Genomic DNA, 56093 nt, shown 5'->3' on the forward strand with positions numbered 1-56093 from the left:
ATCATGTCGTAGTCGCGGCTCATCAGGCGATTGACGTATTGCGAGGAGTCGATGCGGCGAATGTTCAGGTCGATGCCGATCTGTTTCAACGTACGCTTGTACGGCAGCAGCAAGCGATCCATGCCGTTCTGGCTGACCAGAAAGGTGAAGGTCAGCGGCTCGCCTTGCGCATTCACCAGTTGATCGCCATCCGGTTTCCAGCCAGCCTGTTCGAGCAACTCGAGGGCTTGCAATTGTTTGTCGCGGATCAGGCCGCTGCCGTCGGTTTTCGGGGCTTCAAAGACTTTGCTGAAGACTTCGTCGGGAACCTGGCCGCGCAGCGGTTCGAGGATTTTCAGTTCCTGTGCATCGGGCAATTCGCTGGCCGCCAGTTGCGTGTTGGAAAAGTAGCTCTGCTGGCGGATATACATACCGCGCATCATCTGCCGGTTGCTCCACTCGAAGTCCCAAAGCATGGCCAGGGCCTGGCGCACACGGCGATCGGCGAATACAGGTTTTTGCAGGTTGAACACAAACCCCTGGGCCGATTGCGGCGCCTCGGTGGCCAGATGAGCTTTTTGCAGGCGCCCGTCGCTCAGTGCGGGACTGTCGTAGCCGATCGAGTAGCCGGTGGCCGAGAACTCGCGGTTGTAGTCATAGGCACCACCGCGCAGCACTTGCCGAGCGACGTCGGTATCACCGAAGTACTCGATGCTGAAATGATCGAAATTGTAGAGGCCGCGACTGACCGGCAAGTCTTTGCCCCACCAGTCGGCGTTGCGCTCAAAGGTGATGCTGCGCCCCGAATCGACTTTGCCGACTCGATAGGGGCCGCTGCCCAGTGGCGGTTCATAGCCACCACCCCCGGCGAAATCGCGGCTCTTCCACCAATGCTCGGGAAATACCGGAAGGGTTGCGACGTCCTGGGGCAGGGTGCGGTTTTCATTGCTTTTGAAGTCGAACCGCACGGTCAACGGGCCTTCCACTTCGACGCCTTTGACGTCAGCAAACTGGGTGCGATAACGCAGGCTGCCCTGAGTCATCAATAAATCGTAGGTGTAGCGTACGTCTTCGGCGGTAATCGGCTTGCCATCGGCAAAGCGTGCCTTGGGATTGATGAAGAACCGCAGCGACAGACCATCGTCCGAGCGCTCCATCTTCTGTGCAACCAGGCCATAGACGGTGTAAGGCTCGTCCAGCGAGCGCTGGGCCAGTGGCGAATAAAGCAAGCCATCGATCTGAGTAACGCCGATGCCTTTGTCTATATAAGGAAGGACATGGTCGAAGTGGCCAATCTCGATGGCCGAGCGGCGCATCGTTCCGCCCTTGGGGGCTTGCAGGTTGGTGTAGTCGAAGTGGCTGAAACCGGCAGGGTACTTGGCAGGTTCGCCGTAAACGGTCAGCGCGTGTTGCGGTGCAGCGCTCACGCCAGCGGCACCCGTCAGCAGGGTGAGGGCGGTGAGCATCAATGTGGGGAAAACCAGTCGCATTGTCAGCCTTGGAACCGGGAAATCGATAAGCGCAAGTTGTACGCGAGAGGCGCGTGAGCCGCCAGCCGTATGTGTAACTGAAACGCAACGGCCCACCAGAAGGCGGGCCGTTGGTAAACAATCAGGCGACGGATCAGTCCTGACGGCTGGTGACTTCCAGCAGGTGATAACCGAACTGAGTCTTCACCGGACCTTGCACAACGTTGATTGGCGCGCTGAAGACCACGGTGTCGAATTCCTTGACCATCTGGCCAGGACCGAACGAGCCCAGGTCGCCGCCCTGACGGCTGGACGGGCAGGTGGAGTTGGCTTTGGCGACTTCGGCGAAATCAGCGCCGCCTTCGATCTGGGCCTTGAGTTCGTTGCACTTGTCTTCGCTGGAAACCAGGATGTGGCGGGCAGTGGCTTTAGCCATGGGGAAACTCTCCAATCTATTTCAGTAAAGTGTGGAGCCTACCGGATTCAGTGGGCGAATTCTCGGCAAAGTTCCGTTCGATTGTCCGTGGCTTTGATCAGAGATTCGCGGCGCACAGACGTTCGGCATGTTCAACGTACAGTCCAATCGGATCGGGCACAGCCGTGACGGGACTGGCTGTGCGGCGCAGGCTGCCCAGATGGTCAAGCGGATAGTCGGAGCGGATCACCTGTCCCAAGTGAGAGCTGAAACGGCCGACGAAGCCATCGTTCTGCTGCGTCTCGGTCATGAAATATTGCGACAGTGCATGGCAAATGTGCTGGGCGGGATCGAGTGTCGACGGGCTGTTTGCCGGCAGGACGCCGCTCCACGAGTAATAACGCACATCGTTGACCTGCTCCGGGCCGTGTCCGCCCCAGGTCTTGGGCAGGCCCTGCGGAAATTTGTCGTTGAAATCGCCCACTCCTTCGGTCGTCAGCGCATTGAGCGCCGCCAGCGCGTTCTGCGGCAACGTCATGCTGCCGCTGAGCAACTAAAGGAAGTTGGCAAACAGCGTCGCGACGTTCTGTGCGACAGCCTCCGGCAGGCGCCCGGGTACCAATGCCTTGCGCAGAAAATCAGCCAGTTCCGAACCGTGGTTCGGCCCGCTGACGGAAGTCACCGAGGCTACGGCGTGTGGTGCAAGCGCAGCAGCGTATCGAGCCGCCAATGCTCCCTGACTGTGTCCGATGAGATTGACTTTGTCGGCACCTGTGCCACGCAGCACACGATCAATCTGTGCAAGCAGTTGCTCACCCCTTGTTTCGTTTTTGTGGGTGGCAGAAAGGTGTGGAACAAACACTCGGCTGCCGGCTGTTTTCAAGGCGTCCTTTACATCATGGAACAGCTCGAAATGACCGATGCGCTCGAATCCGAACAGGCCGTGTACCAACAGGATGGGATAGCGAGTTGAAGCATTCCGTTGCATGTTCTTACCTTTTTCACAGAAGTTCATCGGGGAATCCGGAGGCCACTCTAAAACACTCATCTCGTTGAAGAAGTAGGAAGAGACTTCTCTTGGCCGATGAATCTGGAATAAGAGTTGTACGAATTTTCAGATACTTATGAAATCCGAATCGGAACTTGCAGCCATCTATCGCTGGGTTGATCGCGTTTTTGTGCAGTTTGCCTACCGAGTTCGATGCCTTTGCCGAGTGCCTGCGGCGGAGCCGGCTGACATCGGAAATGTGAGGGGTAGCGTTCAATGTTGGTTGTCGACGCCGCCCACGAAGCGGCGTTTTTTCCAAGGAATGGAGGCACTAATGAACACGCACGAAGTCGAGTTTTGCTACCGGATGCGCCACCACGTCAGTCCTTGTGTGGCGAGCGAGTTGCTGCCAGCGGTCACCATCGATTCTCTGGAGGGAACGGTGCTGGATCCTTCGCTGGGCAAGGTCGTTGTCCGAATCGCTCCTTATCCAGGCATGGCTTGCGGCGATCAGTTGCTGTTGAGTTGGGAGGGCCTCGATATAGAGGGCTTTGCTTATCAGCATGAGATGGTCCGCCATGTCAGCGCAGCCCAGGTCGGCAGGGATGTGATTTTCGTCATCAAAGGCCTGCATATCGCGGCGCTGGATGGCGGTTCGCTGCAGATCCACTGGAAGTTGCGCAGTGCTGGAGCCGAGCCTGCGCTGTCTTCGCCTGTGCAATTGTCTGTCGGAGATGCACGGTCGCAGTTGCTCGCACCGATTGTCGAGGGGCTGATCGGCGGGACGCTGGATCCGGCGCGAGTGCCCGAAGGCACGCTTGTCGTGCTCCAGCCTTATGCTCGAATGGCGGCGGGGGATCGGATTACGTTGCAGTGGGGCGCAGATGCATTGCCGGCAACGTTCAGCGATTGCTTGAAGGTCGAAGCCTTTGCAGTCGCGGAGGTGTTGTCATTTTGGGTGGACGGGGCGCATATCGCTGAGCATCTTGGTGGCGAGGTGATGGTGCGCTATCGCGTCGAACAGGTCGATGGAACGGTTCGCGAATCCGAAGCTGCAAGGATTCTGGTCACCCCGTTTCTGCGTGGTGAGCTGGACGCTCCTGATGTGCTTGAGGCTGAAGATGGCGTGCTGTTGAAAGAGGATTCGATCGATGGCGTCACCATCGTGATGGGTAATGCTCAGACGCAGGAAGGCGAGTTGGTTTACCTCAAGTGCGACGGGGATCTTTTCAATCACCGGGATGACCGCGAAATCACTCGTGAGTCGGCGGGAAAACCACTGATCTTTATCGTGCCGCACCGATTCTGGCGTGAGCACCATGGCACGACTGTGCGTGTGTCTTACACCGTTGAGCGTCTGGACGATGTCAGTCAGGAGTCAGCGGTGACGCGGGTGCGAGTGGAGGTTTAGCGGCAGCGTCGCCAGCCCTCCGGATTGCAAACAATCAGGAGGGCAGGCCTGGCAATCAGCCTTAGGCGTGTGCAGCAAGACGCTGCGCGGCGTCAAGGAGCAAGTGTTCCGTTGCGCTGAAACCGAGGCAGCCATCAGTAATCGAAACCCCGTAACGCAGGGATTCGCTCAGCGGTTGGCAACCTTCGAACAGGTGAGACTCAATCATCATGCCGATCAGAGCACGATCACCTTGCAAGCGTTGCTCAAGCACTTCGTTGAATACGGCAGGCTGACGCAATGGGTCCTTGCCGCTGTTGGCGTGGCTGCAATCGACCATGATCCGGCTCGGAATTTTCAGTCGGTTCAGGTCGGCATGGATTTTTGCCACGCTGTCGCGATCATGGTTCGGCCCTTTATGGCCCCCGCGTAGCACCAGATGGGTGTCGGGGTTGCCTGGCGTTTGGATGACGGCCGGATGCCCTTGGCTGTCGACGCCGAAATGCCGGTGCGGATGGGCGGCCGAACGCATGGCGTCAACGGCAATGGCGGCGCCGCCGTCGGTGCCATTCTTGAAACCGACCGGCATGCTCAGTCCACTGGCCATCTCCCGGTGGATCTGCGATTCAGTGGTGCGGGCGCCAATTGCGACCCAGCTCAACAGGTCATCGAAGTATCCGGCCGCCATGGGTTGCAGCAACTCGGTGGCCACCGGCAAGCCGAGGCGGATCATTTCCAGCATCAGCTCGCGCGACAGCGTCAGGCCGCCAGCCATGTCGTCACTGCCATCAAGATGCGGGTCGTAGGCCAGGCCTTTCCAGCCGACCGTGGTACGCGGTTTCTCGACGTAGGCGCGCATCACCAACAGCATTTCGCCGCTGACGTCTTCAGCCAGTCGAGCGAGCTTGCCGGCGTACTCAAGTGCAGATTGTGGATCGTGGATAGAACAAGGGCCAACGATGACCAGCAGTCGCGGGTCCTGGCCATTGAGAATGGCGCGAATCGCCTGACGATGGGCGGCGACTTGCAGGTTCAGGGCATTGCTCAGAGGCAATTGCTGTTTGAGTTGCAACGAGCTGGGCAGACGCAGGGTCAATGCTTCGTTGGCAGAGTTCAAAGTGGACAGCGGCAGAGCAGAAACGGACGAGTTCATATTTGGTCTTCCTGGGCTGGCGGCGGGTTCTTCCCGCTCGCTCGGCCCTACTGGGGTGTTCGACAGTTGGCCGTATTGGCTACGTGTATGTGCTTGCCACCTGTAGGTGACCGATCGGAGGCGGCAGGCTGTCCCGAGCGGAAGCTGGTAAATCGCCAGGCGCTGGAGCTGTCGTAACGGTAATAAGTGGCGTAGTTCATGTCGTGAATCCTCAAAATGTCTGGTGTGTTGCGGAAAAAGTCTGGGGCTGAAAAAACAAAACCCCCGGTCGGGAGGCCGACCGGGGGTTGAGAATTCTCTGGTAGGCGACCCGTTTTCATGGGCGCCGTTTGGGTATCAGGCGCGCCAGTGGCTAAACCAATACCCAAAATAAAAGCTGACCGGAGCGCAAACGTCATTTACCCGGGCAGCCGCAACCGAGCGCAAGGCGCTGGCGGTACGAAGCTGTGAAAGGGCGTTGAACATGGTCTGTCTCCGATGAATGGGCCGAGCTTACTAGAGGCCGATATGCCTCAGCAATCAGAAATTGCTATCGCATAATCAACAAAACGCCTATTGCTCGATTCACGCAAGAGTTGTGACACTCTGCGCTTCGCTTGATTGCCAAGGATGAACCGTGTCGACATTGACCATTGCCGCAGCCCAGAGCATTTCCATTGCCGGTGACCTCTCCGGGAATATTGCCCGACATCGTCGCTTCCTTGAGGCAGCAGCAGAGCAGGGTGTCGAGTTGCTGGTTTTTCCCGAGCTGTCGCTGACTGGCTACGAAGGAGAAACGGCCGCAGCGTTGGCGATCGAACCGCAAGATGCCGTGCTGCAACCGCTTAGGGATCTGGCCCGAAAGCTTGGGGTGACTGCCGTCGTCGGCATGCCAGTTCGGCTGGAGGACAGTGATTCGGTGCGCATTGGTGCTCTGGTCCTGGGGGCTGATGGTTCGCTCGGCGTTTACAGCAAGCAGCATTTGCACGCGGGCGAGGAATTGGTTTTTGCACCCGGTCTCGGCGGTCCGACATTGAACATCGGCGGCGAAGTGGTCGCGCTGGCAGTGTGCGCCGATTTCTCACATGCCAGCCATGCCGCGACGGCCGCAGACCAGGGCGCAGGCTTGTACGCGGCCGGCGTGTTGATCAGCGAAAAAGGTTACGCGGCCGACACAGCAATACTTCAGGGCTACGCCCGGCAACACGCAATGGCTGTGTTGATGGCCAATCACGGAGGGCTGACGGGTGGTTGGCAATCCGCTGGGCGCAGTGGCATCTGGTCTGAAGACGGTTCACTGATCGTCGCAGCTGCGGGGGCGGGCGACCTTTTGGTCGTGGCTCAGTGTAACGATGGTGTGTGGCAGGGACGGGTTGTCCCTGTGGTTGGCACGCCATGACATTTCAGCTTCGAGAGGCAGTGCCAGAGGATCTGGCGTTTGCCCGCGATCTCACCTGTCAGAACATGTTGCGCTATTACATTCGCCATGACCTGTTATGGCAGGACGAAGCGTTTGACGTGGCATGGTCAGGGCGGCAGAACTGGCTGGTAGTGCAGGGCGGGCTGACGGTGGGCTTTCTCAGTCTCAGCCGGGATATGCGCGCACTGTACATTCGTGAATTGCAGATTGCTGAAGCGTTTCAGGGGCGAGGTGCGGGTTCCTGGGCGATTGATCAGGTTATCGACATGGCCCGCAAAGAAAGGCGCCCGGCTTTGCGACTGACCGTATTCGAAAACAATCCGGCAAGAAACTTGTATGAAAGAAAAGGACTACAGGTTCAGGGTGCGGACGAGTGTTTTCTGCGAATGCAGCTTGATATCAGTACACGTGTGCTCTGAAAGCCACGGCCGGCAAGCCCTCAATGATGAATTGAAACTTTTTAAATGACGCATTCTGCTAGGTCTGCGTGGCACTTTTTGCTAAGGTGTCCGGCATTCCAATATGACCATATCGCGAGGTGTCTGCTTGATTAGGGTGCTAGTGGTCGATGACCATGATCTCGTTCGTACAGGCATTACACGTATGCTGGCCGATATCGATGGCTTGCAGGTGGTTGGCCAGGCCGAATCCGGGGAAGAGTCCCTGATCAAGGCCCGAGAGTTGAAGCCCGATGTGGTGCTGATGGACGTCAAGATGCCTGGCATCGGCGGCCTGGAAGCCACGCGCAAACTGTTGCGCAGCCATCCGGATATCAAGGTTGTCGCGGTTACGGTGTGTGAAGAGGATCCTTTCCCGACACGCTTGCTACAGGCAGGGGCTGCGGGTTATCTGACCAAGGGTGCCGGATTGCCGGAAATGGTCCAGGCCATTCGCCTGGTGTTTGCCGGTCAACGCTATATCAGTCCGCAGATCGCCCAGCAATTGGCTATCAAGTCCTTCCAGCCGTCCAACGATTCTCCCTTCGATGCGTTGTCCGAGCGGGAAATTCAAATCGCCTTGATGATTGTCGGCTGTCAGAAGGTACAGATCATTTCCGACAAGTTGTGTCTGTCGCCGAAAACCGTGAACACCTATCGCTACCGTATTTTCGAGAAGCTTTCGATCAGCAGCGACGTCGAGTTGACACTGTTGGCGGTTCGTCACGGCATGGTTGATGCCAGCCTCTGACCATGACTGAAACATTCGATTCCGGCGCGTTTCTGTCGACAGTCAGCGGGCGCCCTGGCGTCTATCGCATGTTCGACAGCGATGCGCGCCTGTTGTACGTGGGCAAGGCCAAGAACCTCAAAAAGCGTTTGGCCAGCTACTTTCGCAAAACCGGTCTGGCGCCTAAAACTGCTGCCTTGGTCGGGCGCATTGCGCAGGTCGAAACGACCATCACCGCCAACGAAACCGAAGCGCTGCTGCTTGAGCAAACCCTGATCAAGGAATGGCGGCCGCCGTACAACATCCTGTTGCGCGACGACAAATCCTACCCCTATGTGTTTCTGTCCGATGGCCAGTTCCCGCGTCTGAGCATTCATCGCGGAGCGAAAAAAGCCAAAGGCAAATATTTCGGTCCCTATCCAAGCGCTGGCGCCATCCGCGAGAGCCTGAGTCTGCTGCAAAAGACTTTCTTCGTTCGCCAGTGTGAAGACAGCTACTACAAAAACCGTACCCGGCCATGCCTGCAGTATCAGATCAAGCGTTGCAAAGCACCTTGTGTTGGCTTGGTCGAGCCTGAGGTTTATGCCGAAGACGTGCGCCACTCGGTCATGTTCCTTGAGGGTCGCAGTCACGCGTTGACCAATGAGCTGTCGACGGCGATGGAAGAGGCGGCGATCAATCTGGAGTTCGAACGAGCCGCCGAGTTGCGGGATCAGATCGCACTGCTACGTCGAGTCCAGGATCAGCAAAGCATGGAAGGCGGCACGGGGGATATCGATGTCATCGCGGCATTCGTCAACCCGGGCGGCGCCTGCGTGCATTTGATCAGTGTGCGTGGCGGACGCGTGTTGGGCAGCAAGAATTTCTTCCCGCAAGTCGGGATCGAAGAGGACGTATCGGAAGTCATGGCCGCGTTTCTTGGCCAGTATTTCATCAGCAGCCCTGAGCGCGATTTGCCCAGCGAACTGATCGTCAATGTGGTGCACGAGGATTTCCCGACGCTGATCGAAGCGATCCATGAGTTGCGGGGCCGCGAGTTGGCCATCAGTCATCGGGTGCGCGGCACGCGTGCGCGCTGGCAGCAACTGGCTGTAACCAACGCCGAGCAGGCATTGGGCGCACGTCTGGCCAACCGTCAACACACCGCAGCGCGGTTTGAGGCGCTGGCCGAAGTATTGAACCTGGATGAACCGCCGCAACGTCTGGAATGCTACGACATCAGTCATTCCAGCGGTGAAGCGACGGTTGCGTCCTGCGTGGTGTTTGGCCCTGAAGGTGCGATCAAGTCGGACTACCGCCGTTACAACATCGAAGGTGTCACGGCCGGTGACGATTATGCCGCCATGCATCAGGCCCTGACGCGACGCTTCAGCAAACTCAAGGAAGGCGAGGGCAAGTTGCCAGACATCTTGCTGGTGGACGGTGGCAAGGGCCAACTGTCGATGGCCCGGGATGTTCTGAACGAGTTGGCTGTGCCCGACCTGATCCTGCTGGGCGTTGCCAAGGGCGCCACGCGCAAGGCCGGCTTCGAAACGTTGTATCTAAATGATGCGGCGCATGAGTTCACATTGCGTGGCGACTCGCCGGCGCTGCACCTTATTCAGCAGATTCGCGATGAGGCTCACCGCTTCGCTATCACAGGACATCGCGCACGCCGTGGCAAAACCCGCCGTACATCAACACTGGAAGGCGTTGCGGGTGTTGGGCCGACCCGACGTCGCGACTTGTTGAAACATTTTGGTGGATTGCAGGAGCTGTCTCGTGCAAGCATCGAAGAGATCGCCAAAGCCCCGGGGATCAGTAAAAAGCTCGCAGAGTCGATTTATGCGAACCTGCATAGCGAGTAGAATGCCCCTTCACCTCGTAGCCAGTTGTGCCGATGAATATCCCTAATCTGATTACCGTTCTACGCGTCCTGCTTATCCCGATCTTCATTTTGCTGTTCTATCTGCCTTATCAGTGGAGTTACATGGCGTCCGCTTCGGTGTTTGCCTTTGCCGCAGCGACTGACTGGCTGGATGGTTATCTGGCCCGCCGTCTGGAGCAAAGCACTCCGTTCGGAGCGTTTCTCGATCCGGTCGCTGACAAACTCATGGTCGCAGTGGCGCTGGTGCTTCTGGTCCAGGAACATGGCAATCTCTGGCTCACCTTGCCAGCGGCTGTCATCATCGGTCGCGAGATTGTAGTGTCGGCCTTGCGTGAGTGGATGGCCGAACTCGGCGCCCGCGCCCACGTAGCCGTTTCCAATCTCGGCAAATGGAAAACCGCAGCGCAGATGCTCGCGCTGGTGATTCTGCTGGCCAACCCGAAGGACTTCAGTTTCTGGGTAATCTTGGGTTATGCCTTGCTGATGGTCTCCGCCGGCCTGACGTTGTGGTCGATGGTGCAGTACCTTCGCGCTGCCTGGCCGCACCTGAAGACGGATGTTGAAAAGAAATAAAACTTTTTTGAATCAAGGGGTTGACGGAGCTTCTTAATTCTATAGAATGCGCATCACCAAGCGGGAATAGCTCAGTTGGTAGAGCACGACCTTGCCAAGGTCGGGGTCGCGAGTTCGAGTCTCGTTTCCCGCTCCAAGTTTAAAACGCATTTGTTGTTGTGCTACTGATAACAAATGTTTTGAGGCCGAGTAGCAAAATGGTTATGCAGTGGATTGCAAATCCACCTACGCCGGTTCGATTCCGACCTCGGCCTCCACTATAAACAAGCTCCGTAGATCCATGATTTACGGAGCTTTTTTATTTGCACTGCGCTGCAAGATTTAGTCTTGAAAAACGGGCATTGCGAACTTGCTTCACCGGGAAGTGATGTATATATTTCCCGCTCTGCTGTTCAAGGTTGGATCCTTCAAGGATTGCTGCTTTGCAGCGGAAGACTGCAGCACCGCGCTACCGCCCGAATGGCGAAACTGGTAGACGCATGGGACTTAAAATCCCCCGCTCGTAAGGGCGTGCCGGTTCGATTCCGGCTTCGGGCACCATCTTGAATCAAGGGTTTGCGGGCGAAAGCTGATGCAAACCCTTGTTTGTTTCCGGTCCGCTATTTTGATGTTGGTCCGCATTCCCTGGTCTGCATGACATCCTTACCTAATGACAGGTCGCGATATTGAGCGGTCGCGACTGGTCTACAGTTGTCCCAAGTGTCAGTTACTGGGGGGCAATGAATGTTCAGCCGTTATCCCGAGCAGAAGCAGAGTCGCAAGGTACTCTGTTCACTGGGTGCCGCAATCCTCGCATTGGGAGTATTTCTGATTGCAATCGAGGGCGTGGGTGGAGTTCTTTTCACTGTCATGGGCGGCGGCTTGATGTTGGCGTGTTTCACCGGTGAACGAACATTCGCAAGGATACTTCGCCTGCTGAGTTGGTTTTGAGTGGAGGAGGATTCCCCGTTCCTGGTCAGGCTGCCGTAGGGGACTGCTCTCCACCATTTGCCGGCCAGCGCTCCGACCATCAGGAGAGAGCCAAGTGTTCAGTTCGACCCTTGCTGGGGTGCCAAAAATATAAAAGGCCTGCATGAGTTTTCTCATGCAGGCCTTTTTTGTGCCTTATGCAGTGCTAGACAAATGCCTGGCCGCTAAAGCCGCGAGGCAGGCGCTGAAGACCGGCCATTGCTGTCAGGCGATCGATCCATTCTGCGCGCCAGTCTGTTGCACTGTGCGTGGTTTTGCCTTGACGAGACATTCGGCGGGCCGCGTTGCGCTGATCCTTTCGTGCCTGCTTGTAGGCATCGGTATTGCGGCAGCTGCGGCACTTCACGCGGTTGAGCTCACGGCTTGCCGAAAGCTGTTTGCCTTTGTGCCCACAGGCCAGATGCCCGTCGACGTTGAAATGGATAACCATAAACCGTCTCCTGTGTGACGTGTATTGATTTTGACAACTCACGGACCACACCGTTCGGCGCTGGGGCGCAGGCAAAAAAACACCCGCATGCGGGCGGGTGTGAGGGTGTTTTGCAAAGGAGTGATTTCACTGTAGACGCGCAGATGTGATCGTTATGTGAAAACGCAATCGCGGGGGAGAATAAACATTTCGGGCAGGCAAATACGCGGTGACCTGTGTGTCACCGCTTGTGAGGCAAATTCCTGAGACCTTGGCGAAGTCGCTGTCATCTGAACCGAGGCAATGGCCGATCTACAGGTTTTAGCGCCGACAGCGTATTGCGAATCAGCGGAGCATCCTTCTCGATATCGTTGAGCCGGTCACGGATGCGCAGGGCGGTCGGGTGTCCGCCTTGGTGGTCGACCCAGTCGGCAATCTCTTTGCAGGCGGCCGCGAGGCGCGCTTGCCGGGCGTCGAGCAGGGTGAGGAGGGTGGTGATGGACTCTTTTTCGGACATGGAACACCTCCGTTCTATGAAACCTGAGCTGCAGCAAAAAGCCCGCGTGTTGCGAGCCTTCTGCCGTGGGGTGCTGCTCCTTCAGCTGGTTTCAGTATAGACCCGCTTCTGATCGGCATCAGACTGAAGACTGGCGGGCCGGTGATAGGGTACTGGCTGCGTTGAGGCGTTTGCATTCACGTCGTGCGTCCTCTTCCGCGTCGTAGCCATCGCCGATGAAGCCGCTAGTACGCGTGTCGCAGATGCGAAACCAGCTTTGCGCTTCGGCTGGATCATGCTGGCTGTCACCGGCGCGTCGACCGTGAATGATGATCTTGTTGCAACGCTTCACGACGAAAATGTCTTCCATGGCGTCACCGCAGCTGATTCGTGTCAGATCAACTATAGAAGCCCTCGGCGATCGTGCAAAAAATACCCAGCTCAGCTCGTCGGTTGCCAGCGCCAGCCTTCGCGGTGCCAAGTCAAATGATGGCTCGGGTTTAACGCGCGCAGAAACGCCTGATCGTGGGAAACCGCAACAATCGCCCCGGGAAATGTCTGCAAGGCGAGTTCGAAAGCTTGCACCGACGGCAGATCCAGATGGTTGGTGGGCTCATCCAGCAGCAGCAATTGTGCGGGTGTCTGGCGCCACAGCGCCAAGGCGAGGGCAGCTTTCAAGCGTTCGCCCCCACTGAGCGAGGCGCATGGCCGCGTGGCGCGCTGTGCGTCCAGTTGTAATTGCGCGAGGTAACTGCGCAACGTGCCTTCGCTCAGGGGCGTTTGCTGGGCCTGTAATTGATCGACAATGGAAGTGTGGTCATCCAGCAGTTTCAGCTGTTGATCGAGGAAGGCAAAAGGCACATGCGTGATGCACTCGCCACTTGATGGCGTCCATTCACCCGCCAGCAATTTCAACAGCGTCGATTTGCCACAACCGTTGTGACCGCTGACTGCGATGCGCAGCGGTCCCTGAATGGTGAGGTCAAGCCGGGTGGAGGGCGCATCTGCCGGCAACCATGGCAGACACGCGTCGATCAGTGTGCACACTCGACGATTGTCGGGAACCGCACTGCCCGGCAGATTGATCAGCACGCCGTCGTCCGGCAATACGTTTTCGTACGCCTTACGCACGCGCTCATCCAGATCGGATTTGCGTGCCTGATGGCCGACCTTTACGTAGCCCATGATGTCTCGCGCGGCCGCTTTCAGCGCAGCCCGTTCGAAGCCAGAGACGTTAGCGGTTTGTGCGTTGCGACGGCTGCCGGCTGCATGGCGCTGAATGGTGTCGTGCTCGCGTTGCAGTCGCGTACGTTCGCGCTGACGTTCGATGCGGGCCTGATCGAGTTGTGCCTGCGCTGCTTGTTGATGTATTCGGCGTTGCTCGGTGAACTCCGAAAATCTGCCGCTGAAAACTGTAGCCCCCAGCGGCGTCAGTTCGACGATTCGCTGCATCTGCTCCAGCAATTGCCGGTCATGACTGACGACGATCAGTCCGCCACGCCAGCGGTCGAGCGAGCTCATCAGCCACTGTCGACCGGCAGTGTCGAGGTGATTGGTGGGTTCGTCGAGGACGAGCAATTGCGCCTGACTCAGCAGCGCACCGATCAAGGCAATCTTGGCTTGCTGGCCGCCGCTGAGATGTTCGGTCAGATCCGTCGCGGTGATATCGGTCAGCCCAGCCTCATCAAACATTTGACGCAAGCGTTCTGCCAGGTCCCAGCGTTCGTCGATAAGGTCGAAATCTTTGGCTGTTGCACGACCCTGTTTCAGTCGTTCCAGTGCGCCGGTCACCGTGGCTGTTCCTGTCGCGTCAGCTACGGTTTGTCCACGTGTGGTGACGAAGGTTTGCGCGACATAGTGCGCGGACGCTGAACGTGCCACGCTGCCGAAATCAGGCTGCAACTGCCCGGCAATCAAGCGTGCGAGCACACTTTTACCGACGCCATTGCGCCCGACGATAGCGGTCGGTTGACCATCGAAACTCAGGTTCAGGGCTTCGAACAGCGTTACGCCACTGGCGAACTGAAAACCCAGTTGATTCAGGGAAACGAGTGCGGCTGTACGCGAGACGTGAGTCATCGGCACCTCCAAAAATGTCGTGAAAACTGACAAGCGCCGAGAGCGGCGTGTCGCGATTGCATTTTTAGAAGGCTGAGTTGTTCACTTCTGCGGTCGTCCGGAGGGGGGGGAAGGTCGCTAGCCTAGATGACGCTGCGCAGTGGATCAAGGTGCGTCGGTCATTTCGCTCATTCGCTCGAGAAACATTGCCAATGCGACTTCCTCGGCCCGCAAGCCCTTGCGTACGCGCGGACGCGGCAGTTCGGCAAGCGCGCCGAGCATGAATTTTTCCACCACGGCAGGGTGGATGTAGCATTTTCGGCAAACCGCCGGGGTGTTGCCGAGTTGCTTGGCGACGCCTTTGACCATCTCCACCACATGCCGTTTGGCTTCCGTCTCGGATGCCCATTGCAACTCACGCAACACCGCCAGGGCCAAAGCACTACCGGCCCAGGTGCGGTAATCCTTGGCGGTGAAATCGGCGCCGGTGAGGGTTTGCAGGTAGGCGTTGACGTCGGAGGAACTGACGGTGTGGCGCTCGCCGTTTTCATCCAGATACTGGAACAGGTTCTGCCCGGGAATTTCCAGACAACGCTTGATGATGCGCGCCAGGCGCCGGTCCTTGACGGTGATCTGATGTTCGATGCCGCTCTTGCCGCGAAACTGGAACAGGATTGCGCTGCCGTTGACCTCGACATGTCGACTGCGCAGGGTGGTCAGGCCATAGGAGCGATTGTCGCGGGCGTATTGTGTATTGCCGACGCGAATCAGTGTGGCGTCGAGCAGGGTGATCACCGTGGCCATGACCTTGTCGCGACTGAAGCCGGGCGCGGCCAACAACGCCTCCAGTTGTTGGCGCAACTTTGGCAGCGCCAGACCGAACTCGCGCAGCCGCGAATACTTGTCGGCATCGCGCACTTCGCGCCAGCGCGCGTGATAGCGATATTGCTTGCGGCCACGGGCATCACGGCCTGTGGCTTGCAAGTGGCCGCGTGGATCGGCGCAGATCCACACATCGGTATAGGCCGGCGGCACGGCGAGCGCGTTGATGCGTTTGATTTCGTCAGGGTCGCTGATGCGCTCGCCCGACGGTTCGAAATAGCTGAACTTGCCGCGCAGTTTTTTGCGGGTGATACCGGGCTGGGTGTCATCGACGTAATGCAGATCGGCTGGCAGTTCTACGGTCAGCGCGGTGTCGGGCATGGCGGTTTCCTTCGGTGGCGCGGCGGTCTGTAAAAGGATTGACCGCATGCCGCTGCCGTGGTGCCGAATGATTTAAGCGAGGACCGCAACTGCTTTGATCTGCGCCCACAATTGCTGGCCCGGGTGCACACCCAACTGATCTCTGGAATAGCGCGTGATGCGCGCGAGCAGCGGGGTGCCGCCAGCATCGAGACGAATCAGCACGTGGGCGGCGTTATCGGCCGATTGCTCGCTGACCACCGTCACCGGCAGTCGATTGAGAATGCTGCTGGCCTCGCTGTTCTGCAGGGTCAGGCTGATGTCCCGGGCGTGCACTTTGCAGCGCAAGGCCTGGCCCAGTGCCATCGGCGCGTGGGTGACGCGAATGCTCATCTCGGTGGCCGGTAGCTGCAGGCTCAGCAATTGATATGCGGCGTCGTAAGCGCTGACCTGACCTTCAATGATCACGCCGGCGTCATCGCCCATCGCCATCGGCAGATCCAGACGTGCGAGGGTTTCGCCAATCGGGCCGCTGGCCAGCGCTTTGCCTTCGCTGAGCAGCACCAGATGGTCGGCCAGCCGTGCGACTTCATCCTGCGCATGGCTGACGTACAGCAGGGGAATGTCCAGTTCGTCATGCAGGCGTTGCAGGTACGGCAGGATTTCACGTTTGCGCTGACTGTCGAGCGCCGCCAGTGGCTCATCCATCAGCAACAGTTTCGGGCTGGTGAGTAACGCTCGGGCGATACCGACACGCTGGCGTTCGCCGCCCGACAAATGTTGCGGATGGCGTTCGAGCAAATGACCGATGCCCAACAGTTCGGTGGCCTGCGCCATGTCGACCCGGCGCTGGGACTTGGCGATGCGCTTGAGGCCGAATTGCAGATTGGCCAGCACCGACAGATGCGGGAACAGGCTGGCCTCTTGAAACACGTAGCCGAGCGCACGTTTATGGGGTGGGACGAAAATGCCATTTTCGCTGTCCTGCCAGACTTCGTCATTGATCTGAACGAATCCTTTTTCGGCGCGCTCAAGCCCGGCGATACAGCGCAGGCAGGTGGTTTTGCCGGAGCCCGAGTGCCCATAAAGCGCGGTCACGCCACGACCCGGCAGGTTCAGGTCGACATCGAGGCTGAAACCCGAATAGACCCTGTTCAAACGTACATCGATCATCGATCAGCTCCAGCCTGCGCGGGTCTTGCGGCTGGAGTACAGCGCCAGCAACACCAGAAACGAGAACACCAGCATCGCCCCGGCCAGCCAGTGCGCCTGTGCGTATTCCATCGCTTCGACGTGGTCGTAGATTTGCACGGAAACCACGCGGGTCTTGTCGGGAATGTTGCCGCCGATCATCAGCACCACGCCGAACTCACCGACGGTATGCGCGAAGCCGAGGATCGCCGCCGTGATAAAACCGGGGCGGGCCAGCGGCAGAATCACGCTGAAAAAAGTGTCCCACGGATTGGCGCGCAAGGTCGCGGCCACTTCCAGTGGACGGGTGCCGATCGCCGAGAAGGCGTTTTGCAACGGTTGCACCACGAAAGGCATGGAATAGATCACCGAACCGATCACCAGCCCGGTGAAGCTAAAGGTCAGTGTGCCCAGCCCCAGCCATTGGGTAAATTGGCCGAGAAAGCCGTGCGGGCCCATCATCAGCAGCAGATAGAAACCGATCACCGTTGGCGGCAAAACAAGGGGCAGGGCAACGATCGCCCCGATCGGACCGCGCAGCCACGAGCGGGTGCGCGACAGCCACAGGGCAATCGGAGTGCCGACAACCAGCAGGATCGCGGTGGTCAGGGACGCCAGTTTCAGGGTCAGCCAGATCGCCGCGAAATCGGCACTCGTCAGCGACATTTAGAGTTGGTAACCGTAGGACTTGATCACCGCAGCGGCTTTCGGGCCTTTGAGGTATTCAACCAGTGCCTTGGCGGCGGCATTGTCTTTGCCTTTGTTCAGAATGACGGCGTCCTGTTTGATCGGGTCGTGCATATCAGCAGGGACGATCCATGCCGAACCGCTGCTGACTTTGCCATCCTTGTAGATCTGCGACAGGGCGACAAAACCCAGTTCAGCGTTGCCGGTCGAGACGAACTGGTAAGCCTGAGTGATGTTCTGACCTTCGACGATCCTCGCTTTGGTGGCCTCGGTCAGTTTGAGCTTTTCCAGCACTTGCGTGGCGGCCAGGCCGTAGGGCGCGGCTTTCGGGTTGGCGATGGACAGGTGCTGGTACTCGTTCTTTTTCAGGACCTCGCCTTTCGCATCGACATAACCTTCTTTCGCTGACCACAGCGCCAGAGTGCCAATGGCATAGGTGAAGCGCGAACCCTTGACGGTGTCGCCTTCTTTTTCGAGTTTTTCCGGGGTGGTGTCGTCAGCGGAAAGAAACACTTCGAACGGCGCGCCGTTCTTGATCTGGGTGTAGAACTGGCCAGTGGCGCCGTAAGCTGCAACCAGTTTATGCCCGGTGTCTTTTTCGAAATCGGCAGCGATGGCCTGGATCGGCGCGGTGAAATTGGCCGCAACCGCCACCTGCACTTCATCGGCCTGTACAGCGCCGACGGCGAATACCGCAAGCAAAGAGGCCAGACAGCTAGGGGCAAAACGCGAGGCACGAATGGTCATGTAACAGCTCCGTGGTTGGCAGGCGCAGAGGGCAGCTATTGTTGGAAATGGACTGCGCCGATGCGAGGGGTGTTCGCTATATAGCGAAATATATAGCGAAATGCCGCCAAACAGGAAGTGTTGGTTAGAACCAGAGTGAGGGCGCTCGACACTTCACTGTGCCTGGCGTCATTGGCGAGTGAGTTTTGCCAGTGCGCCTTTGGCTAATTGCCGGGTCAATTCTGCACTGCTCAAGTCCTGACCCAGGGTGAATGCCTGACCAGCCCAGAGGTTGGCAAACTCGGCCTCGTTGATCGCTCGCAACGGCATCAATGCACCGCCGGCCAAGGGAAATGCCGGCGCCCTCGGCGACATCGGGCCCAGCTCACGCATGACGCGGTTGAGAATGCCACGCGCTGGACGTCCGGTGAAGAGATTGGTGATCGCGGTTTCGCTTTCCTTGGCGGTACGCAGCGCTTTGTGGTGAGTGGCGCTGACTTTTGCTTCCGGTGTGAACAGATAGGCGGTGCCGACCTGTACCGCCGACGCTCCCAAAACGAACGCCGCCGCCACGCCTCGCGCATCGGCAATGGCGCCGGCGGCAATCACCGGTATGTTCACCGCATCGACCACTTGGGGCACCAGGGCAAACGTACCGACCTGACTGCTCAGGTCATCACTGAGAAACATGCCCCGATGACCGCCAGCCTCATAGCCCATGGCGATAATCGCGTCGCAGCCGTGCTGTTCCAGCCAGATCGCTTCATCGACAGTGGTGGCCGAGGACAGAATTTTTGCACCGGTCGCCTTGACCCGATCAAGCAGGGATTTTTCTGGCAGACCGAAGTGAAAACTCACGACCTCAGGCCGAAATTCTTCCAGCACTGCGCAGGCTGCCGCATCGAACGGCGCCCGATTGGACACCGGCGTCGGTGCGTCGAAATCGGCGCCCAGTTCGCGGTAGTACGGCTCGAGCAGATGCTTCCATTCACGCGCGCGTTGCTCATCGGCCGCCGGTGGCTGATGGCAGAAGAAGTTCACGTTGAAAGGCTTGTCGGTGTGTTGGCGAATGGTTTTCAGCTCTTCGCGCAATTGCTCGATGCTCAGCATGGCCGCCGGCATCGAGCCCAGGCCACCGGCATTGCACACGGCGATGACCATGGACGAATTCGTCGCGCCGGCCATCGGGCCCTGAATGATCGGCAATTCAATGCCGAGCAGGTCAAGAATGCGCGTGTCTGGCCATTGGCTCATGAAGGCTGGTCTCCGAACGGTGAAAGGCAGAGCCGGTTTTTAACAGCAAAACCGGATCCGCAGCCAGTTCGAAATTCAGAACAACCCGTGCAGTTTTTCAGCGTCGATGAAATCCGCCGCCTCCACCGCCGCCAAACGAGTGATTCATGAATTGCGAGGAGTTGTGAAAGTTGTTGGTCCGCTGGTTGCCGAAGTTGCGCGCAGCGGAGTCACGGTTGAGGTTCTGCAACTGCGCATTGTTGTTGATGGGTGCGCTGCGGGTCGCGCCGCCGCCGACCATCGACTGCCAGCCGTTGTCGGTCTTTTTGTACACGTTGCCGTCGTGGCCGGCATAAACGTTGTCGCCGACGCGTGCAGCGCCGCCGTTGCGTCCGCGAATGCCGCCATATTGGGTGGTGTTGCCGGTGTTGGGGTTGTATACGGCGCCCCGGTTGGCGGTGACCTGCGTACCGTTGCGCACGTTGCCGGCGGTGACCCGTTCGCCGGCAATTGCGCCACCGTTCGGTCCGACTGCCACGCCGCTGCGTCCGGCTGCGTAATTGCCGGTGTAGACGTTATGTACGGCGCCCCGTTGACCGGCGGCTGCGACGCCAGTGCGGGAGTTGTAGGAAGCGCCGACCTGACCGGCCCAGCGATTGCCAGTCCAGGCGTTGTAACCGGCGCCGTAGCGGCTGACCGTGGCCCGGTCGCCCCACTGATGATAAATGTTGCCGGTGGTGCCGGCCCAGCCACCGGGACCCCAGGCCACTGCGCCACCGCGATAACCGTAAGCGGCGCCACCCCAGGCCAAAGGCGCCGGATACAGATGCGGACCCCAGGCGTAACCCCAGCCGTAGTTGCCCCACCACGGGTAAGCGCCCCAGCCCCAACCCATCGCTACAGTGCTGCCGCCCCAGCTCCAGCCAAAGCCGAAACCAAAGGTCCAGCCAGTCCACGGCGTATAGCGGATGGCGACGCCGAAACCGTAAGTCACCGGCGGCCCATACCAGACGCTGCCCACCCACGGTGTGTAGGGATAACCGGTGCCATACACCACGACGCCCGTGGCCGGATCCAGATTCGAACCCTGATACCCCGGCGTGTAGCCGACCACTACCGTGTCCCCGCTGGACTCGTAGACTTTGACGTAGGTGAGGTAATGCATCGGCGAACTCGGCGGGATCGAATAGATCACTGCCGGCACGGAACTGGCGACAACCCAAGGGCCATTTACCGTGGTGGCGGTGAACCAGATACCGTTCTCCACCGCATACCAACTGTTGTTGTCGACGCGGATGATGGGCGTGGCGCTGTTGACCACGTATTGCAGGGGTGTGGTGTTGATGGCTTTGAGTTGCGGCTCGCCATCGAACTGCGGCGCGGTCATTTTAACCGCGCTTTTGTTGATGGCCGACGTCTGTGGAATGGTCGCGGCAATGGCCGCTTCCTTGGCTTGCGGCGTGCCGGCGACCGAGGCCTTGACGTTCTCTTTCGGGCTGTCGTCGGGAATGTTGGCGAAGTCCGCCGGCAGTTTGTCTGCGCGGGTAAACGTCCACGGGCCATTCATGTCAGTGGCGCGAAACCAGCGCCCGGAGATCAGCACATAGCTGTTCTGGTCACCGATTTCCTTGAAGATGTGCCCGGTGGTATTGCTGACATACAGCAACCCGGTGCCCTGAATGGGCGTCCATTGTGCTGCGCCGTCAGTGACCAGTAATTCCGTGGGGGTGGTGGCGATGAAAATCTTCGGTTGTGGCGGTTTGGCCAGGCTTGGAATCTTGTCTTTGGGATCGCTTTGCCCAGTCAGCAGATCCACTTGCCGGCTCTGAATGGCGACCTGTTTGGCTTTCTCCAGCTCGGCAAACGGTGTGGCCAGGCGGGTATACGCGCCATTGATCTGGTCCGCGACCATCCAGCCATCAAAGACGTGCAGATAATGTTTGCCCTGCGCGTCTTTCAATAACAGCGGGCGAGTATTGATCACCCGCTGCAGCGCCGTGCCTTCTACCGGTCGGTACGCCGCGTCGCCATCGATATAGACGAGCAGGGCGGGTACGTCGGAACTGATAATCGTCGGCGGGGTGTTTTCCAGCGGCGCGCTGTCGGCTTTCTGTTCTGCAGAGAGTACGCCGACTGCAGCTTCGAGCTGATCAAGCGAAATGGTTTTCTTGCGGTTCTCGGCGTCTTTCTGCAGCGCCGCGACCCAGGTGTCGGCTTGAGTGGCATCGGCCGGGAAGTCGGCCTTGATGATTTTGTACTGATCCAGCGCGACCCAGCGCGTAGCCTTGTCGACCAGCGTATGTGCGCTGAACTGGACAATTCCGTAGGTGGACTTGCCATCGGCGCCGGTGGCTTCAACGGCCGCGCGAGCGTTGAGGGTGTAACCGTCCCAGCTGTCGAGTTGCGGCTGATACACCGTCAGTTTCGCTTTGCCGCTGCTGATGACTTGCGGCCAGGTCGGCTCGCTCGGGGCCTCTGGGGCCGGTGCTGCCCAGGCACTGCCGAACGCCAGCAGACACAGCATCAACATCACAAGTAACGAGCGCGGGTAAGGCATTGTCAGCTCCATCGACAGGCCGATTTCTGAAGGAATAACGGCGAAACCACGACCGTCGAAAAAGCATAGCCGCCCGCCATGGAAATACCCGGCCGATTTGCCGATTGGCGCAAAGTCGAATGTGGCAGCGTGTTGCGATGTGGTATTTCAGGGCACGACATTCCGAAACCAGTCATGCGAGGCAGTCATGTTCAGCGCCATTGTGATCGACAAAGACGACAGCGGTTATCGCGCCAACCTGCAGCAGGTCAACGAAGAGCAATTGCCCGAAGGCGATGTCACCGTCGGCGTTGCGTACAGCACGCTGAACTTCAAGGATGGCTTGGCGATTACCGGCAGCAGTCCGGTGGTGCGCAAGTTTCCGATGGTGCCGGGAATCGACCTGGCGGGCAGCGTAGAAGCCAGTTCCCACCCCGACTATAAAGTGGGTGATCAGGTGCTGCTGAATGGTTGGGGCGTCGGCGAGAATCACTGGGGCGGTCTGGCGCAGAAAGCACGGCTCAATGGCGACTGGCTGATCCCATTGCCCAAAGCCTTCACGGCGGCGCAAGCCATGGCCATCGGTACGGCCGGATATACCGCGATGCTGTGCATTCTGGCGCTCGAGCGCAACGGCGTGACGCCAGAGCAGGGTGAAGTGCTGGTAACGGGCGCCAATGGCGGCGTCGGCAGTTTTGCCATCGCACTGCTGAGCAAGCTCGGCTATCGCGTCGTCGCATCCACCGGCCGCGTTTGCGAGCATGAATATCTGCAGCAATTGGGCGCTGGCGAAATCATCGACCGCACGACCTTGTCAGCGCCCGGTAAACCACTGGCCAAAGAGCGCTGGGCAGCGGTGATCGACTCGGTGGGCAGTCACACCCTGGCCAATGCCTGTGCCAGCACTCGCTCCGAAGGCACCGTCGCCGCGTGTGGTCTGGCGCAGGGCATGGATTTCCCGGCTTCGGTTGCCCCGTTCATTTTGCGTGGCGTGACCCTGGCCGGCATCAACAGCGTGACCCAGCCCAAGGCTCGCCGTCTGGAAGCGTGGGATCGACTGGCCAAGGATCTGGATTTCTCGTTGTTGGCATTGATCAGCCATGAAATCGGTCTGAGTGAGGCCATTGATGCGGCGCCAAAGTTGCTCGCCGGGCAACTTCGCGGACGGGTTGTGGTGGACGTCAATCGCTGATAGCTGTTTACCCTGGGTCTTTCAAGGCTGCGTCTCGCGCTCAAGCAACTGACGCTTGCGCTCGACGCCCCAGCGATAGCCCGAAAGGTTGCCATCGCTACGCACCACGCGATGGCAAGGGATCGCCACTGCCAGGCGGTTGGCCCCGCAAGCCTGAGCCACCGCGCGCATGGACGTCGGTGCACCGATGCGCTGGGCAATTTCGGCGTAACTGGCCGTGTGGCCCGCCGGAATTTCCCGCAGTGCTTGCCAGACACGTTCCTGGAACGCCGTGCCGCGAACGTCCAGCGGCAGATCCAGGCCAATCGCCGGAGCTTCGATAAATCCCACCACCTTGGCGATCAGTTGTTCGAAACCGGCATCGGCGCCGATCAGGTTGGCCTGGCGAAACTGATCCTGCAGATCGCACACCAGTTGATGCGGATCGTCGCCCAGCAGAATCGCGCACACCCCACGCTCGCTTTGCGCCACCAGAATCGCGCCGAGCGAGCACTGGCCAACGGCGAAGCGGATGTCGTTGTTCTTCCCGGCCGCACGATAGTCACCCGGTTTCATGCCCAGCAAATGATCCGCTGACTCGTAGAAACGGCTGTTGGAATTGAAGCCCGCGTCGTACAGCGCATCGGTCACCGAACCGCCATCTGCCAGACGCTCACGGACTTTGCGCGAACGATGGGCCGTTGCGTAGCCTTTGGGCGTCAGTCCCGTCGCGGCTTTGAAGACACGGTGGAAATGAAACGGACTCAGGCCGGCGGTCTCCGCCAGTTCATTCAGTGCCGGCAAGGTCTCGGCGGATTCGATAAGACGGCAGGCAATGGCGACGGTCGCGGCATGCTGCGCGGCCACATCACTCTGATCTTTGCTGGCACGCTTGCTCGGACGATAGCCCGCGGCTTCGGCCTGTTCAGCAGTGTCGAAAAACTCGACGTTCTGCGGTTTCGGCAGCCGTGAGAGGCTGCTCGGACGGCAGTAGATACCCGTGGTTTTTACTGCGTAGACAAATTGCCCGTCCGCCCGTGAGTCTCGCGCAACCACAGCGGCCCAGCGTGGATCGTTTTCGGTGTTGAAGGTGGTCGAAAGCGTTTTCATGAGCGGTTATCCGTTGACCTGTTTGATTCAGGTTAACCAGCGTCGCAAGGCACAACACTCCGGGCCTTGCGGTCGAACTTTTTGCAGATTATCCGGCCACGCGAAAGGTCAGATTGATCCGCTGTTCACCCAGACGTGGATGCCGGCCCTGTTTGATCGGCAGCACACCGTGATAGCGCAAGCGATCAACGCCGCCCCAGACCACCATGTCGCCATGCAGCAAGGCAATGCGCTGGCTCTTGTCGCTGCGACTGAAACCACCGAAGAGGAACATCGCCGGCAACCCGAGTGACAGCGAAACGATCGGCGCGCTGTAGGCCTTTTCGTCTTTGTCCTGATGCAATGACATCTTGGCACCGGGGAGATAGCGGTTGATCAGGCAGGAATCAGCATTGAAGTCAGTAAATCCGGCTCGCACCGCTGCCGACTGCGCGAGTGTCGAGAATACTTGCGGCATCGCTGGCCAAGGCAAATCACTGAGCGGATCGACGCTCGAGTAACGATAACCGTGGCGATCAGTAATCCAGCCCAGAGCGCCGCAACTGCTGGTGCCCACCGACATGCTGAATCCACCCGGTGTGACCATGTGGCGCAAGGGTGCTACGGCAAGAATCGCATCCAGCGCCGGCAGGATCTGCTCGATCAGCGGCAGGGCGAAACCATGCAGCACCCACGATTGCTCGCCAATCTGTTCGGCGCGCGGGCGTTGCTCGGGTTCGTGATCGGCGAAAAGATCGAAAGTGTTCGGTTGCATGGCAGTCATGTGGCGTCGTGAAAGATGATGCCTAGGGTATGCCTTTTTCCACTGTGCAGGCGACTGACGCCATGGCGCATGGTTACCCGATAATCACCGCGCAGGCCTTTGACCGGGCGCTGGTTGACAGCAAAGATCACCGCATCTCCTTTCTTCAGATCCAGCACGTGCGGCCGAGATTGCATGCGCGGGCGTTGTTCGGTGAGAACAAATTCGCCCCCGGAAAAGTCTTGACCGGGTTCTGACAGAAGAATCGCCACTTGCAGTGGAAATACCGATTCGCCGTACAAATCCTGGTGCAGGCAGTTGTAGTCCTGCGGGCCGTACTGCAATAGCAGAGGAGTCGGGCGGGTCTGACCGGCGGCATGACAGCGCTGTAGAAATTCGGCGTGATCCAGCGGAAAACGCTCGGCCAGGTTCATGCGTTCGTACCAGCGATTGGCCAACGGAACCAGGCGTGGATACAGCGCGCAGCGAAGGCGTTCTACGGGTGTCGGCAGGGGGTAGCGAAAGTATTTGTACTCGCCGCGACCGAAACCGTGGCGGGCCATGATGACCTGCGAGCGAAACGGTTCGGTCTGCGGATACAGCGCACTCAATCGATCACAGGTTTCGGCCTGCAGCAGCGAACGGATGATCGCACAGCCGTCTTGATCCAGTTGCTGCTCAAGGCTTGCCCAGTCGAGCGAATCCAGCCGGGAAGGGGGCATCGACATGCTGACTCCTTGACTCATGGTCGAAGAAAGTCAGTCTAGGCAGGGCCTTGCGGCAGAACACTCCGCCGCTTGCGGTCGAATTCCTGTCGGTGCTTACAGCGCTTTGCTGACGGCGATCTCACTGATCACGTCGTCGCTCTGGCCGTGAAGGGCATCCAGAGCAGCCTTGGCTTCTTCTTCAGTGCCGTTTTCCAGCTGCGCGAACTCGAAGCGGCGCTCGCCATTGAGTTTGTATTTGATGACGTATTTGGTCGTTTGGGCCACGGTCATGCATTCCTTCCTGGTTGAGCGACGTGTCTCAGCTGAGTTTGGTGCTGGAACGACGGATGATCTTGATCGAGTGAGTCAGTGTCGGCTTGCGCGTCACGCTGATCGCACGGCGGTTGACGGTGTCGATGGTGATGTTCCAGAAACCGGTGCTCGGCGCGGTAATACGGGCCGGGAAGGTGTCGAAGGCGCCGCCGTGATAGGTGTGACGGCCGCCATTCTTGAAGCTGCGGAAGTTGGCGTCGTTCATCAGACGGATGTTGCACATTTGCGAGCATTGGATGACGACGATGTCGTCTTCGTTGAGGTGTTCGCGCTGGTGAATGAATTTCATGGGCGCCTCCAGAAGGGCTTTTTCTACAAAATCAAAACGATAGCTTGTCGATTGGGCGCAGTTTATCAGCCCGCACGGGTTATTATCTGGCCGTCGGGCGTTGGTTTGACAATTTTGAACAGATATTCGCAATCGGATGCGGGTTAAATGCAGAAGACCCCGGAGAAAAACGGCATTTGTGCTGTCGGACGGTCTTTAACGGAGGTTTTGTATGAAGTGGGGTGTGGTGTGTCTGCCGTTGGTTCTGGCTGTGGGTGGTTGTGCGAGTGTTTCCGAAATCAATGAAACGCTGCCGACCATGAGCGTAATCTCCGGCAAGAAACCCCATGAATATGCCCAGTGTCTGGCCGAAAAGCTGGCAGACAGCCGCGGCGCGCTGCAAGTCCAGCCGCACAAGGACGGGGTTCGGGTGATCGTGCCGGGGAAACTTTCCACCGGCGCAGCAGCGGTGTTTGATATCGAAGATCGCTCGGGTGGCAGCAGCATAAAGCTGCATGAGCGCATGTCGAATGTGCCGGTTCGCCCGCGTGATGTGCAACGCGCCGCCAATGCGTGTATTTCCGGCTGATAGACTGATCATCATCAGCACCAATGCCGTCGCAGCGATGCTGTGACGGCATTTTTATTTCTGGAGTCGCGATGAAGCGAGAGCAAGTACGTGAGCGCCATGCAGAGGGCCTTATCTCTGCCACCCATGTCATCCAGAACCCGGCGAATCCGGGGGAGTGGATCGTGTTTTTCAAGAAGAGCGCCGGACGCAGCTACTTTCTGGTGGACGATAATGACGAGGTCGAGTCGTTCGCTCGCCTCGACGATCTGATCGAAGTCGTGCGCGGACTCGGTATCAAGTTCGCCGAAATTCACATGTAAGGTTTATTTGCAGACCACCACAACGCTACGGTTCTTGTAGTTGCCGACATCGACGCCAAGGGTTTTGTCACTTTCTTTGGGCTGAGGCGTGCCGTCTGTGCCGACGATGCGATAACCGGTGCCTGCGCAGGACGCGTCGGCTTTTTCATAGCAGCTCGCCCAGGAATTGGCTTCGCCGGAGCAATCGATGGCCAGGCCCTGTTCGCCGTTTTTCAGGTAAGCAGGCTGAGATGTGGCACAGCCGGCCAGTGCCAATACCGCAATCAGTGGCAGCAATTTTTTCATGGTCATGTTCATGGTCTTCAGCGAGGGGGACTAGACGCTGTGACAGCGCCGGTGGCAAAAGGTTATAGCGTTTGGCCACTTGTTTGTAAGTGGGCACAAAAAAGCCCTGCTCAAGGGCAGGGCTCGGGCGTATCGCAGCTGATCAGTCTTGATCTTTGCCACGGCGTTTCGCCGATGCCGGCGTGTCCGTGAACACGGAAGCTACATCAGTCGCCATTTGTTCGCTGTCGAAAGGCCCGGCAATGTGTTCGCCATTGGTGGTGGTCAGCGTCCACTTGCCGTCTTTCTTGTCGATCACATACCCGTTGATGATTTTTACCGCAGCCATCTATCTGTCTCGTTCGCTGGTTCAAAGGCGCCATGATACCGGCAAATGCTGGCATTGGGGGGCGATGAGCGTATGGTAATCCGGATTGTCGACAGCTTTGAGCTACGCTGATCTGGCTGCGCCAGGATGTCGATGGAACTATCGGCGAGAATATTTCTCTATGTTGGCATCGGTTAGCCAGTGCGGGGCATTGTAAGGTGCACGCCGCCTGATTAGACTGCGCCGAAACTCGTACACACAGCCCTTTCAAGGACTTATATGATCAAGAAATGCTTGTTCCCAGCAGCCGGTTACGGTACTCGCTTCCTGCCAGCGACTAAAGCCATGCCTAAAGAAATGCTGCCGGTGGTAAACAAGCCACTGATCCAGTACGGCGTTGAAGAAGCTCTGGACGCTGGCCTGACGGAAATCTCCATCGTCACCGGTCGTGGCAAGCGTGCTCTGGAAGACCACTTCGACATCAGCTACGAGCTGGAAAACCAGATCAAAGGCACCGACAAAGAGAAATACCTGGTCGGTATCCGCAAACTGCTCGACGAGTGCTCGTTCTCCTACACCCGTCAGACCGAAATGAAAGGTCTGGGCCACGCGATCCTGACCGGTCGCCCGCTGATCGGTGACGAACCGTTTGCCGTGGTCCTGGCGGACGACCTGTGCGTCAACCTCGAAGGCGACGGCGTACTGACCCAGATGGTCAAACTGTACAAGCAGTTCCGCTGCTCGATCATCGCCATCCAGGAAGTCGATCCGCAGGAAACCAGCAAGTACGGCGTGATCGCCGGCGAAATGATCCGCGACGACATCTACCGCGTGCACAGCATGGTCGAGAAGCCAAAGCCGGAAGACGCGCCATCGAACCTGGCAATCATCGGTCGTTACATCCTGACCCCGGACATCTTCGACCTGATCGAACAGACCGAGCCAGGCAAGGGCGGTGAAATCCAGATCACCGACGCCCTGATGAAGCAAGCCCAGAACGGCTGCGTCATGGCCTACAAGTTCAAAGGCAAGCGTTTCGACTGCGGTGGTGCTGAAGGCTACATCGAAGCCACCAACTTCTGCTTCGAGAACTTCTACAAGACTGGCAAGGCTTACTAAGAGCGCTTGATCGGTTTGCAAGAAAAACCCGCTTCGGCGGGTTTTTTCATTTTACGCCCCCATATGACTGGCAGTGCTTGCCCAATGGGTGTCTGCAGGTATGCTGATCCCCTGCCGAGGAGATAGAAATGGCCTACGATTTTGACCTTTATGTGATTGGTGCCGGTTCCGGCGGTGTGCGTGCTGCGCGTTTTGCGGCCGGTTTCGGTGCAAAAGTGGCGGTGGCGGAAAGCCGTTATCTGGGCGGGACCTGCGTCAACGTCGGCTGTGTGCCGAAAAAACTGCTGGTGTACGGTGCGCATTTCGCCGAAGACTTCGAGCAGGCGTCCGGTTTTGGCTGGAGCCTGGGTGAGGCGAATTTCGATTGGGCGACGCTGATCGCCAACAAGGATCGCGAGATCAATCGCCTCAACGGCATATACCGTAATCTGCTGGTCAACAGTGGTGTGACCTTGCATGAGGCGCACGCGAAGATCGTTGGCCCGCATGAGGTTGAGGTGAATGGTGAGCGCTACACCGCGAAAAATATTCTGATTGCCACCGGTGGCTGGCCGCAGATTCCGGAGATTCCGGGGCGCGAACACGCGATCGGTTCCAATGAAGCGTTCTTCCTAAAAGAGCTGCCAAAGCGTGTGCTGGTGGTTGGCGGCGGTTACATCGCGGTCGAGTTCGCCGGAATTTTCCACGGCCTCGGTGCAAACACCACGCTGCTGTATCGCGGCGATCTGTTCCTGCGCGGCTTTGATGGCTCGGTGCGCAAGCATTTGCAGGAAGAGCTGACCAAGCGTGGTCTGGATCTGCAGTTCAATGCCGATATCGCGCGCATCGACAAGCAGGCTGACGGCAGCTTGAAAGCCACTCTCAAGGATGGTCGTGTGCTGGAAGCGGATTGCGTGTTCTACGCCACTGGGCGGCGTCCGATGCTCGACAATCTGGGCCTGGAAAACACCGATGTGCAGCTCACCGACAAAGGCTTTATCAAAGTCGACGAGCAGTACCAGACCAGCGAGCCATCGATTCTGGCGCTGGGCGATGTCATCGGTCGTGTGCAACTGACGCCCGTGGCGCTGGCCGAAGGCATGGCGGTGGCGCGGCGTCTGTTCAAGCCTGAGCAGTACCGTCCAGTGGATTACAAGATGATCCCGACTGCGGTATTCAGCCTGCCGAACATCGGTACAGTCGGTTTGACGGAAGAAGAGGCGCGCGAAGCCGGCCACGATGTGGTGATCTTCGAAAGCCGTTTCCGACCGATGAAGCTGACCCTGACCGAGTGTCAGGAGAAAACCCTGATGAAGCTGGTGGTCGACGGCAAGACTGATAAGGTTCTCGGCTGTCACATGGTCGGCCCGGACGCTGGCGAGATCGTTCAGGGTCTGGCGATTGCGTTGAAGGCTGGCGCGACCAAGCGCGACTTCGACGACACGATCGGGGTACACCCGACAGCCGCCGAAGAGTTTGTGACTATGCGTACGCCGGTCGGCGCTTAAGCGCTTTTCGGTTTGTCTGTGTCTGGCGCTGCCGCAACGGTAGCCGCCAGACGCTGGCTTTCTTCCAGGCTCGTCCGAGCCTTGTTCAATTCCTTTTCCAGTGACTGGTTGAGCAGCGTCTGCTCCTCGATGTTCTGCTTGAGTGTCTGGCTTTCCAGTGTGGCTACGCGCAGGCGTTCCTGGAGGAGGGTGCGTTCGCTGTCGACGCGGGTCGCTTGCTCCAGCAGTTGATCCTGACGCTGATTGCTTTGCTTGAGCTGATCCTGCAGCAAGCTCAGCTCGCGCTGCGTGCCCCGGTTTTCCGTAAGCAGGCGTTCGTTGTCGCGGTGCAGTTGCGTGATCTCGTCCTGACGAACCAGCGCACTTTGCTGCGCCTGACGCAGTTCGGCCTGAATCTGTTGCACTTGTGCTTCGTGACGGCTCTGTTCCTGCTCGCGCTGCTCTTTGGTGGCGTTGCGATAGTGCTCCAGTGCATCGCGAGCATGCAGGTGTTTTTCTTCCAGCGAGCGGATCTGCTCGTCCTTGTCCTGCAGGCGCAATTCAAAGTCGGCCAATGCCTGATTCAGTCCGGCATTGCGGGTTTGCTCGGTTTGCAGCATCGATCGGGTGTTGTTCAGGGCTTCGGACTCGCGCTCCAGCGCTGCGCCTTGAATGTCGTGCTCCTGTTCGAGCTTTTCCAGCGCCTGGCGAGTTTGTTTCAGTTCCGACTCCAGTGCTTCGCGCTGCTCCTCGAACTGCTCGCGGGCCTGCTCGATAGGCTCTTGCGCCTGCTCTTTGAGGCGTTGGGCGAGGCGCGAGACGAGGGCGGTCAACTCATCATTGATCGGCTCTGCCGAGGCTTCAACTGGCTGCGCGCCGTCATCCAGCTCTTTCAGATAGCGATGGATCGTGGTTTTCGAGCCGGTGTTGCCCATTTCAATGCGTACTGCATCGATGCTCGGGTGTTCGCCACGGGCGAGGATTGCTGTGCGCGCGATCTGCACCAGGGCTTTGGTAATGCCGCCACGGGCCATGTGAACTCCTACGGTTACGTACTGTGGTACATGCCACTAAAGTACGCAGTGTACCATCTCAAAAATAAAGATAAACCTTTGATAATTAAGACGCGGGATATACTGGTATTACCCAGTGTCAGACGGCAAAATGCGTTTCTGCATCCCTGTCTCAGTACGCCAGCGAGAAAACAGCCCATGAGCGATCTGGATCGCTATCTGCAAGCCGCCACCCGCGATAACACCCGCCGCAGCTATCGCGCGGCCATCGAGCATTTCGAAGTGAAGTGGGGCGGGTTCTTGCCGGCCACAGCCGATAGCGTTGCGCGTTATCTGGTGGCACACGCCGAAGAGCTGTCGATCAATACTTTGAAGCTGCGCTTGTCGGCGCTGGCGCAGTGGCACAACAGCCAGGGGTTTGCCGATCCAACCAAGGCGCCGGTGGTGCGCAAAGTCTTCAAAGGCATACGTGCGTTGCATCCGGCGCAGGAGAAACAGGCCGAGCCGCTGCAGTTACAGGATCTGCAGCGAGTAATTGATTGGCTCGAACATGAAGTACAAATCGCGAGAGAACAGCAGGATCGGCCCTTGCTCCTCAAGGCTTACCGTGATCGCGCACTGATTCTGCTGGGCTTCTGGCGCGGCTTTCGCAGCGACGAGTTGTGCCGCTTGCAGATCGAGCACGTGCAGGCGCACGCCGGCAAAGGCATCACCTTGTATTTGCCGCGCAGCAAGGGTGATCGGGAAAACCTCGGGCAAACCTATCAAGCGCCGGCACTACTCAAGCTCTGCCCGGTGCAGGCCTACATCGACTGGATCACCGAAGCGGCGCTGGTGCGTGGCCCGGTTTTTCGCAGCATCGACCGCTGGGGCAACCTGAACGAGCAGGGGCTGCATGCCAACAGCATCATTCCTCTGCTGCGTCAGGCATTGCAGCGCGCTGGTATTGCCGCCGAAAACTACACCAGCCATTCCCTGCGCCGAGGCTTTGCCACGTGGGCCCATCAAAGCGGCTGGGATCTGAAATCATTGATGAGTTACGTCGGCTGGAAGGATATGAAGTCCGCAATGCGCTATGTTGAAGCCAGCCCATTCCAAGGGATGGCTCGGATTACGGATAACCCGGCTTCGTCGTAGATATCGTTTTCTTCTATTAATACAGTCGGCTAATAGCGAAAACAAATCAGCAGCATCAGGTTTGCCAATGAGCCATCCGTCAAGTGAGTGGGTAGGATTCACCCATCGAATTCACAACCACTGACGGAGAGTCATCAATGCCTATCATCAACAGCCAAGTAAAACCGTTCAAAGCTACCGCGTTCAAAAACGGCGACTTCGTTCAAGTCTCGGACGCTGACCTGAAAGGCAAGTGGTCGGTCGTGTTCTTCTACCCAGCCGACTTCACCTTCGTTTGCCCAACCGAGCTGGAAGACCTGGCTGACAACTACGCTGCCTTCCAGAAACTGGGCGTAGAGATCTACAGCGTTTCCACCGACACCCACTTTGCCCACGCTGCCTGGCACAACACTTCGCCAGCCATCGGCAAAATCGAATACACCATGATCGGCGACCCGACCCACGCCATCTCCCGCAACTTCGACGTGCTGATCGAAGAAGTTGGCCTGGCTGACCGTGGCACCTTCGTGATCAACCCTGAAGGCCAGATCAAAATCGTTGAACTGAACGATGGCGGCGTTGGCCGTGACGCTTCCGAGCTGCTGCGCAAGATCAAGGCTGCTCAGTACGTTGCTGCTCACCCAGGCGAAGTTTGCCCAGCCAAGTGGAAAGAAGGCGAGGCCACTCTGGCGCCGTCCCTGGACCTGGTCGGCAAGATCTAAGTCTGTGACACGCAACTCAGGGCGGTACGCCGCACCTTCTTAAGTACGCTGCACCGCCCAATAAAAATGCCCGGGCGAGTTTCGCTCGGGCTTTTTTTCGCCTCAAATAAAGGAAATCGCCCGTATGTTGGACGCCAATCTTAAAGCCCAGTTGAAATCGTACCTGGAACGGGTCACCCAGCCGATCGAGATCGTTGCCTCCCTCGACGACGGTGCGAAATCCCGTGAAATGCTGGAACTGCTGAAAGACGTTGCCAGTCTTTCGAGCCAGATTGCTTTGATCGACAGCGGTGACGATGCACGCAAGCCATCGTTCTCGATCAACCGCCCGGGCGCTGACATCAGTCTGCGTTTCGCCGGTATCCCGATGGGCCACGAATTCACTTCGCTGGTGCTGGCCTTGCTGCAAGTCGGCGGCCACCCTTCGAAAGCCAGTGTTGAAGTGATCGAGCAGATCCGCTCGCTCAAAGGCGAGTTCAGCTTCGAGACGTACTTCTCGCTGTCTTGCCAGAACTGCCCTGACGTGGTTCAGGCACTGAACCTGATGGCCGTGCTCAACCCGAACATTCGCCACGTCGCTATCGACGGTGCGTTGTTCCAGGACGAAGTCAATGATCGCAAGATCATGGCCGTGCCGAGCATCTACCTCAACGGTGAAAACTTCGGTCAGGGCCGCATGGGTCTGGAAGAGATTCTCGCCAAACTCGACACCGGCGCGATCGAGCGCCAGGCCGAGAAAATCAGTGCCAAAGAAGCTTTTGATGTACTCGTCGTCGGTGGTGGCCCGGCCGGTGCTTCGGCAGCGATTTACGCCGCACGCAAAGGTATTCGCACGGGTGTTGCGGCTGAGCGCTTCGGCGGTCAGGTGCTCGACACTATGGCCATCGAGAACTTCATTTCCGTGCAGGAAACCGAAGGGCCAAAACTGGCCACGGCGCTGGAAGAACACGTCAAACAGTACGACGTCGACATCATGAACCTGCAGCGCGCCGACAAACTGATCCCGGGCAAGAATGGCGAACTGCACGAAGTCCGTTTCGCCAGCGGCGCGACCCTGAAAGCCAAAAGCGTGATTCTGGCGACTGGCGCGCGGTGGCGCGAAATGAACGTGCCGGGCGAGCAGGAATACCGTAACAAAGGCGTGGCGTACTGCCCGCACTGCGACGGTCCGTTGTTCAAAGGCAAGCGTGTGGCGGTCATCGGCGGCGGTAACTCCGGCGTTGAAGCGGCCATCGATCTGGCCGGTATCGTTTCGCACGTAACCCTGCTGGAGTTCGATGTACAGCTGCGCGCCGACGCCGTATTGCAGCGCAAACTGCACAGCCTGCCGAACGTCACCGTGATCACCAGTGCACAAACCACGGAAGTCACCGGTAATGGCGAGAAGGTCAACGGCCTGCGTTACAAGGATCGCAACACTGACGAGCTGCGTACTGTCGAGCTGGAAGGGATCTTCGTGCAGATCGGTTTGCTGCCGAACACTGACTGGCTGAAGGGCACTATCGAGCTGTCGCCGCGTGGCGAGATCATCGTCGATAACCGTGGTGAAACATCGATCCCAGGCATCTTCGCTGCGGGCGACGTGACCACTGTGCCGTACAAGCAGATCGTGATTGCGGTGGGCGAGGGCGCCAAGGCTTCGCTGAGCGCATTTGATCACTTGATCCGCACGTCGGCGCCGGCTTGAACGTCCTGCCAGAAATGAAAAAACCCGTGAGCGATCACGGGTTTTTTTATTGTGCGTCAAAAGCGGCCCCTCACCCCAGCCCTCTCCCGAAGGAGAGGGAGCCGACCGAGGTGTCTGGCGTTTTCCATCGACCTGAAAGCGCCAGTCGATTATGGATTCAACGCCAATCTTTCAAGTCGGCGTATCTCTCCAATATCCCCCAATCAGTTCCCTCTCCCCCCGGGAGAGGGTTAGGGTGAGGGGCTTTTCAGCCTTTACAGCGGCGCTGGCTGAATGATCTCGACCCAGTAACCATCCGGATCCTTGATGAACGCCAGGCTTTTCATGCGGCCATCGCTCAGGCGCTTCTGGAAGTCGCAGCCCAGTTCTTCGAAACGCGCACAGGCCGCGACGATATCCGGCACCGAAATGCAGATATGACCAAAACCACGCGGGTCAGTGTTGCCATTGTGATAGGCGAAATCGGCGTCGTTCTCAGTGCCGTGGTTGTGAGTCAGTTCCAGAATGCCTGGAATCGACTTCATCCACTCGGTACGAGCGGCGGTGTCGGCCGGGATCTGTGCCTTGTCGACCAGCGCGAGGAAATACAAGCTGAATTCCGCTTCCGGAAAATCACGCTTCTCGACCAGCGAGAAACCCAGTACGCGAGTGTAGAAGTCCAGAGATTGGGTGATGTCTTTGACGCGCAACATGGTGTGGTTGAAGACGAAGTTGCGGGTTGCGCTGTCTGGGGTGGCGGTGACGCCGGGGAAAGTGTTGAGTTCGTGCAGGCTCATGGGCCCTCCAATAACTATGGGCGAGTGAATGGGCGCAATGATACGCATGCCTGCCGGCATCGCCAAATGAAAGGGCAGACTTGCCCTGCGTGCGGGTGAGGCTCAGACTTTACGGCTCAATCTGCGAGTGTGTCCGGCAATGATCCGACTGTTCAAATTCCTGTTTGTGTTTTTCGCGTGTTCTCTGGGCGCTGTCGGTGCATCAGCGAGTGAGCCAAGCATTACCTGGCCGGCCGGCTGGCAAGTCGAGGTACTACCTGAAACGACTGCGCAGGTTTCCCGCCAGCGTGCGGTCAAGAACGACGTCGATGGCAATCAGGTGATGGTCATGGAATTGACCATGACGCAGGTGGAAAGTGGGCATCAGGTCAACTTGCAAGGCGTGCTGCTGGAAATGCGCAAGTCGATCCAGAAGGACTTCTTCCAGGGCGGCTACCAAAGTGTCTGCAACAAAGTGCATCCGGCCACGCTGGGTACGTTATCGGCGTTGGAAACCACTTGCACGATCACCGAAAACGGTCGACATGTGTTGTCGCAAACCCTGGTTGCAGCGGTCGAGGCGGACAAGGCTTATGTGCTTTCCTACGCTGGGCAGGCCGAGGTTTATAAGGCGAGCGCCGACGAGATAGTGGCGGTGAGAAACAGCTTGAAACTTTAAGCCGCTGTACTCTTCGCGGGATGGTTAGATACCCGAAGGCATTAAGCACAAAGTTTAATGTTGACCCTGATTCGCAACATTGCGCATCAAAATGTTTGGGTATCTGGCTCAGTAACGTTACAGAAAAGTCGCAACTTGTTCGATGAAAATCATTTCATTTGTTAGATATTGTCAATAAAAAAGCCCTGCATGATGCAGGGCTTTTTTGTTGGCGCTGGATTAACCGCGCAACCAGGAATCAACGGTGGCTGCACCGTATTGTTCCTTCCACGCTTTCAGGCCGCGGTGGTTGCCGCCCTTGGTTTCGATCAGTTCACCGGTGTGCGGGTTCTGATAGACCTTGACCACGCGGGCGCGGCGGGTTTTAGGTGCTGCAGAGGTCTGCAGACCGGATTTTGCCGGGTTCGGATCGAGAATGGCGATGATCTCTTTCAGGCCTTTGCCGTAGTGTTTCATCAGCCCCTGGAGCTTTTCTTCGAATTCGATTTCTTTCTTCAGCCCGGCATCGTTCTTCAGCGATTCCAGCTGCTTGAGCTGTTCCTGAAGGGCCTTTTCAGCTGCACGAAATTCAGCGAGTCTGGACAATATCTTTACTCCAATAGTGTGTTTGGCTGATACCAACCGCAAACAAAGCTATAAGCCAAGAGCCTTGAAGCGACTCGGTGATAAATGGCTCACCTGCCAATTTTGCTCAGGTTGAAAAAATTGTAGTAGTTAATGCGCCAAGAGTAAATCCTGATGTTGTCTTCATGTAACAACAGCGGTCTTTTGTATCAATTTGGTGCGTCTGATCGTTGCGCTCGTCTTAATCAGGCTTAGTTAATGGTGAGTTAATGCGCTGATGAAGTCCGCAGCCGGCATCGGTTTGCCGAACAGGTAGCCTTGCAGGAAGTTGACGTGATGCGCCGTCAGATAATCGGCTTGCGCCTGAGTTTCGACACCTTCGGCAACAATACCCAAATCAAGCTTGGCTGACAGTTCGATAATGGTGTCGAGAATGTGCCGGGACAGCGCATCGATGCCGATCATGGCGACGAAACTCTGATCGATCTTGAGAAAGTCGACATTGAATTTGCGCAAGTAGCCGAGGCTCGAGTGGCCGGTGCCGAAGTCGTCAATCGCGATCTTCACGCCCAGTGCATGCAATTGCTCGAACAGTTGCCGGGTGATGTCGGTCGGTTCGATCAACTCCCGCTCGGTCAGCTCCAGCACCAGGCTGATGCTGTCGGGCACGAACGCGGCAAGAAACGCCCGGCAGTCCTCAACCAGTTCGAGGTCCTTGCAATGGCTCGCAGTAATATTGATGCCGATATGAAACGGCGGGGTGAAGGTTGCTGACAGCGGCCCCAGCAGCGCCGCGGTCTGTTGCATCAGGGCGCGGGTCATCGGCACGATCAGGCCCGAATGCTCGGCGAATGGAATAAACAGATCCGGGCGCACCAGCCCTTCTTTGGGGTGTGTCCAGCGCATCAAGACTTCGGCTCCCGACCATTTCTTGCTGTCGCCATGCACTACGGGCTGGAAGTAAGGAATGAACTCGCCGGCCTCGAGCGCGCGGAGCATCTCGTGGCTCGGCGACGTAGAGCGCTTTTGCAAGACATGTCCGATGGCACCGGCCACCACGCCAAAAAAGATCAACAGACTGAACAGCGGCGGATATTCATCGGCCATGTAGCGCCAGGTTTCGCCCTCGGGAAAACCGGCGGAGACACTGAACGCGTAACGCGAAGAATCCAGTGTGTGTTGTGCTATCGGTAACGAGGGCAGGGCGCCATTGTGTACTTTGCCGTCGGCCGACAGCCAGTTATCGCCCACTTGCAGCACCAGCAACATGTGCCGGCCGATCAGACGCAACATGTTGCTTAGATGGTAACCGTCGAGTGTCGTCAGGGCGCCGCCACGACCTTCGCTGAGCCGATAGACCAACAGGGCGGTGTTGGGAGTCACCGGGTTGCCATTCATCAGCCACAACTTGCCCTGGTTATAGTCGCCCGCGTTGACGGCTTCTTTATAGTCGCCAAACAACGAGCTGCAATAGAGATTGTCGTCCCACACCAGATTGGTCGAGCGCACGAACGGGCGGCGGGTTACTTGTTCGCGTAAAGCGAGTTTGACGTTCTCACACATCTGGCCGGCCAGTGGCAGCAGTTCACGGGCTGCCTGGGCGGTGTTATCGAGCATCAACTCGAACTGGCGCAACGCCTCTTCGGCAGTCTGTCGTGAACCTTGCTCCAGCGTGCGTTCGGCCTGCATGTAAAGAATCGCGCTGCCCAGCAACACCGGAAGCAAACCGCTGAGCAGGGTGAAAACGGCGCGGGTGCTGCGCTTGCGGCGGGGTCTGACGGTTAACGGCATGGGCGCATCCTGTCGCGATAGAGTGGGGCTCTCGAATGCAGGCCGGATCACGGCGCGCCGCTGAAAAACACATCAGCCAGAGGGGAGGATAGATGGCCGAAGGCGCTTGCGCCGCTCATCAGTGCTGCATCCGCGTTGCCAGCTCGATAAAGGCCAGCGTAGCGGGTGACGCCTGACGCTGATCGAGGACGGCAAGTCCGACCTGACGCTGCACGGCGGGCAACAATGGCCTCTTCACGTAGCGCGGCGTTGCTTCCTCCGGCAATGAACCTTCGGCAACAATCGTGATGGCGTCACCACGGCCGACCGTGTCGAGGGTGCTGAGCAGTTGCGAGCAGCGATAGCGAATGTTCGGTTGCAAGCGCGCGGCCATGAACAGCCGCGACACCAGTTCCGAAGAACCGGCCTCGGTCAGCACGAACGGAGTGTCGCACAAGTCCTTGAGGCTCAACGCCGGGCGCGTTGCCAGCGGATGGCCCACCGGGAGCAGCGCAACCATCTGGTCTTCGATCAAGGCAAACGTATCGAAGCGCTCCTCTGGCAGCACCACGAAACCGATGTCGATCCGCCGCTCTTCCAGCCATTGAATCACTTGTCGATCCGGCCCTTCATCGATGTGCACTTCGATGCCCGGATGTGCCTCGCGATATTGCCGCAGAATATCGGGCAGCAGCTTGATCGACGAAGTCGGGCCGAACGAGCCGATGCGCAAGGTGCCGCTTTTCATGCCGCGTGCATCCGCGGCTTCCTGGCGCAAGGTGTTGGCCAGCCCGAGCATGGCGCGGGCGCGCAGCAGCAATTGCTCACCGATGTCACTGAGCTCCACGGACGACTGATGCCGGCGCAGCAGTTCGACACCGAGTTCCTGCTCCAGCGACTTCATCGCGTGGGACACCGCCGACTGCGAAATCCCCAACCGATGGGCCGCGAGGGTGAAACCGCGCAGTTCGGCGACCAGCGAGAAGATTTCCAGTTGGGTGAGGGTCATGAGTTTTTGCTCATTTTACGATGACATGGAATGAGGTGAATGATACGGCATTCCTCAAGTTCGTTGGTCTGGAGCGTCATGCGTAACGTCGAACGGTTGCACACAACATCGTCTGAAATCCCTGTTTATCTAACATTGGCTGCGGTGACCATGATCTGGGGCGGGACCTTTGTCGCCGGACGTTTCCTCGCGGGCAGCCTGAGTCCGATGTTCGCCGCCAGCCTGCGCTTCCTGCTCGCCAGTGCGGCGTTGCTTGGCTTCCTGTGGCTGGCGCGGATCCCTTTGGCGCGGCCGACTCGACGACAATGGCTGCAACTGGCACTGCTGGGGTTCTTCGGGATCTTCTTCTATAACCTGTGCTTTTTTTACGGCCTGCAATACATCAACGCGTCGCGGGCTTCGTTGATTGTGGCGTTGAACCCGGCGGTGATTGGTCTTGTCTCGTGGTGGTTGTTCAAGGAACGTCTGGGCCGGGTGAAAACCGCCGGCATTGCGACCTGCATGGTCGGCGCCGGCCTGGTGATCATCAGTCGCAATCCGCAATTGCTGGCCGCAACGCCGCACGCATGGATCGGAGATTTGTTGATTCTCGGCTGTGTGCTGGGCTGGGGCGTTTATTCGTTGTTTTCCCGTGATCTGAATCGGACGTTGGGGCCGGTGCAGACTGTGACGTACTCGATCCTGATCGGCACAGTCATGTTGTGGGCGCTGGCGGCGTTACGCGGCGAACTGAGCTGGCAGGCGCTGAATAATCTGGGCCTGGCGCAATGGCTGAGCCTGCTGTACCTCGGCGTCCTGGGCTCGGCGCTGGCCTACATCGGCTATTACGACGGCATCCGTAAAATCGGCGCGACACGCAGCGGGGTGTTTATCGCGCTTAATCCGTTGACGGCGGTCATCCTTGGCGCGCTGCTGCTGGGCGAGCAATTGACAGCGGCCATGTACCTCGGTGGCGCGCTGATCCTGACTGGCATTTACCTGTGCAACAAACCCCTTGCACCGGTCGCAAAAAAGCGGATTTTATAGGGAGGGCAGACAAGCCTATTTACGCTGTGTAGAATCGGGTTACGCATACAATAATAATCGTCTTCTGGCAGCAGAAGCCTCGCCCGCAAGAGCCTTGGGTCGACAATGAAGATATTCGGGTTTCAACTGATCTACGGTGACTTCCTCGCCCGCAGTGTGCGTGGCATCTCCTGTGCGCCACCCACCGACCTCGCAGACTGACAAATAACCCTGGTTAATTTGATAAGAATGATGAGGCGTCACCATGACAGATTTATACGAAAACCCAATGGGCCTGATGGGCTTTGAATTCATCGAGCTCGCATCGCCGGTGCCGGGCACCCTGGAGCCGATCTTCGAGATCATGGGCTTCACCAAAGTCGCCACCCACCGCTCCAAGAACGTGCACCTGTACCGTCAGGGCGCGATCAATCTGATCCTCAACAACGAGCCCAACAGCGTCGCTTCGTACTTCGCCGCCGAGCACGGCCCGTCGGTGTGCGGCATGGCGTTCCGCGTCAAGGATTCGCAAAAAGCCTACAACCGCGCACTGGAACTCGGCGCCCAGCCGATCCACATTGAAACCGGCCCGATGGAGCTGAACCTGCCGGCGATCAAGGGCATTGGCGGCGCGCCACTGTACCTGATCGACCGTTTCGGCGAAGGCAGCTCGATCTACGACATCGACTTCGTGTTTATCGAAGGCGTTGATCGCAATCCGGTCGGTGCCGGCCTGAAGATCATCGACCACCTGACGCACAACGTGTATCGCGGTCGCATGGCCTACTGGGCGAACTTCTACGAGAAGCTGTTCAACTTCCGCGAGATCCGTTACTTCGATATCAAAGGCGAATACACCGGCCTGACCTCGAAAGCGATGACCGCACCGGACGGCATGATCCGCATCCCGCTGAACGAAGAATCGTCCAAGGGCGCGGGCCAGATCGAAGAGTTCCTGATGCAGTTCAACGGCGAGGGCATCCAGCACGTCGCGTTCCTCACTGACGACCTGATCAAGACCTGGGATCAACTGAAGAAGATCGGCATGCGCTTCATGACCGCGCCGCCGGACACCTACTATGAAATGCTCGAAGGTCGTCTGCCGAACCATGGCGAGCCGGTGGATCAGCTGCAATCGCGCGGCATCCTGCTCGATGGCGCCTCGGAGCAGGGCGACAAGCGTCTGCTGCTGCAAATATTCTCGGAAACCCTGATGGGGCCGGTGTTCTTCGAGTTCATCCAGCGTAAAGGCGACGATGGTTTCGGCGAAGGCAACTTCAAGGCGCTGTTCGAGTCGATCGAGCGTGATCAGGTGCGTCGCGGTGTACTCGCAACCGAGTAATCCGCTACACCGCTAAACACTGTAGGAGTGAGCCTGCTCGCGATAGCGTTTTCAGATCCGGCAATGCTGGTGACTGAATGAACGCAATCGCGAGCAGGCTCACTCCTACATTTTTTTGTGTTTGGCTTAAGGACGGCGTTGGCGCGTCAGGTGTTTAAAGCCTTCGAAGATCAGCACCAAAACCGCCAGCCAGATCGGAATATAGGTCAGCCATTCCCCGGACTTGATGCTCTCACCGAGCAACAATGCCACACCGAGCAACAACACCGGCTCAACGTAACTCAACAAACCAAACAGGCTGAATGGCAGCAAGCGACTGGCAATGATGTACACCACCAGCGCCGACGCGCTGATCAGGCCGAGCAACGGGATCAGCCACATCAGGCCTGGGTACTGATCAAACACGCCAAAGCCTTGCTCGCCACCCTGCACAAACCAGTAGGCGACCGGCAGCATCAGAGTCATGTCGATCCACAAGCCGCCGAGGTTGTCGGTCTTCAGGTATTTACGCAGGACGAAGTACAGCGGATAGCCGACGACCACCACCAGTGTCGCCCAGGAAAAACCGCCGACCTGGTACAACTCGTTCAACACACCGAGGGTGGCGAAGAACACCGCAACCTTTTGCAAATACGACAGGCTCTCGCCGTAGGCAATTCGCCCGGTCAGGACCATCGCCAGTGGCAGCAGGAAGTAGCCCAGCGACACGTCGAGGCTGTAGCCATTGAGCGGCGCCCACATGAACAGCCACAGTTGCACGCCAAGCAGGGCGGCCGAGACGATCAACCCGGCGACCAGTTTTGGCTGTGCCGCGACCATCCGAATCAGCTCCAGTACCCGCCGCCATTCTCCGGACACCAGCATGAACACGGTCATGCACGGTACGGTCAGCAGCATCCGCCAGCCAAAGATCTCCACGCCACTCAACGGTGTGAGCAACGAGGTGTAGTAATACATGACGGCAAACAGCACCGAGGCTGAAACCGATAGAGCGATACCTTTAGACAAACTGTCCTCGCGGGTTGATGGTCAAACGGGGCGCGAAGGATACGTGGTTTTTGTGCTGAATATTGGCCGGATGCTCAATATTCTTCACGCACATTCCCCTGCGACAGCTCCTGCACAAGCGTAGTCAGTGTGAGTAAACATCACTGCGCAACCTTCAACGGATTGCCGAAGCGCCTCAGGTACATCTCGCCGAACTTGTAAGAGGCGTAATCGGTGATGTGGCCAATGTCACGATAGACCGGCAAACCGTCGACAGTGGTCATGCACGCGTTGTCTTTGCATTGAACGATTTTCGGGTCAATAACGATCAAGCCGGGGTATTCAGTCTTCAGGTCATTGAACAGTCGTTCGAGCACCGGCTCTTTCGCGCCTGACCATGGCGCCGTGGCGCAGAGGCTGCTTTGCTCGGCACTGCCCATCAACCCGCGCAGCTTGACCTGGTGCAGCAGGCAGGTGTTGATCCCAGCAGGCATAGGCAGCGTGTTCTCCAGAAAGACCGGCGTAGCACCGGATTCGACAATGATATCCAGGGCTTTGCGGATCGCTGTGCCGAGGCGTTGTTGCGACAGCTCCGGGCTGCGCGGGTCATCCAGTTTGGTGACGATGTCATCCTTGAGATAAGCCTCCCAGAACTGACCCACGATCACATACTTGAAATGCTTCTTCGCGATCAGGTCGTAATAGCGTTGAGTGGCGTTGTGGCATTTTTGATACAGCCCGTTCGTGTATTTACTCACGTCATAGAGGTAGATCCCGGGCAACGCCAGACATGCCGGATAACCCTGTGTGAGGACGGCAAGATTGGCATCCCTGGCCAGTGTTTCGACAAAGCCCCAGTAGTGATTCGAAAATGAATCGCCCATCAGCAATATTTGCGGCGCGGCCTGCGCGGCGCCCGCTATGCAGCCCGGATCGGCGCCGTCACTGACACCCAGGCATCCCTCCCGAGTGGCCGGAACAGACGCTTTCAAACCGTTGAAGACGTTGTTGTAGCCTTCGTTGAAGCGGTTCGGCCAGCCTTCCTGTCTGACGCTGGCCGCGTGGAGCAGCGACAGGCCGATTGCGGGCAGGATCATCAGCACGACAAGGGTTTTGGCAAAGCCGAGCCTGGCCTTTCGAAAGCGGTTTTCGATCAGCACGTAGCAGAGCCAGGCCATGACGAACGTGGAGACGAAGTAAACGACCGTCGCTGGCGCGGTGAGGGTGATGCCCATGTAATTCATCAGCGCCAGGATCGGCCAGTGCCACAAGTACAGGGAGTACGAAAGCGTGCCGATGAACACCAAGGGTTTGAACGCCAGCAGTTTCGAGGTAAAGCTCGCATCGCCAATCCCCTGAAACAGCAAGGCTGCAGTGGCGAGGCACACGGCAATGGCGTGGTAGCGCGGAAAGCCCGGCAGGATATCTGCCAGAGTGGCGCAGTAGAGGATCGTCGCCAGCGAAAACGCACAGACCAGCGTGGCGCTCAGGCGATTGAGCCTGAACGTGTCCGTGCTGAAAATGACCGCACAGGAGCCGATCATCAATTCGAAAATTCGCGCGGTGAAGAAGTAGTAGTTTTTGTCAGGAACCGAGTAAGACAAGTACAGCGCGAGCGCCATTGCCGCCAGGGTCAAACCGAGCACCACCGCCTTGAACAGGCTTTTCGCCAGATAGCGATAGAGCAACCAGAGGCCCAGCGGCAGGGCCAGATACCACTGCCATTCGATGGCCAGCGACCAGGTGTGCAACAGCGGCAGGCTGGCCGCATCAGGCGTGGCGTAGCCCGTTGTGACTTTGGAAAAATACTGGTTGGAGATGATTAGCGATGTGTACTTTTCGCTTTTCAGAAAGTCGACATAGTCATCGGGCAAGTACAGCAGCGTTGTGACAATCAGGGTCACGGCCAGCAACGCAATCACCGCTGGCTGCAAGCGCCAGATTCGCCGCGTATAGAACCCCGAGAACGTGAATGTGCCGTTGTTCAGCGATTTCATGATGATCGCGGTGGTCAGATAACCCGAGATCACGAAGAAGATATCGACGCCAATAAAGCCGGACGGGAAAAGCGTCAGACCGCCGTGAAAAATCAACACCAGCAACACGGCGATTGCGCGTAGCCCGTCGATATCCGCACGGTACTCGATCGATGGTTTGCGATCCCCGGTAGCCACAGTCGCCGCCGGCGAAAGAGGCTCGTGCAGATTTTTCGCGCCACGCAGTTTGAACAACAGCCCGCGCAAAGGCTTGCTGGATACCTCAACGGGGCGATTGAGCATTTATCAGTCCCTGGTCATTTCCGGGCGATCAATCAACTGTCCGTTTGATCGCGCTTGATCCGTTGAAAGACAGCCGAGGGTATCGGCTGTCGAAGGCCTGCGGTAAAGCTCAACCTTGATGGGGTTTACGCCCCGACACAAAATGACTGACATCGTTGAATCCCGGTGTCGACGCGTGACCCGGCGAGACCAGCGAATCGATAAACGCCTCATCCTGCGCCGTGATCTGCACGGCCTGCGCCTTGGTGTAAGCATCCCACTGATCTTCAGTTCGCGGCCCGACAATCGCCGACGTCACTGCGCTGTTATTCAACACCCAGGCAATCGCAAACTCGACCATCCCGACCCCGCGTTGCTCGGTGTACTGCTGAATCTGTTGGGCGATGCGCAGCGATTCTACGCGCCACTCGGTTTCCAGAATGCGCTTGTCCTGGCGTCCGGCGCGGCTGTTGGCGTCCGGTTTGACATCCGGCGCGTACTTGCCGCTGAGCACGCCCCGGGCCAGCGGACTGTAAGGCACTACGCCAAGGCCGTAGGTTTGTGCCGCGGTGATCTGCTCGGTCTCGGCCTGGCGGTTGACGATGTTGTACAACGGCTGACTGATCACCGGACGGTCAACGCCGAGTTTATCGGCGACGCGAATCACCTCGGCAATCCGCCAGCCGCGATAGTTCGACAGGCCCCAATAACGAATCTTGCCCTGACGAATCAGATCGCCAATCGCCGACACGCTCACTTCCAGCGGCGTGTTGTGGTCTTCGCGGTGCAGGTAATAAATGTCGAGATAGTCAGTGCCGAGCCGGGTCAGGCTGGCATCGATGCCATTGAAGATGTGTTTGCGGCTCAAACCGCTGCGATTCGGCACGCCGTCCACCGGGCCGAAACCGACCTTGGTCGCCAGCACCCAGTCATGCCGATGGCGGGCAATCGCTTCACCGACAATCTCTTCGGACCGACCGTTGGTGTAGACGTCGGCGGTGTCGATGAAATTGATCCCCTGATCCCAGGCCTTGTCGATGATTCGCAGCGAATCCTCAGCGCTGGTCTGTTCGCCAAACATCATCGTGCCGAGGGTGAGGGTGGACACCTGCAAGCCCGAGTGACCGAGTGTGCGATAGCTCATGCCGAAATCCTTTTGTCGGTGGGAAAGGGTTAATCAAATACCAGAAGCGTGCGATGCGGCAAAGTGATTTATCGACTCAGCGCTGCACAGCGCTCACGCAAAAACACCTGCAACACCCTGACCCGTTCCGACACCTGCACCCGATGCGGACACAGTAAATTGAACGGCACGCTTTCCCCGTCCCAATCATCAAACAACGTCACCAGCCGCCCGGCGCGGACATCTTCAGCGATGTCGAGCCACGCCTTGTACGCGATGCCATGCCCGGCCAGCGCCCAGCGGCGGGCGACTTCGCCGTCGTCGCTGAGGTAGTCGAGCCAGTTGCAGCACGCCGCTCAATCCTTCGCTTTGTTGTTTAAGTGCCTGTTCACCCTCGGCCAGCGCCGCCAGTGCCAAATTGCTCGGGCTCAAGCCGGGCCGGCGGCCGCCGTTTCCGTTTCCGGGGCGTTGGCTGTATCAGGATGAACACGCCGTGGTGCATGTGATCGAGCGGCCGTTGCCCGATGACACTGAACTGAGCCACATCGCGTTTCGTACTGATGAGCCGGCGCAAGCGGTGTTGCAGCGGGTGCGTGACAGTGGTTTGCCGTATCAACTGGCGCAGGTGCCGGGCGAGGGGGTTGCGCAGATTTTTGTGCAGATGCCGGGTGGTCTGGTGATTGAGCTCGACGCATTAGAAGCCCCTCACCCTCACCCTAACCCTCTCCCGAAGGGAGAGGGGACTGACCGAGGTGTTTGAACGAGCTACGCCGACGTGCAATACCGAGTTGAACTCAGGTTCTGAAAAGCATCCAAGTCGGCTCCCTTTCCCTTGCCGCCGATGGGAGATAGGGGACTGACCGAGGTGTTTGAGCAAGTCACACCAAGGTTCAATTTCAAGTCGAACTCAGACCTTGAAAAGCCCGAAGATCGGCTCCCTTTTCCCCTCGCCCCCTTGGGGGAGAGGGCTGGGGTGAGGGGGGGAAGATCTACAGACCACCACAAAAACCAAGCCAGATACCCAACGAAAAACGACCCTGAAAAGGGCCGCTCTTCTTCGCATCAAAACCTCAAGCGCGCAAAGTGCGCGTCATGCGCAACGCCAGCAGACTCCCGCCCACAATCACACCCGCCAGCAGATACAGCGCGGCATCGGTCGAACCGGTGCTGTCCTTGACCCAACCCACCAGATAAGGGCTAAGGAAGCCAGCCATCTGCCCCATCGAGTTGATCAACGCCAGACCACCGGCCGCAGCGCCCGCACTCAACATGGCCGTCGGCACCGGCCAGAACATCGGCAGACCCGTCAACGCGCCCATGGTGGCAATGGTCAGGCCGAGAATCGCAATCGCCGGGTTCGCCGCAAAGTTAACGGCGATCACCAGACCGATCGCGCCCATCAGCATCGGCACCACCAAATGCCAGCGACGCTCCTTGCGCAAGTCTGCCGAACGCCCGACCACTAGCATGAACACCGCCGCCAGCAGATACGGAATCGCACTCAGCCAGCCGATCACCAGGTTATCGCTGAATCCGAGGTTCTTGATGATCGACGGTAGCCAGAAGTTGATCGCGTACACGCCGCTCTGGATGCAGAAGTAGATCAGACCAAACGCCCAGATCGCCGGGTTCTTGAACACCGCCAGCAGTGAATCGGAGGTGGTTTTCGGCTTGTTTGCCAGGTCTTCCGCCTGATCCGCCTCAAGCACTGCACGCTCATGCGGGCTCAGCCACTTGGCGTTGGCGAAGCTGTCGCTCAGGAGGAAATAGGCAAGGGCACCGAGGATCACCGTCGGAATACCCTGCAGCAGGAACATCCACTGCCAACCGGCCAGACCGCCCTGGCCCGCTGCGAAGTGATTGAGAATCCAGCCAGAGAACGGGCTACCGAGCAAACCGGACACCGGGATCGCCGACATGAACAACGCCATGATCCGCCCACGGCGGAAGGTCGGGAACCACTGCGAGAGGTACAGCACGACGCCCGGGAAGAACCCGGCTTCGGCCGCACCGGTAAACAGCCGCAGGGTGTAGAACTCGGTCGGGGTGGTGACGAACAACAGGCAGGTCGACAGCGTGCCCCAAGTGATCATCATCACGGCAATCCAGCGCCGAGGGCCGAATCTGGTCAGGGCCAGGTTGCTCGGCACGCCGCACAGCACGTAGCCGATGAAGAAAATACCGGCACCGAGGCCGTATACGGTTTCGCTGAATTTCAGTGCATCGAGCATCTGCAGTTTGGCAAATCCAACATTGACCCGGTCGAGGTAGTTGAACAAGTAGCAGATGAAAATGAAGGGGATCAAACGCAGGGTGATGCGTTTGTAGACGGCGTTTTTATCGTCATCGATGGTCTGGGTAGCTGCGGCGCTCTGCGACATAGCGGCTCTCTCTTTATTATGATTTTTTGCGATGCAAAGGGTAACGTTGATCGCCCCGAGAGTCTCGGTCACCTTTGGCCGGATTGTCTTTGTGCCTGAGCACAGGGTTTGCCGCCAGACCCTGTGCGGGTGAACAACCGCCAGTGCCATAAATCAAGGATTGCCCCTGCTATGTTCGAACTCGATCACGACCTCGCCCAGGACATCGTCGACCGGGCCATGGCCATTTTGCCCTACAACGTCAACGTCATGGACAGCCAGGGGTTGATCCTTGGCAGCGGCGAACCGGAGCGCATCAACACCCGTCACGAGGGCGCGCAACTGGTGCTGGCCAACGGTCGCGTGGTCGAGATCGATGCGCAAACGGCCGTGCATCTGAAGGGCGTGCAGCCGGGTATCAACCTGCCGCTGTTGCTCGATCAGCGCTTGATCGGTGTGCTCGGCATTACCGGCGAACCGGAGCAACTGCGCACGTATGCCGAACTGGTGCGCATGACCGCCGAAATGCTCGTCGGCCAGCGCAATCAGCAGGCCGAGCAGCAATGGCGGCGCCAGCGTTGCGATGATCTGCTGGCGTTGCTGTTGAGCGAGGCCGGGGACTCGCCGCGTCTGGTCGATGAAGCGCAGCAACTCGGGCTCAAACCGCAACTGACGCGGGTGCCATATCTGTTCGAACTGGGCCTTGAGCACGGGCCGGGGCAAACCGTTGAGGCACTGAGTGCCTGGCTGACCTCGCGTTATCCCGACAGTTGGTGCGTGAGTTCGGCGAAGTCATCGCTGCTGTGGTGTCGACCAGCAAGTCAGCACCTCGAGCACGATCGCTTGCTGGAAAAGCTCGACGGTCTGGGCTGGAAGATTCTGCGCATCGCCGTGGGCGGGCAGGCCGATGGACTCGCCGGTCTGCGTCGTTGTTATCGGCGCGTGGGCGACTTGCTCGCCTACGGCCGCGAAGTGTTGCCGCATTCGCGATTGCTGACGCTGAACCGTTATCGATTGCCGGTGATGTTGTGGCGCCATCGCAATGACGACGCGCTGGACGAATTACTCAAACCCCTGCGCAAAGTGATCGCCAAGGACGGCAACGGCCAGTTGCTGGCGACGCTGCGCAGTTGGTGCGACCACGACGGGCAGAGTCAGGCCTGTGCGGATGCGTTGGGGATTCATCGCAACAGCTTGCGTTATCGGATGGAGCGGATTGCCGAGTTGAGTGGGGTTGATCCGCTCAGGCTGGACGGGATGCTGGCGCTGTATCTCGGGGTGCAGCTTCTACCCCAGACTGATCCGAACTGATTGGGCGCCTTTAAGGAAGCCTTCGCGAGCAGGCTCGCTCCCACAATGGAATGCGGTCAACCTGTGGGAGCGAGCCTGCTCGCGAAGGGGCCGTAACATCAAAAAACAGATCTTTTGTGAAAATGAACAATAAACGCCCCCGCCACTTGTGCAGCGGACCGGCGTCAACGCGCGGGCCGACTGGCAGCATGAGGGGCATTGCAACCGGAGAATTCGCATGAAGATCGTCATCGCCCCCGACTCGTTCAAGGACAGCCTGAGTGCCCAAGGCGTCGCCGAAGCCATTGCCCTTGGCCTGGCCCAGGTCTGGCCGCAGGCCACACTGGTCAAATGCCCAATGGCTGATGGCGGCGAAGGCACGGTCGAATCGATTCTGGCTGCCTGCGAAGGCGAACTGCGCCGCACCCGTGTGCGTGGCCCGTTGGGCGCGTCGGTTGACGCGGCGTGGGGCTGGTTGCCACACAACCACACCGCAATCATCGAAATGGCCGAGGCCAGCGGCCTGCAACTGGTGCCACCGGGGCAACGGGACGCCTGCATCAGCAGCACCTTCGGCACCGGCGAACTGATCCGTGCCGCGCTGGATGCCGGCGCGCAACGAGTGATTCTGGCGATTGGCGGCAGTGCAACCAACGATGGCGGCGCCGGGGCAATGCAGGCGTTAGGCGTGAAGTTGCTCGATGCGCAACATCAGTCGCTGGTGCCCGGCGGTTTGGCATTGGCGCAACTGGCACAACTGGATCTGAGCGAACTCGACCCGCGTCTGGCGCAGGTGCGTTTCGATATCGCCGCTGACGTCAACAACCCGCTGTGCGGCCCGCACGGTGCCTCGGCGATTTTCGGCCCGCAGAAAGGCGCATCACCGACGCAGGTGCAGCAACTCGATCAGGCGTTGGGCCACTTCGCCGAGCTGTGCGCACAGGCCCTGGGCAAAGACGTTCGTGACGAGCCGGGCAGTGGCGCGGCGGGCGGTTTGGGTTTTGCCGCCAAAGCGTTTCTCGGGGCGCAATTTCAGGCCGGGGTGGAAGTGGTTGCCGAACTGGTCGGCCTCTCCGAAGCGGTCAAAGGTGCCGATTTGGTGATCACCGGGGAAGGGCGCTTCGATGCGCAGACCTTGCGCGGCAAGACGCCGTTCGGTGTCGCACGGATTGCCAAGCAACACGCGGTGCCGGTGATTGTCATTGCTGGGACATTGGGTGAGGGTTACCAGGCACTCTACGATCACGGCATCGATGCAGCATTCGCCGTGACCAGCGGCCCGATGACGCTGGAGCAGGCCTGCGCCGAAGCTCCGCGCCTGCTGCGTGAACGCGCAACTGACATCGCCCGCGTCTGGCACATGGCCGCGAAATCCTGAGCAGCTCCTGTAGGAGCTGCCGAAGGCTGCGATCTTTTGATTTTGCTTTTAAAAGCTCAGGTCAAAAGATCGTCCGATCGCGGCCCGAGCCTTCGGCAGCTCCTACACAAAGAGATTAACGGTGCTTCATCGCTGTAACACCCGGAAAAATAGTTGCGATTGACCCGCAATCTTCCTAAAGCCTGGCCGATACAGCTAACAGGCGCGCACATAACTTCCTAAAACAGTGACGCCGGACTGAGCCTGCCCCCACGGGCCAGTGATGACGCATGGACGCTCGTAGTTTCTATCTTTCGAGAGCTCAACTATGTCCCTGCGTAACCTGAATATCGCGCCCCGTGCCTTCCTCGGTTTTGCCTTTATCGCCCTGTTGGTGATCGTGCTCGGCGTGTTCGCCGTCAACCGCATGACGATCATCCGTCAGGCCTCTGTCGAAATGGATTCGACGCAACTTCCCAGCGTGACGCAACTTGCCGTAGTGACAGAAAACGTCCTGCGTCTGCGCATTCTGTCGTTCCGCGTGCTGGTCAACCGCGAAGCGGCCGGTTTGCAGGAAGCGCAGACCCGCATCGGCGTTCTGGTCGACAAGGTTCGCGCCGCGCAGGCCAGTTACGCCGCACTGCCGGCCGGCCCGGAAGAACGGGCGTTGTACCAGACCTTCGCGACCACGCTGGACAACTACCTGCAAGCGCAGAACCAGATGATGGAGCTGTCGCGCCAGGACAAACTCGACGAGATGCGTGCCCTGATCAACACGCGGATCAAGGACGGTACCGACCAGATGGGCGAGCAGCTCAACAAATTGATCGCGATCAATGCCGCCGATGCCAAAGCCGCGTCGATTCAGGCCGGCCAATATTATGACAGCGCCATCACCGGCATCATTATCGTCGCCGTTTTCGCGGCCATTGCCACGGTGCTACTGGCGTGGCTGCTGACCCGCAGCATCGTCACCCCGCTGAACCGTGCCGTGCAGGCCGCGCAAACCATTGCTGACGGCAACCTCACCAAAGTCATCGAAGTCGATGGCAAGGATGAAGCGACGCAGTTGCTGCAGGCGCTGGCCACCATGCAGAGCAACCTGCGCAAAACCATCGAGCAGATCGCCGGTTCCGCCACGCAACTGGGCGCCGCTGCCGAAGAACTCAGCGCGGTGACCGAAGAAGCCTCCCGTGGCCTGCAGCAGCAGAACAATGAAATCGAACAAGCCGCCACCGCCGTCAACGAGATGACCGCCGCGGTCGAAGAAGTCGCGCGCAACGCTGTGTCGACCTCCGAAGCCTCAAACCAATCGACCCACGCCGCTCGCGAAGGTCGTGATCAAGTGGTGAAAACCGTCGACGCGATTCAGACCATGACGCACGACGTGCAGAACACCGCGCAGATGATCGAAGGCCTCGCCGCGCAGGGCCGTGACATCGGCAAAGTGCTCGACGTGATCCGCGCTATCGCCGAACAGACCAACCTGCTGGCGCTCAACGCGGCCATTGAAGCCGCACGCGCCGGTGAGGCCGGGCGTGGTTTCGCGGTCGTGGCGGACGAAGTGCGCGCGCTGGCCCATCGCACCGCGCAGTCGACTCAGGAAATCGAAAAAATGGTCGCCGGCATCCAGAACGGCACCGGCGAAGCGGTCTCGTCGATGCAGCAAAGCAACCAGCGCACCCAATCCACCCTGGAAATGGCCCGCGCGGCCGGCGTAGCGCTGGAGCAGATCACCCAATCAATCCACCAAATCAACGAGCGCAACCTGGTGATTGCCAGCGCCTCGGAAGAACAGGCGCAGGTTTCGCGCGAGGTCGACCGCAACCTGGTCAACATCCGCGATCTGGCCACGCAATCGGCCGCCGGGGCCAACCAGACCAGCGCCGCGACCCACGAATTGTCGCGTCTGGCGGTGGATTTGAATGCGATGGTGGCGCGTTTCGTGATTTGAGATACGGTGAAGGCTGGAGACCGCGCAATCAGGAGACGTACATGCGCTATTCAGCCTTGACCCAACGAATCGCCGGAGAAGGAGCCGCCGCCTGGCAGATTCACGACCGAGCGCTGGAGTTGCGCGCCGAGGGTGTCGATATCCTGCTGCTGAGCATTGGCGATCCGGATTTCGATACACCTCTGCCAATTGTTCACGGCGCGATCGACAGCTTGTTGGCCGGCGATACCCATTATTCCGAAGTGCGCGGTCGTTTGGCACTGCGCACGCTGATTGCCGAACGCCATCGTCGGCGCAGCGGGCAAACGGTCGATGCCGACCATGTGATCGTCATGCCCGGCGCGCAATGCGCGGTGTATTCGGTGGCGCAATGCTTGCTGGATCCGGGCGATGAAGTGATCGTCGCCGAACCGATGTATGTCACCTACGAAGGCGTGTTTGGCGCTTGCGGCGCAACGGTGGTGCCGGTGCCGGTGCGTCCGGAAAACGGCTTTCGCGTCGACCCGGCCGATGTCGCTGCGCGCATCACGCCGAAAACCCGCGCCATGTTGCTCAACAGTCCGAACAATCCCAGCGGCGCGAGCCTGTCACTGCTGATCTGGCAAGAACTGGCGGCACTGTGCGTGCGCCATGATTTGTGGCTGATCAGCGACGAGGTTTACAGCGAGCTGCTCTATGAAGGTCAGCACGTCAGCCCGGCGAGTTTGCCGGGCATGGCCGAACGCACGGCGACCATCAACAGCCTGTCGAAATCCCACGCCATGACCGGGTGGCGCATCGGCTGGATGATCGGGCCGAAATCGCTGGCCGAGCATTTGGTCAATTTGTCGTTGAGCATGTTGTTCGGGTTGCCGGATTTTGTGCAGAAAGCCGCGCAGATAGCATTGGAAACCGATTTGCCGGAAGTGACGCAAATGCGCGAGGAATATCGCCTGCGTCGCGATCTGGTCTGCGAGCGTTTGCAGGGTTGTCCGGGGTTGTACCCGATTCGCCCGGATGGCGGCATGTTCGTGATGGTCGATGTGCGCCAGACCGGGCTCGGTGCCCAGGCGTTTGCCGAACAGTTGCTGGAGGGTTATGGCGTGTCGGTGCTGGCCGGTGAAGCGTTCGGGCCGAGTGCGGCGGGGCACATTCGGATTGGTCTGGTGCTGGACCGGGTGAAACTGGCCGATGCGTGTGCGCGGATTGCCTTGTGTGCGGCGCAGCTTCTGCAGGCGCGTAGTGCCTGATGTATTTGCAGCGCCTTTAATGGCCTCTTCGCGAGCAGGCTCGCTCCCACATTGGTTTTGTGAACACTGAAGATCCAGGTGGGAGCGAGCCTGCTCGCGAAGGCGGCATTACAGCCACCGATTAATTCAGCCCTGCCATGCCGATGGATTCACCAGATTCGCCGGTTTCTCCCCACTCAACGCCGCCAACAGATTCTCCACCGCACACCGCGCCATCGCCTCGCGCGTTTCATGCGTTGCCGAGCCCATGTGCGGCGTCGCCACCACATTATTCAACTGCAACAACGGCGAGTCATGATTCAGCGGTTCACGCTCAAACACATCCAGCCCCGCCGCCCGAATCCGTTGGTGACGCAGCGCATCAATCATCGCCGCTTCATCAACCACTTTGCCCCGCGAGATATTGATGAAGATGCTTTCCGGGCGCATCAACGCGAACTGCTCGGCGCCAATCAAACCCTCGGTTTGCGCCGTCAATGGCAAGGTCAGGCAAATGAAATCAGCCTGCTGGAGCAGATCTTCAAGGCTGCGATATTGCGCATCGAATCGCGCCTCGACCGCCGGTTTGCGCGACTGGCTGTGATAGATCACCGGCATTCCAAACCCGAAATGCCCGCGCTGCGCCAATGCTTCGCCGATGCGGCCCATGCCGATGATGCCCAGCGTCTTGCCATGCACATCGGTGCCGAAATGCGCCGGGCCGATGTTGCGACTCCATTGGCCGCTGCGCACCATGTTCGCCAGTTCGACCACGCGCCGGGCGGCGGCGAGGATCAAGGCGAAACCGGTGTCAGCGGTGGTTTCGGTGAGTACGTCCGGGGTGTTGCTGAGCAGGATCTTGCGCTGACTGAGGTAATCGATGTCGTAGTTATCGACACCTACCGAAACGCTAGCGATAGCTTCGAGTTGTGGCGCCAGATCAAGCAACGCGGCATCCAGCTTCAGGCTGGCACCGAGCAAACCATGGGCACGGGGCAGGGCATCGCGCAGTTGCATCAGACCGTCGGCGTCGAGGCTGTTGATCAGCGTCACCTCGCATTGTTCTTGCAAACGCGCCATCAGCGCAGGCGAAAGTTTCTTGTACAACACGACCTGTTTTTTCATGGCAGAAGTCTCTTCAGGAATGCGCTGGCACGGCACGCGTGGCAACGGCTTTGGCGACGACGCGATCACTGGCGCCGGGCTTGAGAAAAATCGTCAGCACCACGGACAGCAGCAGCGCGCCACTCATCAACAGATACGAAGCGCCGGGCGAACCGGTGGAGCTGTTCAGATAACCGACCAGATACGAGCCGCCGAACGAACCGAGCGCGCCCATGCTGTTGATCAGCGCCATCGCACCACCGGCAACGTTGGCCGGGAGAATCTCCGGGACGATGGCAAAGAACGGCCCGTAAGGCGCGTACATGCAGGCGCCGGCAATCACCAGCAGCGAGTACGACCACCAGAAATGTTCAGCACCGAGTGCATAGGAACCGTAAAACGCGATGGACGCGATCAGCAGCGGCGGCCAGACAAAGCGTTTGCGCTTCTGCAACTTGTCCGAACCCCACGACACCACGAGCATGCCGATCACCGCCGCCAGAT

Annotated in this window: 54 protein-coding genes, 3 tRNA genes and 2 pseudogenes (2 of these 59 running past the window's edge); 26 read left to right on the plus strand and 33 right to left on the minus strand. The window is 58.6% G+C overall.

From position 1 onward, the window contains the following. From PspS49_RS13470 to PspS49_RS13480, 3 genes and pseudogenes are all read right to left on the minus strand, one after another. On the minus strand, positions 1-1469 hold the 5' portion of the coding sequence (locus PspS49_RS13470; protein ID WP_160039727.1) for an extracellular solute-binding protein. The gene continues 400 nt to the left of window position 1, outside the view; 1469 of the gene's 1869 nt are visible here — the first part of the coding sequence; its start codon is at positions 1467-1469; its stop codon lies beyond the left edge, outside the window. A gap of 133 nt (positions 1470-1602) precedes the next feature. Continuing rightward, positions 1603-1884, minus strand: coding sequence for a peptidylprolyl isomerase (locus tag PspS49_RS13475; RefSeq protein WP_007912303.1), 282 nt, complete (start codon positions 1882-1884; stop codon positions 1603-1605). 97 nt (positions 1885-1981) lie between these two features. Beyond that, positions 1982-2851: pseudogene (locus tag PspS49_RS13480) on the minus strand (alpha/beta fold hydrolase). A 334-nt stretch (positions 2852-3185) separates the two neighbouring features. Between PspS49_RS13480 and PspS49_RS13485 the strand changes: the two are divergent. Continuing rightward, positions 3186-4262, plus strand: a complete 1077-nt coding sequence (locus PspS49_RS13485; RefSeq protein WP_160039729.1) for a hypothetical protein — start codon at positions 3186-3188, stop codon at positions 4260-4262. Between the two features lie 61 nt (positions 4263-4323). On the opposite strand, the gene PspS49_RS13490 is transcribed toward PspS49_RS13485, so the two are convergent. Next, positions 4324-5394, minus strand: coding sequence for a 3-deoxy-7-phosphoheptulonate synthase (locus PspS49_RS13490; protein ID WP_150774563.1), 1071 nt, complete (start codon positions 5392-5394; stop codon positions 4324-4326). Between the two features lie 616 nt (positions 5395-6010). On the opposite strand from PspS49_RS13490, the gene PspS49_RS13500 reads away from it, so the two are divergent. From PspS49_RS13500 to PspS49_RS13540, 9 genes are all read left to right on the plus strand, one after another. Beyond that, entirely contained in the window at positions 6011-6772 is a 762-nt protein-coding gene (locus PspS49_RS13500) for a carbon-nitrogen hydrolase family protein (RefSeq protein ID WP_127927153.1), read from the plus strand. Next, positions 6769-7212 carry a GNAT family N-acetyltransferase gene (locus tag PspS49_RS13505; protein ID WP_127927155.1) on the plus strand — a complete coding sequence of 148 codons (444 nt, stop codon included), beginning with the start codon at positions 6769-6771 and terminating at the stop codon, positions 7210-7212. Before PspS49_RS13500 ends, PspS49_RS13505 begins: the two co-directional genes overlap by 4 nt. Positions 7213-7339: 127 nt before the next feature. After that, positions 7340-7981 carry a UvrY/SirA/GacA family response regulator transcription factor gene (gene uvrY, locus PspS49_RS13510; RefSeq protein WP_016984198.1) on the plus strand — a complete coding sequence of 214 codons (642 nt, stop codon included), beginning with the start codon at positions 7340-7342 and terminating at the stop codon, positions 7979-7981. Positions 7982-7983: 2 nt separating this feature from the next. Further along, positions 7984-9807, plus strand: coding sequence for an excinuclease ABC subunit UvrC (gene uvrC / locus PspS49_RS13515; RefSeq protein ID WP_127927157.1), 1824 nt, complete (start codon positions 7984-7986; stop codon positions 9805-9807). A gap of 32 nt (positions 9808-9839) precedes the next feature. After that, positions 9840-10400: a CDP-diacylglycerol--glycerol-3-phosphate 3-phosphatidyltransferase gene (gene pgsA / locus PspS49_RS13520; protein WP_007950102.1), complete on the plus strand. Its 561-nt coding sequence runs from the start codon at positions 9840-9842 to the stop codon at positions 10398-10400. Between the two features lie 60 nt (positions 10401-10460). Next, positions 10461-10536 (plus strand) — tRNA-Gly (locus tag PspS49_RS13525). Between the two features lie 47 nt (positions 10537-10583). Next, a tRNA-Cys gene (locus tag PspS49_RS13530) sits at positions 10584-10657 on the plus strand. A 196-nt stretch (positions 10658-10853) separates the two neighbouring features. Next, positions 10854-10940: transfer RNA gene (locus PspS49_RS13535), tRNA-Leu, on the plus strand. A gap of 183 nt (positions 10941-11123) precedes the next feature. Beyond that, entirely contained in the window at positions 11124-11330 is a 207-nt protein-coding gene (locus PspS49_RS13540) for a hypothetical protein (protein ID WP_127927159.1), read from the plus strand. Between the two features lie 184 nt (positions 11331-11514). On the opposite strand, the gene PspS49_RS13545 is transcribed toward PspS49_RS13540, so the two are convergent. The 10 genes from PspS49_RS13545 to PspS49_RS13590 all read right to left on the minus strand — a co-directional run bounded on the left by PspS49_RS13545 (position 11515) and on the right by PspS49_RS13590 (position 21908). Continuing rightward, positions 11515-11799, minus strand: a complete 285-nt coding sequence (locus PspS49_RS13545; RefSeq protein WP_150752059.1) for a hypothetical protein — start codon at positions 11797-11799, stop codon at positions 11515-11517. A 265-nt stretch (positions 11800-12064) separates the two neighbouring features. Next, positions 12065-12295, minus strand: coding sequence for a hypothetical protein (locus PspS49_RS13550; protein WP_008082703.1), 231 nt, complete (start codon positions 12293-12295; stop codon positions 12065-12067). A gap of 118 nt (positions 12296-12413) precedes the next feature. Next, on the minus strand, positions 12414-12644 hold the full coding sequence (locus PspS49_RS13555) for a hypothetical protein (protein WP_127927163.1): 231 nt from the start codon (positions 12642-12644) through the stop codon (positions 12414-12416). 71 nt (positions 12645-12715) lie between these two features. Beyond that, on the minus strand, positions 12716-14353 hold the full coding sequence (locus tag PspS49_RS13560; protein ID WP_160039731.1) for an ATP-binding cassette domain-containing protein: 1638 nt from the start codon (positions 14351-14353) through the stop codon (positions 12716-12718). A gap of 144 nt (positions 14354-14497) precedes the next feature. Beyond that, positions 14498-15535, minus strand: coding sequence for a DNA topoisomerase IB (locus PspS49_RS13565; RefSeq protein ID WP_160042516.1), 1038 nt, complete (start codon positions 15533-15535; stop codon positions 14498-14500). Positions 15536-15607: 72 nt separating this feature from the next. After that, the gene (gene modC, locus PspS49_RS13570) at positions 15608-16687 is read right to left on the minus strand and encodes a molybdenum ABC transporter ATP-binding protein (protein WP_160039733.1); all 1080 of its coding nucleotides are present in this window, start codon (positions 16685-16687) and stop codon (positions 15608-15610) included. Positions 16688-16690: 3 nt separating this feature from the next. Continuing rightward, a complete protein-coding gene (modB, locus tag PspS49_RS13575; protein WP_103307181.1) occupies positions 16691-17371 on the minus strand; it encodes a molybdate ABC transporter permease subunit in 681 nt (226 codons plus the stop codon). After that, positions 17372-18139: a molybdate ABC transporter substrate-binding protein gene (gene modA, locus PspS49_RS13580; RefSeq protein ID WP_150752062.1), complete on the minus strand. Its 768-nt coding sequence runs from the start codon at positions 18137-18139 to the stop codon at positions 17372-17374. Between the two features lie 168 nt (positions 18140-18307). Beyond that, the gene (locus tag PspS49_RS13585; protein WP_160039735.1) at positions 18308-19372 is read right to left on the minus strand and encodes a nitronate monooxygenase; all 1065 of its coding nucleotides are present in this window, start codon (positions 19370-19372) and stop codon (positions 18308-18310) included. Positions 19373-19469: 97 nt separating this feature from the next. Next, positions 19470-21908, minus strand: coding sequence for an autotransporter (locus tag PspS49_RS13590; protein WP_160039737.1), 2439 nt, complete (start codon positions 21906-21908; stop codon positions 19470-19472). 187 nt (positions 21909-22095) lie between these two features. Here PspS49_RS13590 and PspS49_RS13595 point away from each other — a divergent pair, with 187 nt between their 5' ends. Further along, positions 22096-23079, plus strand: coding sequence for an MDR family oxidoreductase (locus PspS49_RS13595; protein WP_160039739.1), 984 nt, complete (start codon positions 22096-22098; stop codon positions 23077-23079). Between the two features lie 21 nt (positions 23080-23100). Here PspS49_RS13595 and ada read toward each other — a convergent pair whose 3' ends face one another. From ada to PspS49_RS13620, 5 genes are all read right to left on the minus strand, one after another. Then, positions 23101-24168, minus strand: coding sequence for a bifunctional DNA-binding transcriptional regulator/O6-methylguanine-DNA methyltransferase Ada (gene ada, locus PspS49_RS13600; RefSeq protein WP_127927176.1), 1068 nt, complete (start codon positions 24166-24168; stop codon positions 23101-23103). A gap of 88 nt (positions 24169-24256) precedes the next feature. Then, the gene (gene alkB / locus PspS49_RS13605; protein ID WP_127930388.1) at positions 24257-24922 is read right to left on the minus strand and encodes a DNA oxidative demethylase AlkB; all 666 of its coding nucleotides are present in this window, start codon (positions 24920-24922) and stop codon (positions 24257-24259) included. Positions 24923-24927: 5 nt separating this feature from the next. Then, positions 24928-25638, minus strand: a complete 711-nt coding sequence (locus PspS49_RS13610; protein ID WP_160039741.1) for a 2OG-Fe(II) oxygenase — start codon at positions 25636-25638, stop codon at positions 24928-24930. Between the two features lie 93 nt (positions 25639-25731). After that, on the minus strand, positions 25732-25908 hold the full coding sequence (locus tag PspS49_RS13615; protein ID WP_158013179.1) for a hypothetical protein: 177 nt from the start codon (positions 25906-25908) through the stop codon (positions 25732-25734). Between the two features lie 28 nt (positions 25909-25936). Beyond that, positions 25937-26239, minus strand: coding sequence for a DUF1883 domain-containing protein (locus tag PspS49_RS13620; protein ID WP_007912251.1), 303 nt, complete (start codon positions 26237-26239; stop codon positions 25937-25939). Between the two features lie 211 nt (positions 26240-26450). On the opposite strand from PspS49_RS13620, the gene PspS49_RS13625 reads away from it, so the two are divergent. Together PspS49_RS13625 and PspS49_RS13630 are read left to right on the plus strand one after the other, a co-directional pair. Then, positions 26451-26807 (plus strand): hypothetical protein, encoded by a 357-nt coding sequence (locus tag PspS49_RS13625; RefSeq protein ID WP_127927180.1) that lies wholly within the window; start codon positions 26451-26453, stop codon positions 26805-26807. Between the two features lie 71 nt (positions 26808-26878). Further along, positions 26879-27109 carry a hypothetical protein gene (locus PspS49_RS13630; RefSeq protein WP_127927182.1) on the plus strand — a complete coding sequence of 77 codons (231 nt, stop codon included), beginning with the start codon at positions 26879-26881 and terminating at the stop codon, positions 27107-27109. A gap of 3 nt (positions 27110-27112) precedes the next feature. On the opposite strand, the gene PspS49_RS13635 is transcribed toward PspS49_RS13630, so the two are convergent. Both PspS49_RS13635 and PspS49_RS13640 read right to left on the minus strand, forming a co-directional pair. After that, on the minus strand, positions 27113-27394 hold the full coding sequence (locus tag PspS49_RS13635) for a hypothetical protein (RefSeq protein ID WP_174245118.1): 282 nt from the start codon (positions 27392-27394) through the stop codon (positions 27113-27115). 142 nt (positions 27395-27536) lie between these two features. Next, positions 27537-27722 (minus strand): hypothetical protein, encoded by a 186-nt coding sequence (locus PspS49_RS13640; RefSeq protein WP_007912238.1) that lies wholly within the window; start codon positions 27720-27722, stop codon positions 27537-27539. 258 nt (positions 27723-27980) lie between these two features. Here PspS49_RS13640 and galU point away from each other — a divergent pair, with 258 nt between their 5' ends. Continuing rightward, positions 27981-28820 carry a UTP--glucose-1-phosphate uridylyltransferase GalU gene (gene galU, locus PspS49_RS13645; protein ID WP_007912230.1) on the plus strand — a complete coding sequence of 280 codons (840 nt, stop codon included), beginning with the start codon at positions 27981-27983 and terminating at the stop codon, positions 28818-28820. Between the two features lie 128 nt (positions 28821-28948). Beyond that, positions 28949-30307: a glutathione-disulfide reductase gene (gene gorA, locus PspS49_RS13650; RefSeq protein WP_160039743.1), complete on the plus strand. Its 1359-nt coding sequence runs from the start codon at positions 28949-28951 to the stop codon at positions 30305-30307. Here the strand turns inward: gorA and PspS49_RS13655 are convergent. After that, entirely contained in the window at positions 30304-31320 is a 1017-nt protein-coding gene (locus PspS49_RS13655; protein ID WP_160039745.1) for a DNA-binding protein, read from the minus strand. The genes gorA and PspS49_RS13655 overlap by 4 nt on opposite strands. 177 nt (positions 31321-31497) lie before the next feature. Here PspS49_RS13655 and PspS49_RS13660 point away from each other — a divergent pair, with 177 nt between their 5' ends. From PspS49_RS13660 to ahpF, 3 genes are all read left to right on the plus strand, one after another. After that, the gene (locus PspS49_RS13660) at positions 31498-32436 is read left to right on the plus strand and encodes a site-specific integrase (RefSeq protein ID WP_160039747.1); all 939 of its coding nucleotides are present in this window, start codon (positions 31498-31500) and stop codon (positions 32434-32436) included. Between the two features lie 137 nt (positions 32437-32573). After that, the gene (ahpC, locus tag PspS49_RS13665; RefSeq protein ID WP_007912224.1) at positions 32574-33137 is read left to right on the plus strand and encodes an alkyl hydroperoxide reductase subunit C; all 564 of its coding nucleotides are present in this window, start codon (positions 32574-32576) and stop codon (positions 33135-33137) included. A 124-nt stretch (positions 33138-33261) separates the two neighbouring features. Further along, on the plus strand, positions 33262-34824 hold the full coding sequence (gene ahpF, locus PspS49_RS13670; protein ID WP_160039749.1) for an alkyl hydroperoxide reductase subunit F: 1563 nt from the start codon (positions 33262-33264) through the stop codon (positions 34822-34824). 254 nt (positions 34825-35078) lie between these two features. Here ahpF and gloA read toward each other — a convergent pair whose 3' ends face one another. Next, positions 35079-35600, minus strand: coding sequence for a lactoylglutathione lyase (gene gloA, locus PspS49_RS13675; RefSeq protein WP_127927194.1), 522 nt, complete (start codon positions 35598-35600; stop codon positions 35079-35081). A 139-nt stretch (positions 35601-35739) separates the two neighbouring features. Between gloA and PspS49_RS13680 the strand changes: the two genes are divergently transcribed. Then, on the plus strand, positions 35740-36258 hold the full coding sequence (locus PspS49_RS13680) for a DUF4946 domain-containing protein (RefSeq protein ID WP_160039751.1): 519 nt from the start codon (positions 35740-35742) through the stop codon (positions 36256-36258). A 219-nt stretch (positions 36259-36477) separates the two neighbouring features. Here the strand turns inward: PspS49_RS13680 and PspS49_RS13685 are convergent, their stop codons facing one another. The 3 genes from PspS49_RS13685 to PspS49_RS13695 form a co-directional block, all read right to left on the minus strand. Continuing rightward, a complete protein-coding gene (locus PspS49_RS13685) occupies positions 36478-36843 on the minus strand; it encodes a histone-like nucleoid-structuring protein, MvaT/MvaU family (RefSeq protein ID WP_127927198.1) in 366 nt (121 codons plus the stop codon). A 234-nt stretch (positions 36844-37077) separates the two neighbouring features. Then, positions 37078-38613: a cyclic diguanylate phosphodiesterase gene (locus PspS49_RS13690; RefSeq protein ID WP_160039768.1), complete on the minus strand. Its 1536-nt coding sequence runs from the start codon at positions 38611-38613 to the stop codon at positions 37078-37080. Positions 38614-38731: 118 nt separating this feature from the next. Then, entirely contained in the window at positions 38732-39601 is an 870-nt protein-coding gene (locus PspS49_RS13695; RefSeq protein WP_160039770.1) for a LysR family transcriptional regulator, read from the minus strand. A gap of 78 nt (positions 39602-39679) precedes the next feature. On the opposite strand from PspS49_RS13695, the gene PspS49_RS13700 reads away from it, so the two are divergent. Both PspS49_RS13700 and hppD read left to right on the plus strand, forming a co-directional pair. After that, positions 39680-40627 (plus strand): DMT family transporter, encoded by a 948-nt coding sequence (locus tag PspS49_RS13700; protein WP_160039772.1) that lies wholly within the window; start codon positions 39680-39682, stop codon positions 40625-40627. A 244-nt stretch (positions 40628-40871) separates the two neighbouring features. Beyond that, entirely contained in the window at positions 40872-41948 is a 1077-nt protein-coding gene (hppD, locus tag PspS49_RS13705) for a 4-hydroxyphenylpyruvate dioxygenase (RefSeq protein WP_016984437.1), read from the plus strand. Between the two features lie 126 nt (positions 41949-42074). On the opposite strand, the gene rarD is transcribed toward hppD, so the two are convergent. From rarD to PspS49_RS13725, 4 genes and pseudogenes are all read right to left on the minus strand, one after another. After that, entirely contained in the window at positions 42075-42956 is an 882-nt protein-coding gene (rarD, locus tag PspS49_RS13710; protein ID WP_127927206.1) for an EamA family transporter RarD, read from the minus strand. Positions 42957-43096: 140 nt separating this feature from the next. After that, the gene (locus tag PspS49_RS13715) at positions 43097-45214 is read right to left on the minus strand and encodes an acyltransferase family protein (protein ID WP_150752077.1); all 2118 of its coding nucleotides are present in this window, start codon (positions 45212-45214) and stop codon (positions 43097-43099) included. Between the two features lie 109 nt (positions 45215-45323). Then, complete coding sequence (locus PspS49_RS13720) at positions 45324-46337, minus strand: aldo/keto reductase (RefSeq protein ID WP_127927210.1); 1014 nt, start codon at positions 46335-46337, stop codon at positions 45324-45326. A 68-nt stretch (positions 46338-46405) separates the two neighbouring features. Next, positions 46406-46651, minus strand: a pseudogene (locus PspS49_RS13725) (LysR substrate-binding domain-containing protein); the annotation flags it as partial. Between the two features lie 83 nt (positions 46652-46734). On the opposite strand from PspS49_RS13725, the gene PspS49_RS13730 reads away from it, so the two are divergent. Continuing rightward, on the plus strand, positions 46735-47076 hold the full coding sequence (locus PspS49_RS13730; protein ID WP_238704397.1) for a hypothetical protein: 342 nt from the start codon (positions 46735-46737) through the stop codon (positions 47074-47076). Between the two features lie 310 nt (positions 47077-47386). On the opposite strand, the gene PspS49_RS13735 is transcribed toward PspS49_RS13730, so the two are convergent. Then, complete coding sequence (locus tag PspS49_RS13735; protein WP_095120923.1) at positions 47387-48697, minus strand: MFS transporter; 1311 nt, start codon at positions 48695-48697, stop codon at positions 47387-47389. A 171-nt stretch (positions 48698-48868) separates the two neighbouring features. Between PspS49_RS13735 and PspS49_RS13740 the strand changes: the two genes are divergently transcribed. From PspS49_RS13740 to PspS49_RS13755, 4 genes are all read left to right on the plus strand, one after another. Then, positions 48869-49987 carry a sugar diacid recognition domain-containing protein gene (locus tag PspS49_RS13740; protein ID WP_127927212.1) on the plus strand — a complete coding sequence of 373 codons (1119 nt, stop codon included), beginning with the start codon at positions 48869-48871 and terminating at the stop codon, positions 49985-49987. Positions 49988-50204: 217 nt separating this feature from the next. Then, positions 50205-51344 carry a glycerate kinase gene (locus PspS49_RS13745; RefSeq protein ID WP_160039774.1) on the plus strand — a complete coding sequence of 380 codons (1140 nt, stop codon included), beginning with the start codon at positions 50205-50207 and terminating at the stop codon, positions 51342-51344. Positions 51345-51651: 307 nt separating this feature from the next. Beyond that, positions 51652-53277, plus strand: coding sequence for a methyl-accepting chemotaxis protein (locus PspS49_RS13750; RefSeq protein WP_160039776.1), 1626 nt, complete (start codon positions 51652-51654; stop codon positions 53275-53277). Positions 53278-53318: 41 nt separating this feature from the next. Further along, positions 53319-54506 carry an aminotransferase class I/II-fold pyridoxal phosphate-dependent enzyme gene (locus PspS49_RS13755; RefSeq protein ID WP_160039778.1) on the plus strand — a complete coding sequence of 396 codons (1188 nt, stop codon included), beginning with the start codon at positions 53319-53321 and terminating at the stop codon, positions 54504-54506. Between the two features lie 126 nt (positions 54507-54632). Here PspS49_RS13755 and PspS49_RS13760 read toward each other — a convergent pair whose 3' ends face one another. Next, positions 54633-55610, minus strand: a complete 978-nt coding sequence (locus PspS49_RS13760) for a D-glycerate dehydrogenase (RefSeq protein ID WP_160039780.1) — start codon at positions 55608-55610, stop codon at positions 54633-54635. 13 nt (positions 55611-55623) lie between these two features. Continuing rightward, a protein-coding gene (locus PspS49_RS13765) for an MFS transporter (protein WP_160039782.1) crosses the window boundary here: on the minus strand, positions 55624-56093 show its end. Its footprint extends 829 nt past the window's final position; 470 of the gene's 1299 nt are visible here — the last part of the coding sequence; its start codon lies beyond the right edge, outside the window — the gene reads right to left on this strand; it ends in the stop codon at positions 55624-55626.

This window comes from Pseudomonas sp. S49 (assembly GCF_009866785.1).
GTDB lineage: Bacteria > Pseudomonadota > Gammaproteobacteria > Pseudomonadales > Pseudomonadaceae > Aquipseudomonas.

What these genes read in the sequence shown, in the direction of transcription:
- PspS49_RS13550 (WP_008082703.1), bottom strand. Translation starts at nt 12,295, where the DNA reads ATGTCCGAAAAAGAGTCCATCACCACCCTCCTCACCCTGCTCGACGCC.
- PspS49_RS13735 (WP_095120923.1), bottom strand. Translation starts at nt 48,697, where the DNA reads ATGTCGCAGAGCGCCGCAGCTACCCAGACCATCGATGACGATAAAAAC.
- PspS49_RS13545 (WP_150752059.1), bottom strand. Translation starts at nt 11,799, where the DNA reads ATGGTTATCCATTTCAACGTCGACGGGCATCTGGCCTGTGGGCACAAA.
- PspS49_RS13565 (WP_160042516.1), bottom strand. Translation starts at nt 15,535, where the DNA reads ATGCCCGACACCGCGCTGACCGTAGAACTGCCAGCCGATCTGCATTAC.
- PspS49_RS13540 (WP_127927159.1), top strand. Translation starts at nt 11,124, where the DNA reads ATGTTCAGCCGTTATCCCGAGCAGAAGCAGAGTCGCAAGGTACTCTGT.
- PspS49_RS13750 (WP_160039776.1), top strand. Translation starts at nt 51,652, where the DNA reads ATGTCCCTGCGTAACCTGAATATCGCGCCCCGTGCCTTCCTCGGTTTT.
- PspS49_RS13590 (WP_160039737.1), bottom strand. Translation starts at nt 21,908, where the DNA reads ATGCCTTACCCGCGCTCGTTACTTGTGATGTTGATGCTGTGTCTGCTG.
- PspS49_RS13475 (WP_007912303.1), bottom strand. Translation starts at nt 1,884, where the DNA reads ATGGCTAAAGCCACTGCCCGCCACATCCTGGTTTCCAGCGAAGACAAG.
- alkB (WP_127930388.1), bottom strand. Translation starts at nt 24,922, where the DNA reads ATGCAACCGAACACTTTCGATCTTTTCGCCGATCACGAACCCGAGCAA.
- PspS49_RS13625 (WP_127927180.1), top strand. Translation starts at nt 26,451, where the DNA reads ATGAAGTGGGGTGTGGTGTGTCTGCCGTTGGTTCTGGCTGTGGGTGGT.
- PspS49_RS13555 (WP_127927163.1), bottom strand. Translation starts at nt 12,644, where the DNA reads ATGGAAGACATTTTCGTCGTGAAGCGTTGCAACAAGATCATCATTCAC.
- PspS49_RS13655 (WP_160039745.1), bottom strand. Translation starts at nt 31,320, where the DNA reads ATGGCCCGTGGCGGCATTACCAAAGCCCTGGTGCAGATCGCGCGCACA.
- PspS49_RS13505 (WP_127927155.1), top strand. Translation starts at nt 6,769, where the DNA reads ATGACATTTCAGCTTCGAGAGGCAGTGCCAGAGGATCTGGCGTTTGCC.
- PspS49_RS13615 (WP_158013179.1), bottom strand. Translation starts at nt 25,908, where the DNA reads ATGACCGTGGCCCAAACGACCAAATACGTCATCAAATACAAACTCAAT.
- PspS49_RS13715 (WP_150752077.1), bottom strand. Translation starts at nt 45,214, where the DNA reads ATGCTCAATCGCCCCGTTGAGGTATCCAGCAAGCCTTTGCGCGGGCTG.
- PspS49_RS13620 (WP_007912251.1), bottom strand. Translation starts at nt 26,239, where the DNA reads ATGAAATTCATTCACCAGCGCGAACACCTCAACGAAGACGACATCGTC.
- PspS49_RS13610 (WP_160039741.1), bottom strand. Translation starts at nt 25,638, where the DNA reads ATGTCGATGCCCCCTTCCCGGCTGGATTCGCTCGACTGGGCAAGCCTT.
- PspS49_RS13690 (WP_160039768.1), bottom strand. Translation starts at nt 38,613, where the DNA reads ATGCCGTTAACCGTCAGACCCCGCCGCAAGCGCAGCACCCGCGCCGTT.
- ahpC (WP_007912224.1), top strand. Translation starts at nt 32,574, where the DNA reads ATGCCTATCATCAACAGCCAAGTAAAACCGTTCAAAGCTACCGCGTTC.
- gorA (WP_160039743.1), top strand. Translation starts at nt 28,949, where the DNA reads ATGGCCTACGATTTTGACCTTTATGTGATTGGTGCCGGTTCCGGCGGT.
- PspS49_RS13630 (WP_127927182.1), top strand. Translation starts at nt 26,879, where the DNA reads ATGAAGCGAGAGCAAGTACGTGAGCGCCATGCAGAGGGCCTTATCTCT.
- PspS49_RS13560 (WP_160039731.1), bottom strand. Translation starts at nt 14,353, where the DNA reads ATGACTCACGTCTCGCGTACAGCCGCACTCGTTTCCCTGAATCAACTG.
- PspS49_RS13755 (WP_160039778.1), top strand. Translation starts at nt 53,319, where the DNA reads ATGCGCTATTCAGCCTTGACCCAACGAATCGCCGGAGAAGGAGCCGCC.
- PspS49_RS13485 (WP_160039729.1), top strand. Translation starts at nt 3,186, where the DNA reads ATGAACACGCACGAAGTCGAGTTTTGCTACCGGATGCGCCACCACGTC.
- gloA (WP_127927194.1), bottom strand. Translation starts at nt 35,600, where the DNA reads ATGAGCCTGCACGAACTCAACACTTTCCCCGGCGTCACCGCCACCCCA.
- galU (WP_007912230.1), top strand. Translation starts at nt 27,981, where the DNA reads ATGATCAAGAAATGCTTGTTCCCAGCAGCCGGTTACGGTACTCGCTTC.
- ada (WP_127927176.1), bottom strand. Translation starts at nt 24,168, where the DNA reads ATGAAAACGCTTTCGACCACCTTCAACACCGAAAACGATCCACGCTGG.
- PspS49_RS13680 (WP_160039751.1), top strand. Translation starts at nt 35,740, where the DNA reads ATGATCCGACTGTTCAAATTCCTGTTTGTGTTTTTCGCGTGTTCTCTG.
- modA (WP_150752062.1), bottom strand. Translation starts at nt 18,139, where the DNA reads ATGACCATTCGTGCCTCGCGTTTTGCCCCTAGCTGTCTGGCCTCTTTG.
- PspS49_RS13640 (WP_007912238.1), bottom strand. Translation starts at nt 27,722, where the DNA reads ATGGCTGCGGTAAAAATCATCAACGGGTATGTGATCGACAAGAAAGAC.
- PspS49_RS13760 (WP_160039780.1), bottom strand. Translation starts at nt 55,610, where the DNA reads ATGAAAAAACAGGTCGTGTTGTACAAGAAACTTTCGCCTGCGCTGATG.
- PspS49_RS13490 (WP_150774563.1), bottom strand. Translation starts at nt 5,394, where the DNA reads ATGAACTCGTCCGTTTCTGCTCTGCCGCTGTCCACTTTGAACTCTGCC.
- uvrC (WP_127927157.1), top strand. Translation starts at nt 7,984, where the DNA reads ATGACTGAAACATTCGATTCCGGCGCGTTTCTGTCGACAGTCAGCGGG.
- PspS49_RS13660 (WP_160039747.1), top strand. Translation starts at nt 31,498, where the DNA reads ATGAGCGATCTGGATCGCTATCTGCAAGCCGCCACCCGCGATAACACC.
- PspS49_RS13745 (WP_160039774.1), top strand. Translation starts at nt 50,205, where the DNA reads ATGAAGATCGTCATCGCCCCCGACTCGTTCAAGGACAGCCTGAGTGCC.
- PspS49_RS13700 (WP_160039772.1), top strand. Translation starts at nt 39,680, where the DNA reads ATGCGTAACGTCGAACGGTTGCACACAACATCGTCTGAAATCCCTGTT.
- PspS49_RS13695 (WP_160039770.1), bottom strand. Translation starts at nt 39,601, where the DNA reads ATGACCCTCACCCAACTGGAAATCTTCTCGCTGGTCGCCGAACTGCGC.
- PspS49_RS13635 (WP_174245118.1), bottom strand. Translation starts at nt 27,394, where the DNA reads ATGAAAAAATTGCTGCCACTGATTGCGGTATTGGCACTGGCCGGCTGT.
- hppD (WP_016984437.1), top strand. Translation starts at nt 40,872, where the DNA reads ATGACAGATTTATACGAAAACCCAATGGGCCTGATGGGCTTTGAATTC.
- PspS49_RS13595 (WP_160039739.1), top strand. Translation starts at nt 22,096, where the DNA reads ATGTTCAGCGCCATTGTGATCGACAAAGACGACAGCGGTTATCGCGCC.
- PspS49_RS13720 (WP_127927210.1), bottom strand. Translation starts at nt 46,337, where the DNA reads ATGAGCTATCGCACACTCGGTCACTCGGGCTTGCAGGTGTCCACCCTC.
- ahpF (WP_160039749.1), top strand. Translation starts at nt 33,262, where the DNA reads ATGTTGGACGCCAATCTTAAAGCCCAGTTGAAATCGTACCTGGAACGG.
- PspS49_RS13585 (WP_160039735.1), bottom strand. Translation starts at nt 19,372, where the DNA reads ATGAGCCAATGGCCAGACACGCGCATTCTTGACCTGCTCGGCATTGAA.
- modB (WP_103307181.1), bottom strand. Translation starts at nt 17,371, where the DNA reads ATGTCGCTGACGAGTGCCGATTTCGCGGCGATCTGGCTGACCCTGAAA.
- modC (WP_160039733.1), bottom strand. Translation starts at nt 16,687, where the DNA reads ATGATCGATGTACGTTTGAACAGGGTCTATTCGGGTTTCAGCCTCGAT.
- PspS49_RS13740 (WP_127927212.1), top strand. Translation starts at nt 48,869, where the DNA reads ATGTTCGAACTCGATCACGACCTCGCCCAGGACATCGTCGACCGGGCC.
- pgsA (WP_007950102.1), top strand. Translation starts at nt 9,840, where the DNA reads ATGAATATCCCTAATCTGATTACCGTTCTACGCGTCCTGCTTATCCCG.